Here is a 56,927-nt window from a genome sequence, read left to right as displayed (position 1 = left end):
CGCGACGCACGACGCAGCCGCCGCGCCGGCTGCCGACATGTCAGCGCACGTCACCACGGCGTCCGCCGGCACATCTGCCGCACGAGACCGATCCGCAGTGCAGCCCACCCGGATCTCGGCCAGCGACGTGCAGCTGAGCATCGACCGCCCGCCACGTGTGCTCGACGCGCACACCCCGTTGAGCATCACGGCGACGGTGACGAACAGCGGTGATGAGCCCCTGGTGTCTGCGATGGTCGAGTTCTACTTGGGCAACCGCCTGATGACCACCACCACGCAGGTGCGCGACTGGTACGACATCGCGAGCACGACCGGGCTGGGCGGCCGTGCCACGAAGGTCGGCGGGCGACCCGTGCAGACCATCGAGCCGGGCGCAAGTGCGACCGTGACCTTCGAGGGCGACGCCGATCGCCTGCCCACCTGGCAGTTCGCCGACGACAAAGGCGTGCTCGGCTACGCTGTGCGTCTCACCTCGAACAGCAGCGACAGCGTCTGGCAGCAGAGCACACTCGCCTGGAACGTCTCGCAGAGCGATGTACGGCCGCTCAACGTCATCGTGCCGATCACCGGGCCTGCAACAACCGGTCGCTTCTACACCGCCGACCAGCTGGCACAGCTCACCGATGCCGACGGCGATCTCACCACGCAGCTCGACGCCCTCGACTCGCTGAACGTGCAGCTGGCGGTCGATCCCAAGATTCTCACCAGCATCACGGTGCTGGGCGAGAGCGCCCCGCCCGACGCCCTGGCCTGGAAACAGCGGCTCGAGGCCTTCTCAGGCATCATGCCCCTTCTCTGGGGCGATGCCGACGTGCAGGCCCTCTCGGCGGCCGGTGTGTCGCAGATCGGCGACGACCTGCTCGGCAACGGTGCGGCTGGCAGCACCGATCAGCCCCTCGTGCTCGCACAGGCCTCGGGCGACCTCGCCGGCTCAGGGCTCAATCTGGTCAGCGGCCAGCGACCGCTGATCATCGGCACCGATCGACTGCAGGACACCTCGGCCGACGTGAACCTGCGCCGGCTGCAGGGCACTCCGGTGATCGGGGCGAACCACAACCTCATCGACGCTCTGCACGACAGCCTCGAGAGCGACGGCACCCAGCAGCAGCGCGACCGCGACCGCATCACGGCGATGGCGACGACGCTCGGGCTGGCCACACAGGACTTCTCAGCGGTCACGACCGTGCTGCCGCGCGGCTGGAGCCAGCAGGCCAAGCAGGCCGGCGACGCGCTCAGAGCGGTCGCCGGCGCCGGCGTTCAGCTGCAGCCGGGGGTTCAGATCACCCCGCACCACGACGCGCAGAACGGCGGCGACAGCAGCGATCAGAACGACGGGCACGATGCGCCGCAGACCGACCTCGACACGTCGCAGACCGGCGAACAGGACGACCTCAGCCCCCTGGGAGACCTGGCCCAGGCATCCTCGTCGGTCGATCGTCTCGCCTCGATCTCAGCCGATCCCCAGACCGTGCGCAGCACGTTCCTGCAGCAGACCGCATCGCTGTGCGGTGCCGGCTGGAGTCGCGACGACGCCTGGAGCCAGACCGTCGCCGCCCAGGCTGCCGACAGCGCCGCGCAGATCGGTGCCGTCGCGATCACCTCGACGACCAACCTGACGCTGGTCTCGGGCAGCTCGCAGATTCCCGTGGCCGTGCGCAACGACACCGGGCAGCCGGTGACCGTGCAGGTGCACATCTCTCCCAGCAGCGGCCGCATCACGACCAAGTCGCCGGTCAGTCTCACGATCGATCCCCACAGCGCGGCCACCGCACAGGTGCCCGTGCGGGCGATCGCCAACGGCAGCGTCGTGCTGAACATCGGCATCACCAATGTTCACGGCGATGCGATCGGCGAGACGGTGTCTCGGCCGATGGACGTCCAGGCGCAGTGGGAGGGCATCGGCCTCGGCATCGCCGGCGCAGCCGTCACCGCGCTCTTCGGCTTCGGGCTCGTGCGCAGCCTGATCCGGCGCCGACACCGACTCTCGACCGACGACACAACGGAGACCCCGACCCGATGACCGCAGAATCCGCCTCAGTGGGGCGCAGCTCGCTCGTGCTCGCCCTCGGCACCGCCGTGTCACGACTGCTCGGCTTCGTGCGCACATTCCTCATCGTGGCGGCCCTCGGCGTCAGCACGACAGCGTCCAACGCCTTCATGACGGGCAATCAGATTCCGTCGCTGCTGTACCAGCTCACCGCGGGCGGCGTGCTCACCGCCGTGCTCGTGCCCCAGATCGTGCAGGCGACCCGCGGCGCAGACGGCGGCCGCGGCTACATCAACAAGATCATGACGTTGGTGCTCTCGGCGCTGCTCGTGGTGACGCTGGTGCTCACGCTGCTCTCGCCCGTGATCACCAAGGCGTTCACCGGCGGCTGGACCGGCGACAACCTCGCCCTCGCCACGGCGTTCACGTACTGGTGCATGCCACAGGTCTTCTTCTACGGCCTCTACGCGCTGCTCAGCGGCATCTACAACGCGCGCAAGGTCTTCGGCCCGTACACCTGGGCCCCGGTGCTGAACAACGTCATCTCGATCGCCGGGTTCGTCATCTTCATCTGGCTCTTCAGCGCCGACCCCCAGGGCAACACGCCGGTCAGTGACTGGACGCCCGGCATGATCTCGACGCTGGGGCTCTCGGCGACGCTCGGCGTCGCGCTGCAGGCCGCGATCATGTTCGCCTGGTGGCGCCGGGCCGGCCTGAGCTTTCGGCCCGACTTCCAGTGGCGCCACACCGGGCTCAAACCCACGTTCGTGGCCGCCGTCTGGATTCTGGGCATGGTCGCGCTCGACTGGGTGCACTCCTTCGTGAAGACCGTCGTGGCCAACTCGACCGAGCCGTATCGCACCCCCGGCGACACCACGCTGATGGGCATCACCAGCTTCGAGACGGCCAGTCTGCTGCAGCTGGTGCCGCACGGCATCATCGCCGTGTCGATCGCCACCGTCTACTTCACCCGGTTCAGCGAGCACGCCGCGTCGCACGATCGCTCCGCCTTCACACGCGACCTCTCGGCCAGCCTGCGCCACACCGGGGTGCTCACGGTGTTCGCCGCCGCCGCCATGACCGTCGCCGTCATGCCGATGGCGCGCGTCTTCACCACCGGCGACTTCGCGCAGAATCAGGCCTTCGCCCGCGTGCTGCTCGTGCTGATGCCCTTTCTGATCGTCGTGAGCGCCGACCTCTTCGCCATTCGCGCCTTCTACGCCCTCGACGACACCAGAACCCCGTTCTTCGTCGCCCTGGTGCGCATGGTCCTGGTGCTGCCCTGCTACTGGCTGATCACCCAGGGCGACCCGCACTCCGTGGTGTTCTACGAGGCGTTGATCGCCGGCTGCGCGATCGCCTTCGACACCGTGGTGCTCTTCTGGCTGCTGCGCCGTCGACTCGGCGGCATCGACGGTCGCCACGTCGTGCGCGTGCACGTGCGGCTGCTGATCGGCGCTGTGGCATCTGCCGCCGTCGGTGTGGGGCTGATGGCCCTGCTCGGCGCCTTCGCTCCCGGCGGCTTCGCGCTCGCCTCGAAGGTCACCGCCGTGATCAGCTGCGTGCTGCTCGCCGTCGTCATGGGCGTCGTCTACGTCATCATGCTGCGCCTGCTTCGGGTGGATGAGCTGGGCACGCTGCTGCGCCCGGTCGGCAGGGTCCTGGGTCGCCTTCGTCGTCGATGACCCGCCCGAACCCCGCGCGTCGACGGGAATAGGCGCCCCCGACCCGAGGTTGATCTGAGATGTGGGTCGAGCGCATCGTCGACAGCAGCCGTAGGCTGGGTGTCGATCTGCGATTCAACCCCGTGGCCGGCACTCGGCGTGCGGCCGCGGTCACTTCGAGAGAGCACAGGAGACATTCCGCCATGAGCGTGCATGACGTCGTCATCATCGGTTCCGGCCCCGCCGGCTGGACCGCAGCCATCTACACCGCCCGTGCCGGCCTGAAGCCCGTGGTGATCGCCAGCTCGGTCGAGACCGGCGGCGAGCTCATGAAGACCACCGCGGTCGAGAACTTCCCCGGCTTTCCCGACGGTGTGCAGGGCCCCGACCTGATGACCCAGATGCAGCAGCAGGCCGAGCGCTTCGGCACCGAGGTCGTCTACGACGACGTGACCGACGTCAGGCTGCTCGGTGACACCAAGGTGCTCACCACCAGCCTCGGCGACACCTACGAGGCCCGTTCGGTGATCATCTCGACCGGGTCGGCCTATCGCCGTCTCGGCCTGCCCAACGAAGACCGCCTCTCGGGGCACGGTGTGTCATGGTGCGCGACCTGCGACGGCTTCTTCTTCAGAGACAAGACCATCGCCGTCATCGGGGGCGGCGACTCGGCGCTCGAAGAGGCGATGTTCCTCACCCGCTTCGCCTCGAAGGTCTACCTGATCCACCGGCGCGACGAGCTGCGCGCCTCGAAGATCATGCAGCAGCGCGCTCTGGCCAACGAGAAGATCGAGCCGGTCTGGAACTCTCAGGTCGTCTCGATCGACGGCGACGAGGCGCTGCGCTCGATCGAGCTGCAGAACACCGTGACCGGCGAGCGGCGCACGCTCGACATCGAGGGGCTCTTCATCGCGATCGGCAACGACCCGCGCACCGATCTCTTCGCCGATCAGGTCGATCTGACCGCCGAGGGCACCATCGCGGTCGAAGGCCGCAGCTCGCGCACGAGCGTGCCCGGCGTGTTCGCGGCGGGCGACGTGCTCGACGCCACCTATCGCCAGGCGATCACCGCCGCGGGCTCGGGCTGCGTCGCGGCGATCGACTGCGAGCACTACCTCGCCGACCTCGACGACCGGGCCGATCAGGCGGGGGCGACCAGAGCATCCGCCGAAGCCGCTGTCGTGGCCTGAGCCGACACAGACCACCTGACACAGACGATCTGACACAGACAGATCATCGCTGACCTCAAAGGAGCTGAAATGACCGTCATCAACGTGAACGAATCGAACTTCAAGCAGCAGGTGCTCGACGCCGACGTGCCTGTGCTCGTCGACTTCTGGGCAGAATGGTGCGGCCCGTGCCGCGCGATGGCTCCGGTGCTCGAAGACTACGCGAACGACCACGCGGGCAAGGTCGTGATCGCCAAGCTGAACGTCGACGAGAATCCGAACCTCGCCGGCCAGTACCGCATCACCTCGATTCCCGCGCTCAAGCTGTTCTCGAAGGGCGAGGTCGCCGCCGAAGTCATCGGCGCACGCCCCAAGGCACAGCTCGAGAAGGATCTCGCCGGTCACGTCGCCTGAGCGCGTCGCACCGATCTCTGCGCAGAAACTCCCCGCCGTGCGGGTCTCACCCCTTCGAGACTCGCGCGACGGGGAGTTTCTGCGTCGCGGTGCAGCCATGCCTCGAGACCGGTCGCACAGCAGAGCACACCGCCCGAGCGAGAGCCGACGACACGCTTTCCGAGCAGGCCCGCTGTGACGCATACGACACATGGGGAGGATATGCTGGTGCAATCTGGAGGTACAACGGTGTCCGATAATGCAATTCCGTCCACGAACTCGTCGCAGAGCTCAATCCGTCTCGATCCCTGGCTCGACCAGTACGCAGAGCGAGCCTCAGGGCTCAGCGCCTCCGAAGTCCGCGCCCTGTTCGCCGTCGCCTCGCGCCCCGAGGTGGTGTCACTCGCCGGCGGCATGCCCTTCGTCTCGGCGCTGCCGCAGGAGTACCTCGGCGACGCCGCCCGCATCGCGACCACCACGCGTCGCGGCGAGGCGCTGCAGTACGGCTCCGGGCAGGGCATGCCCCGCTTTCGCGAGCAGATCTGCGACATCATGAGTCTGGAGGGCATCCACGCCCACCCCGACGACGTCGTCGTGACCACCGGCTCGCAGCACGCCGTCGACCTCATGGCCCGCATCTTCCTCGACCCCGGCGATGTCGTCATCGCCGAAGGCCCGAGCTACGTCGGCTCGCTCGGCATCTTTCGTTCGTATCAGGCCGAGACCGTACACGTGCCGATCGACGATGACGGCCTGCAGCCTCAGGCCCTGCGCGAGACGATCGCGCGGTTGAAGGCGGCCGGCCGACGCATCAAGTTCCTGTACACAATCCCGAACTTCCACAACCCGGCGGGCGTGACGCTGACGATGGAGCGCCGCCGAGAGGTGCTCGACATCTGTCACCAGCACGGCATTCTCGTGCTCGAAGACAACCCCTACGGGCTGCTCTGGTTCGATCGGGTGCCCCCTGAGGCCATCCGCTCGCTCGACAGCGACGGCGTCGTCTACCTGGGGTCGTTCTCGAAGATCTTCGCGCCGGGCTTTCGCCTGGGCTACGTGCTCGCGCCGCACGCTGTGCGAGAGAAGCTCGTGCTGGCCAACGAGTCGGCCGTGCTGTCGCCGACGACCTTCGGCCAGATCATGGTCTCTGAATATCTCGAGCACAACGACTGGCGCGGGCAGATCGACACCTTCCGGGGGCTGTACCGCGACCGGCGCGACGCGATGATCTCGGCGCTCGACGAGTTCCTGCCGACGCTCGACAAGACGCATCCCAACGGCGGCTTCTACATCTGGCTGTCGCTGCCCGAGGGCTTCGACTCCAAAGAGATGCTGCCGCTGGCCGTGCACGAGCTGGTCGCCTACACACCGGGCACCGCCTTCTATGCCGATGGCGCCGGCCGGGACAAGATCCGGCTCTCGTTCTGCTACCCCACTCCGGCAGAGATTCGCACGGGCATCGAGCGACTCAGCCGCGTGGTGCACCGAGAGCGGGATCTCATCGCCACCTTCGGAACCTCGCCGCGCCCTCGCGACGACGCCGCGCACGGGGTGAGCACTCCCCCGCCTGACACCGTCTGAACGCAGAACCACGCACCCGATGCAAGCCGAAGGCCGTGGACGAGCATCGCATCCCGCGATGCGACCGTGATGAGATTGAGAGAGGCAGACCGATGACCGCAGAGAACGTCAGCAGCGACAGCGCCACGACCAGTGACGTCAGCGAGAGCGAGGTCGGCGCGCTGAATGTTCTGGTGCTCGCCGGCGGAATCTCTCATGAGCGCGATGTCTCGGTGCGAGGCGGCAACCGCGTGGCCGAGGCGATTCGCCGCGCTGGCGCGCAGACCCGTGTGCTCGAGCCGAACGCCCGTCTGCTCGACGAGATCACCGCCGCCTCACCTGACGTCATCTGGTCGGTGCTGCACGGCGCAAGCGGTGAGGACGGCGCACTGCGCGACGTGCTGCGGCTGACCGGCATTCCCTATGTCGGCAGCGGCCCGGCGGCGGCACGTCTCGCGTGGGACAAGCCCACTGCCAAGGAGATCGCCCGCCGCGCCGGCGTGCACACTCCGGAATGCGCAGTGTTTCCCCGTGAGACGTTCAGCGAACTCGACGCGCACAGTGTTCTCTCGGCAGTGGCCGAACGCTTCGGGTACCCCTTGGTGCTGAAGCCGGTCAAGGGCGGGTCGGCACAGGGAGTCTCAGTCGTCGAGCACGCCGACGAGCTGCCGCGTGCGCTGGTCGACGCGTACAGCTACGCAGACGGCCTGCTCGTCGAGCGTCATGTCAGCGGCACCGAGGTCGCGGTGAGCATCATCGACACCGGCGACGGACCGGTTGCCCTGCCCATCGTCGAGATCAGCCCGGTGAAGGGGCGCTACACCTACGAGGCCCGGTACACCGCCGGCGACACCGACTTCTACGTGCCCGCCCGGCTCGGCGAAGATGTCGCCGATCGTGTGGCTGCGGATGCCATCGCCGTGCACACCGCCCTCGGACTCGCCGACTTCAGCCGCATCGACCTGATCGTCGACGCAGCGGGCACACCTTGGTTCATCGACGCCAACGTCACACCCGGTGCGACAGAGACCTCGCTCGCACCGCTCGCCATTCGCGGCGCGGGTCTCACCGAGGGCGAGGTCTATCTCGACATCGCTCGTGCGGCCATCGCGCGCTCACAGGCCTGAACCCACTGCACGGGGCTGTCGCGATCTGTTTCACGTGAAACATATCGTCGACAGCGGGCGACTGCCGATCAGTGCTCTCCGAAACCCTTCACACCGAGTGCTCCGACGATGCGGTTCAGATCGCCCACCGTTGCGAAATCGATGACGATCTGGCCCTTCTTCTTCGACAGCGAGACGCGCACACGGGTGTCGAGATGCTCTTCAAGACGCTCGGCGACCTCATGCAGTTGGTCTTGGACTCCCCCGGCACGCGCTTTGGCCTTTGCCTGACGCCGTGGAGAACGCTCGCTGAGCTGCTCGGTCTCACGAACGCTCAAGCCCTCGTGGATGACTTTGTCGGCTACTTTGTCGATGTCGTGCGTCTGGGCCAGAGAGAGCAGCGCACGGGCGTGACCGGCTGACAGCACGCCTGCAGCCACCTTCGACTGCACGCCGGTCGGCAATCTCAGCAGACGCAGGGTGTTGCTCACCTGGGGTCGAGACCGGCCGATGCGCTGAGCGAGCTGCTCCTGCGTGATGCCGAAATCCTGCATCAACTGCTGGTAGGCACTCGCCTCTTCGAGCGGATTCAGATTCGAGCGATGCAGGTTCTCGAGCAGCGCGTCGCGCAGCATGTCTTCGTCGGCAGTCTCACGCACGATGGCGGGAATCGCCTCGAGACCGGCTGCCTTCGAGGCGCGCAGACGGCGCTCACCCATGATCAGCTCGTAGCCGCCCTCGTCACGACGACGAACCACGATCGGCTGCAGCACCCCGAACTCGCGCACGGAGTGCACCAACTCGTCGAGCGCCTCTTGGTCGAACTCCTTGCGAGGCTGCACCGGGTTCGGCACCACCTCTTCAGGCGAGACCTCGACGAGGGTGAGCCCGGGTACCGCGGCGAGATCGACCTCGGCCTCTGCCGGTGCAATTGCGTCGGCGACTCGGCCTTCGGCGGCAGCGGCCTCATCGGCGGCACGCAGCACGGCCGATGCAGCAGTGTCACGCTCCTGCTCGACGACCTCGATGTGCACGTCAGTGTCGGCCACCGAGGCGGGGCTCGGTGCGGGCACAGGCTTACCTGCCTTCGCCCGGCGGCTCTTCTTGCCCGCCTTCGCCTTGCCGGTCTTTTCTGCCGAGGCATCGGCCCTATCGCGCTGACTACCCCGACGGGAGGCCTCGAAACCGCGCTCAGCGGCCTCTGCGGCTGCCACATCGGAGCGCGCCTGACCGCCTGCGGGTGCCCCGTCGAAGAAGACGTCGACCGGACGTTTGCGTGCGTCTGATGTCTCAGGTCGCCCGCCTGTGCGCTGCTCAGTGTGCGTGGGGATCAGCGAGCTGATGCCGCGACCGAGACCACCTCTTCTACCGGCCATGATGCTCCTCTCGCTGGCTAAGCTCTGCAGCCGCCTCAATGTATGAGATCGCTCCCCTTGACCCCGGATCATACGCGATGACGCTCTGCCCGTAGCTGGGGGCCTCGGCGATGCGAACCGTGCGCGGGATCACCGCCTGCAGTGTCTCTTCGGTGAAGTGCGATCGCACCTCTTCGGCGACCTCTTCAGAGAGACGCGTGCGCTTGTCGTACATCGTGAGCAGAATCGCGCTCAGACAGAGATCTGGGTTGAGCTGATCATTGATCAACAGGATGTTCTTCAGCAGCTGGCTCAGCCCCTCGAGCGCATAGTACTCGCACTGAATCGGAATGAGCACTTCGTGTGCGGCCACGAATGCGTTCACGGTGAGAAGCCCCAGACTGGGCGGGCAGTCGATGAAGATGAAGTCGAAGTGCGTCTCACGGTGCTGGGTCAGACCGTCAATGGCCTGCCACAGTCGATACTCACGGGAGGGCAGTGACACCAGTTCGATCTCGGCGCCGGCCAGGTCAATGCTCGACGGCGCACAGAACAGCTGGTCGTTCTCGGCACTGGGAACGATCACATCGCCCAGCTGGGCATCGCCGATCAGCACGTCGTAGATACCGACGCCGCCTTCGCGAATGTTCACGCCGAGTGCGCTCGAGGCGTTGCCTTGGGGGTCGAGGTCGATCACCAGCACGCGCATGCCGTTGAGCGCTAGGGCCGCAGCCAGGTTGACGGTCGACGTCGTCTTGCCGACACCGCCCTTCTGGTTCGTCACGCTGAAGACGCGCGTACGCCTCGGCTTCCTGAAGTCGAGTTCGGCCACGGCCTTGCGGCGTCTCGACAGATTGGCCAGCTCCTTGGCCAGCGGTGTCGAGTCATCGAATTCCACGCGCGTTTCACCCTCGCTCGAGATCTTGAGATCATGCCCGAGGCGCAAGCCCGCCGGGTCATCATTGGACGTGTTCAGTTTAGTGCCCGGCGCCGACATTGACACGACGTCGGTGTTTCACGTGAAACATTCTCAGCTCAGACGCCGATGTGCGTGGTGTGTTCCGCCGCAGGTTTCACGTGAAACGTCGACCTCGTCGAAGTCAGAACTCCTGCTGCAAGCCGGGCCCAGGCACGCCATCCGCGTCTTCGAGATCAGGAGTCTCGCCCACCGGGTACTCACGAGGCCAGCCCAGGCCCTGCGCGCCGTCTGGTGCGCCGGTGGGAGATCCGAGCCCCTTCGCCACATCCGCCGGCGCCTCTGGCAACTGCGTGCTCTCGTCACTCATCACATACTCCGTTCGCTTTCGTGACCGCTCTCTTGATGCGACCGTGCTCTGAGCTCAGTCGTCTTCGATGGTCGGCAGCGTCGCACAGACCACCGTCGTGGGCTCGCTCAGGTAGTCGACGCCGAGATGCTCGACGTGAACGTCGTGCAGGGCGAACTTGCGGATCGGCTTGCTTGCCGCCTCGATCTCGGCTGCGGCCGAGCGGCCCTTCATCAGCACCAGCGACCCGCCGGGCCGCAGCAGTGGAGCCGTCCAACCGATCAGCGTCTTCAGCGCACTGACCGCTCGCGCCGTCACGACGTCGACCATGACCTCGTCGGCGACCTCTTGCGAACGCGCACGAATCACCCGCACGTTCGCGAGCCCCAGTCGCTCGCTCTCATCTTCGAGCCAGGCGCAGCGACGCTCCATCGGATCGATCAGCGTGAACTCGGCGTCAGGTCGAAGGATCGCCAGCACGAGCCCCGGCAGACCCGCCCCACTGCCGACGTCGGCGACACGCGCCCCCTCGGGGATGCGCTCTTCGACCGCCGCGCAGTTCAGCAGATGTCGACTCCACAGGCGCCCGTACTCGCGCGGTCCAAGCAGGCCCAAGCGTTCGCCCTGCTCATAGAGGTCGTTGGCGAACTGCACCAGCTGCGCACGCACCGCAGGAAAGCGTTCGGCGACGACGGCGGGCTCTTCTTCGAGCTCGCCGATCGGCTGCTGATCGCTCTGGTCGTTCGACATCAGTTCGAGGCCTCGTCCGCGGACGAATCCTGTCTCTCCGCCTCGGGCTCAGCAGCCGAACCCGACACAGCGTCCTGCGTCGAGTCGACCGGCGCCTCACCTGTGGAGGCGTCGCCGCCGAGCATCAGCACAACGTGGCGAAGGCGGCCCTCGCCCTCGGAGTCGCTCTCGAGACCCTCAGCCCGGGCGAAGTCGTGCACGAGTTTGCGCTCATACGACGACATGCCGGGCAGTGCGACGCGGTCGTCGCCCGCCTGCAGCCGGTCGGCAGCATCGTGCACGAGCTCTTCGAGTTCGTGCTCACGCTGCTCGCGAGAGCCCTGCACGTCGAGCACCAGGCGGCTGAACTCGCCGGTCTTCTGCTGCACAGCGAGCCGCGTGAGCTCTTGCAGAGCCGACACCACGCGCGGCGACGCCAGCGTCGATAGGTTCGAGTCTTCGTCTTCGGAGTTCACCCCGATGTACGCCCGCCCGCTGCGCACCTCGATGTCGATGTCGCCGTCGAAGTCGGCGATGTCGAGAAACTCCTCGATGTAGTCAGCCGCGACATCGCCCTCGATCTCGAGTGTGCTGCGCGTCTCGCTGCTCTGCTCGTCGCTCATCGCTTGCCCTTTCTCTTGCTTCGGCTCGACTTCGAGCCTTTGCCCTTGCCCTGACCGGAGTTCTGCTGGCCCGTGCCATCCTGATGGCTTGCGCTCTCGGGTGACTGGCCGCTGTTCGCGCCGGCCTGCTGCTCGTTCGACTGACCGCCCTGCGAGGTGATCTGCTTCTTCGCGCGGCTCTTGCCGACCGGCTGCTGACGCTGCCCCTGGCCACGGCCCTCGTGCTTCGCGAGCTCTTCGCGCTGGCGATCGGTCAGCTTGCCCTTGGCCTCGAGGCGACTCTGACGTGCGAAGTAGGCGACACTGCCCGGCGTGGGCATGCTGCGAATGACGATGGCCTGCTGCACCATGGTCCAGAGGTTCGAGGTGAACCAGTAGATGAGCAGACCGATGGGGAAAGCGACGCCTGAGAAGATCATCAGGAACGGCATGCCGTACATGAGCATCTTCTGCTGCCGGAACATCGGAGACGCCTTCGTCTCTTCAGAGATGTTCTTGCCCATGATCTGAATACTCGTGTAGAGCTGCGACGAGACCATGAAGATCACCAGCACGACGGCAAGCAGTACGACCTGCCACTGAATCGGATCAGCATTGATCGAGTTCATCAGTGTGGTTGACAGCTGTGCCCCGAAGATCGATCCATGCTGAAAGTCATTGGCGAGATCGCCGTTCAGCACACCGATGCCGCTGTGCCCCTGAGCAGCCTCATGCAGCACGGTGTAGAGGCCGAAGAACACCGGCATCTGCACCAGCATGGGCAAGCAGCCGGCCATCGGGTTCGTGCCCGCGTCTTTGTAGAGCGCCATCTGCTCTTGAGCCATCGCCTGCCGTGAGAGCTGGTCTTTCTTGCCCTTGTACTTCTGCTGCAGCGCACGCACCTTCGGTGCGAGCTCCATCGACGCTCTCGAAGACTTGATCTGTTTGACGAAGAGCGGAATCATCGCAGCGCGCACGATGAGCACCAGCCCGATGATCGAGAGCGTCCATGCCCAGCCCGAAGATGCCCCCATGCCGAAGATGTTGACCCAGACCCAGTGCCAGCTCACGAGCACGAGCTCGATGAGCCATTTGATGGGCCACAGGATGCTACCGATGAGATCCACGTGTTCTTCTTTCGTCTGAAGCGGTCAGCTGGTCATTGGGGTGTCAAGCGCTCGACGTCTCGACACGACGATCTGGTCATTGCATCGGGTGCCGGTGCTGACCGTCGTCGTGATGCGCATGCTGTGATTCATGCCGCCTCTGCGGTACCGGATCGACGCCGCCGGCTGAGAAGGGCTGACAGCGCAGCAGGCGCCAGACAGTGAGTCCCGTGCCGATCACGAACCCGCGGCGCGCATAGGCTTCGAGCGCATAGGCCGAGCAGGTCGGATAGTAGCGGCAGACGTCTCCGTAGAGCGGAGAGATGAAACGGCGGTAGCCGCGCAGCACCAGAACGGCGAGACGACGCGGCGCAGTCCAGACGAAGACCCCGACCTCGCACAGCAGAGTGGAGCAGGGCACAGGGCTGACCGTCATGATGCCCTCTTCGATTCGGTACGACCGAGCACGGCACTGCGAACCTCGCGACGAAGCTCGGCATAGGTGGCACGCGCTGCGTTGGGCTTCGCTCGAACGACGATCAGCCATCCCGTGGGAATCGTGTCGAGGAGTTCGTGAGCGATCTCGCGCAGCCTGCGCTTGACGAGGTTGCGGTGAACGGCATTACCGACCGCCCGGCTGGTGACGAACCCGATTCTCGTGGTCGTGTCGTCATCGGTGGCCAGCAGATGCACCAACAGATGCATGGTGCCACGACGGCGACCGCGACGACTCACTCTGGAGAAATCAGCGGATGTTCTCAGTCGATGCGGTCGGTCGAGCATGCGTGTTACGCAGCGAGCTCGGTGCGCCCCTTGCGACGACGTGCCGACAGAATCGAGCGGCCGGCGCGGGTGCTCATACGAGCGCGGAAGCCGTGCTTCTTGGCGCGACGACGGTTGTTGGGCTGAAACGTTCTCTTGCTCATGATCTCTCCGAAAGATGGTAAAAGGGCATGCCGATATACTCGGGCAACTAGCGGTTAAACCTACCGATCAACCCCGTACAGGTCAAGCCGACAAACATGACAATCCACAATCATGCACACAGAACCGGCGAAACCCGGTTCTGACACGCCGAAATCCGCTCAGTAAGATTTGCGAAGAGCATCTGACCGCGCTAGCGTATCCGGAGCGACTCAATACGAGTGGCTTTCCACAGTTATACACATGTGGGTAATCCTGTGCATAACCTTGTGGAATCGTGAAAAAGGGCCGGGAGTGCATCATGCCGCAGATCGATGCGACAGCAGACCCGGAGGGCTTCTGGCAGCAGACGGCTGCCGCCCTGCAGTCCGACCCCGACATCACCGGTCAGCTCTCTGGCTTCATCGGCCTGATCCACCCCAAAGGCGCCATCGGCGACACCATTCTTCTCGAGGTGCCCGACGAGCTCGCCCGCGAGATGATCGAGCACCGGGCGCGCAACGCCGTGATGCGTGCGCTCACCACAGTTCAGCCCGACGGTCCCGCCATCACGAGCTTCGCCGTGGTCGTCAACTCGTCGCTGCGCGAGATGGTCAGCAAGCAGGCGCCGCAGAAGCCCTCGACCAGGCAGCCGAGTCTGCACGCGCTCGACATCGATCCGCATCCTCCGGCTCCCTCATCGACTGCGGATGCGTCAGTCGCGTCCCAGCTCGGAGCTACGGCCCCGAGCGCCGCCGGCCGTTTCACGACCGACGCTTCCAAGACGGAGGCAAGTGCCGCATCCGCCGCACAGCCCTCGGCGCCGCCGCCTCCGGCACCGATTCGACCGAGTGTGCCGACCGTGCAGGCGACCGCCCCCAAGCCGACGGCCGGCGGCAACGGCAATCGGCTCAACCCGAAGTACACCTTCGACAGCTTCGTGATCGGCGCCTCGAACCGTTTCGCGCACGCTGCGGCGTTCGCTGTCGCCGAGACTCCGGCCAAGGCGTACAACCCTCTCTTCATCTACGGCGAGTCGGGGCTGGGCAAGACGCATCTGCTGCACGCGATCGGTCACTACGCGATCAGCCTGTTTCCCGACATCCGGGTGCTCTATGTGAGCTCTGAGGAGTTCACCAACGACTTCATCAACTCGATTCAGCGCAACGAGGCGGCCGAGTTCCAGTCTCGCTACCGCGACATCGACGTGCTGCTCATCGACGACATCCAGTTTCTGCAGGGAAAGGACTCCACGCAGGAGGCCTTCTTCCACACCTTCAACAACCTGCACGATCACAACAAGCAGCTGGTGATCACCAGCGACCTGCCGCCCAAACAGCTGACCGGCTTTCAGGAGCGTATGACCTCGCGGTTCGAGTGGGGCCTCACGACCGATGTGCAGGCGCCCGATCTCGAGACGCGCATCGCGATTCTGCGACGCAAGGCTGAGAGCGAGCAGATGGAGGTTCCCGGCGACATCCTGGAGCTGATCGCCAGCAAGGTGTCGTCGAACATTCGCGAACTCGAGGGCACGCTGCTGCGTGTGATCGCCTATGCGAGCATCGAGCAGAAGCCGATCGATTTTCCCCTGGCCCAGACCGCGCTCAAAGACATGATCACGCTGGCCGACGACAATCTGGTCGACCCGGACACGATCATTCAGACCACGGCGACCTATTTCTCGTTGAGCGTCAACGACATCGTGGGCACCTCGCGGTCGCAGCAGATCGCCCTGGCTCGTCAGATCGCGATGTACATCTGCCGTGAGCTCACCAGCCTCTCGCTGCCCAAGATCGGGCAGATCTTCGGCAACCGCGATCACACGACCGTGATGTATGCCAACAACAAGATCTCGCGCCTGATGCAGGAGAAGCGGAACATCTACACCCAGGTGACCGATATCTCGACCGCAGTGAAGCAGGCGCACCGCTAGACCGCGTGCGCGGCCTCACAGGCCCTGCAGCGCCTCGCTCAGCTGGAGGGCCGGGGTGAGTCGGCGCCAGCCTCTTCTGCATCCAGCCCTCCTCTCACACGAGGGCGACCCACAACACCATCCACCTCGGGCCGGGCACCGGTCTTTCTCGCACCTCGTCTGCCTCTGCCCCGGAACACGCTGGGTTCTGAACACGCTGCCTCGGCTCGCGGCGGAGACGAATAGCTCTCGCGAGACGCCGGCACCTGGAGACCCCAAAAGGTGAACGACAGGTTTCTGGAAGGCAATCGAGTTATCCACAATCCACAGGTGAATTCCACAAGTTACACAGATGTAGTTCTCGGCGAACCCAACTATCCACGGGTTTGTCCACACCCTGTGGATAACTCGGAAAACCCGCGAAATCACGACTTTATCCACAAAACTCTCCACAGATCTGTGGATAACTGGGGAAAACTGGGGAGAAATCGGCCCGTTTTGTGCACAGACCACATTCTCGAACAGAGCAGCCGCTTTTTCTCCACAGTGCTCTCCACAAGCTGTGCACAAACTACATCGATGTCGTTCCCACGTTTTCTCTAGCCGACAGCCGGTCATGCACGGAATCCACAAGCGTTGTTAACCTTGCAGAGTTACATCTTTCAACAGCGAACTCTCTACGAACCTCGACTCTCGTCGTCGGCCGACGCCCGAGCGATGTGCTGATCGGGAGCGACTGCGGTCGCTCACTTGCTGATTCTCAATAAGGAACGTCTGTTCAGACGTCTCAGATCTGGTACAACAGCTCTGCACAGTCTTCAGCGAGGTTCCAGCGGCATCTACAGAGCACCTGACTCGCACGCGAACACACCAGAATTGTGTCGGCACGGAATTGTGCGAAGATGGTGGGTGCGCTCACGCGCATACCAGTACCTCCGTGCCTGTGATCGGCGACACGCCGCACACCAGGCCGAAGACGATCGTCTCAGCGACGAGACCTCGCACGAGTGCACCGGTATGCGCCGGCCAAGACAGCAGTTCCGACAGAGAGGCATCCGTGAAACTCCAGATCAACCGTGACCTGCTCGCAGAGGCTGTCTCTTTCGCGGTGAAGCTGCTGCCGCAGCGCACGACCCTGCCGATTCTCGGGGGCGTTCTACTCGAAGCGCATGGCGGCGACCTGCATCTGGCCACCTTCGACTACGAGGTCTCATCGCAGACCGCTGTGGCCGCAGACATCGAGACCGAGGGCAGCGTGCTGGTCAGCGGCCGTCTGCTCGCCGACATCTCGTCGAAGCTTCCCGGTGACGACGTCACCCTCTCGCTCGAAGACGGCAAGCTGCTGGTCGTCAGCGGCGCTGCGCGCTTCGAGCTCTACACCATGCCGCTCGAGGAGTACCCGAGCCTGCCGCAGATCGACCAGTGGGTCGGCACCGTCGACGCAGAGAAGTTCGCCGATGCGATCGCCCAGGTCGCCGTCGCCGCCTCGCGAGACGACGTCACCCCGGTCATCACCGGTGTGCAGATCGAGATCGACGAGAGCGAACTGACCTTCCTGGCCACCGACCGCTACCGCGTCGCGGTGCGCGGCATCGAGTGGAACAACGACGGCCAGGCCGAGGGCAACGCCCTGGTGCCTGCCCGCACACTCAACGAGGTCGCCAAGACCTTCGCCCACCAGGGCAGCGTCAAGGTCGCTCTGATCAAGAACGACGATCGCGAGATCATCGCGTTCAGCGCGAACCGACGCACCGTCACCTCGCTGCTGATCAAGGGCAACTACCCGCCCGTGCGCCGTCTGTTCCCCGAGACCGTCGAGAACTACGCCGTGGTCAACACCGCCGAGCTGATCGAGGCCGTGCGCCGCGTCTCGCTGGTGCTCGATCGTGAGAGCCCGCTGCGCTTCACCTTCAACCTCGACGGCGTCACGCTCGACGCGGCCGGCAACGACCAGGCACAGGCTCGGGAGCGCGTCGAGGCGTTCCTCACCGGCGACGAGGTCGTCATCTCGATGAAGCCGCAGTTTCTGATCGACGGTCTGAACTCCACCCGCTGCGAGTTCGCCAAGATGGCCTTCACCAAGACCGACAACCCGCACAAGCCCGGCCCTGTGCTGATCACCGGCCAGACCAGCAAAGACGGCGAGCAGCCCGGTGCGTTCAAGTACCTGCTGCAGCCGAATCTGCTGCTGCGCTAGCGAGCCGCTGTGTACGTGCAGTCGCTTCAGGTGCACGACTTTCGCAACTACACGCGCGCCGAGCTCACGCTGGGGCCACAGATCTGGGTCTTCGCCGGTCGTAACGGCCAGGGCAAGACCAACCTCGTCGAGGCTGTGCGCTATCTTTCGGTGTTCGGCTCGCACCGGGTCTCGAGCAACGCACCCATGGTGCGTGCCGGCCGGCGCCAGGCCGTGGTGCGTGCGACGGTGCTGCACGAGGGGCGCCAGCTGCAGATCGACGCGCAGCTGAATCTCGACGGCCCCAATCGCATCCGCATCAACCGCGCACCCAAACGCGTCGGCGAGGCGCAGGGGCAGTTCTCGACGGTGCTCTTCGCGCCCGAAGATCTCGCCCTCGTCAAGGGCGGTCCCGAGGTGCGGCGTCGCGCTCTCGACGAGCTCTGCATCGGAACCCGAGCCCGTTTCGCCGAGACGCTCGGCGACTATGAGCGTGTGCTGCGGCAGCGCAACACCCTGCTCAAGTCAGCGCGGGCGGCACGCACCGCGGCTGCAGGGCTCAACACCCTTGACATCTGGGATGAGCAGCTCGTCGACCTCGGGGCCCAGCTGCTGGTGCAGCGCGCCGATCTGGTGGCACGCCTGGCCGAACCGCTCAACCGCCTCTACGACCTCATCGCCGACACCGATGCCAGGGCCACAGCGCAGCTGGTCACGAACACTGCGGCCGACCGCCCAGACGACATCGAGCATGTGCGCACCGCGTTCGCCGAGCGCCTGCGCGCCGCCCGCGACACCGACCTCGACCGAGGCGTCACCACGGTCGGGCCGCATCGCGACGACCTGCTGCTGTCGATCAACGACCTGCCCGCCCGTGAGTATGCGAGCCACGGCGAGAGCTGGTCGCTGGCTCTCGCACTGCGGCTCGCCGGAGCCGAAGCGCTGCGCCAGGCCTCTCCAGCAGGCGACCCTGTGCTCATTCTCGACGACGTGTTCGCCGAGCTCGACAGCGCTCGGCGCAGCCGTCTCATCGAGCTGGCGGCAGGCTACGAGCAGGTGCTGATCACCGCTGCGGTGCTTGACGACGTGCCGAGCTTCGGCGATCGTGAGACGAGAACGGTGCACGTCGCTCACGGCGAGCTGACCGGCGACGGGGTCGTCTACGGCAACGTCGAAGTCGGAGCGCAGGATGCTGCGGCCCCGAGTGCAGACGACGCGCGCCCGAGTGCAGAGCGAGGTGACGGTGGCCGAGATCCGCGATGAGGCATCCCTCGTCTATCTGCGCATGCGACGCGTCTTCGCCCGCCGCGGCGCCCGACCGGGCAGCCGGAATCTGCGCGGCGACGGGTCGGACGAGCCCTTCGCCGCCGGTCGCGACTTTCGCGGCATCGGGCAGGTGCTCGGTCGCCTCGCCCAGGATCGCGGCTGGGAGCCGACGCTCGAGAAGGCGCGGCTGGCGAGCGAATGGCACACGATCGTGGGCGAGGACGTCGCGCAGCGCACCAGCGCGAGGCTCAACGGAACCGTGGTCGAGGTGCGCTGCGAATCGACCTCGTGGGCGGCGAGCCTGCGGTTGATGAAGAGCCGGCTGATCGGCCGCATCGCCGAGCTGCTGCCCGAGGTCGAGGTCACCGACATGCGCTTCATCGGGCCGGATGCGCCCTCGTGGAAGCGAGGCATCCGCTCGGTGAACGGGCGCGGGCCGCGAGACACCTACGGGTGAATCGTGCCAGCGGCGTCTCAACGCGAACCCGTCTCTCTGGCGTGGGTGAGTACGCGGAGGCACGGTGAATCGCTCTGAGGGTGCGGTACGGCCCGTTGAGGCGGATTCTTGATAGAATGGGCGAGTTGGGCTGTGACGATTCTGCGTCAGAGTCGGTCACACCACAGAACCAGGAGCACCACGTCGCGATGACTCAAGAGCCGCATTCCTACGATGCCAGTGACATCACCGTTCTCGAAGGCCTGGAGGCGGTTCGCAAACGCCCCGGAATGTACATCGGATCGACCGGCCCGCGCGGGCTGCACCATCTGGTGTACGAAGTCGTCGACAACGGCGTCGATGAGGCCCTCGCCGGGTTCGCCACGCACATCGAGGTGACGCTGCTGCCCGACAACGGCGTGCGCGTGGTCGACAACGGGCGCGGCATTCCGGTCGCCGAGCACCCCACCGAGCACAAGTCGACCGTCGAGGTCGTCATGACGGTGCTGCACGCAGGCGGCAAGTTCGGCGGCGGCGGCTATGCCGTCTCGGGCGGTCTGCACGGTGTCGGCATCTCGGTCGTCAACGCGCTGTCGCACCGGGTCGAGACCGCCGTCAGACGTGACGGATACGTGTGGCGCCAGTCGTTCCGCGACGGCGGACAGCCCGTCGCCCCGCTCGAGCGGGGCGAGGCCACCACAGAGACCGGCACGTCCCAGACGTTCTGGGCCGACTCCGAGATCTTCGAGACGGTGGTCTACGACTTCGAGACGCTGCGTCAGCGCTTTCAGCAGATGGCCTTCCTGAACAAGGGTCTGACCATCACCCTCACCGATCTGCGCGGCGAAGAGCCCGTCGAGGTCAAGTACCACTATGAGCGCGGCCTGGTCGACTACGTCGAGTTTCTGAACTCGACCAAGAAGGCCGAGGTCATCAACGAGCCCGTGATCGATTTCGAGGCCGAAGACGCCGAGAAGCGCCTGTCGCTCGAGGTGGCCATGCAGTGGACGACTGCCTACACCGAGAGCGTGCACACCTACGCCAACACGATCAACACCTACGAGGGCGGCACGCACGAAGAGGGCTTCCGCGCGGCGCTCACCACGCTGATCAACAAGTACGGGCGCGAGAAGGGCATTCTCAAAGACAAAGACGAGAACCTCTCTGGCGACGATGTGCGAGAGGGACTCACCGCCGTCGTCTCGATCAAGCTCGGCGAACCCCAGTTCGAGGGCCAGACCAAGACGAAGCTCGGCAACACCGAAGCCAAGGCGTTCGTGCAGAAGGTCACCGGCGAGCAGCTCGCCGACTGGTTCGACCGCAACCCCCAACAGGCCAAAGACATCGTGCGCAAAGGCATGCAGGCCTCGCAGGCGCGTCTCGCCGCCCGCAAGGCCCGTGAGGCCACCCGGCGCAAGAGTGTGCTCGAGTCGGGCGGCATGCCCGGCAAGCTCAAAGACTGCTCGTCGAAGAACGCAGAGATCTGCGAGATCTTCCTCGTCGAGGGCGACTCGGCCGGCGGCTCTGCCGTGCAGGGTCGAAACCCCGAGACGCAGGCGATTCTGCCGCTGCGAGGCAAGATTCTGAACGTCGAGAAGGCCAGGCTCGATCGAGCGCTGCAGAACAACGAGATCCAGGCCATGATCACGGCTTTCGGCGCCGGCATCGGCGAGGAGTTCAACTACGACAAGCTGCGCTACCACAAGATCGTGCTGATGAGCGACGCCGACGTCGACGGCGCGCACATCGCGACGCTGCTGCTCACGTTCTTCTTCCGCTACATGCGGCCGCTGATCGAGCAGGGCCACGTCTTCCTCGCCCAGCCGCCGCTGTATCGACTCAAATGGAGCGACCGCGAGCACGAGTTCGCCTACTCCGACGAAGAGCGCGACGAGCTGCTCGCCGAGGGCAAGGGCGCGGGTCACCGTCTGCCGAAGGATTCCGGCATTCAGCGGTACAAGGGCCTCGGCGAGATGAACTACGAAGAGCTCTGGGAGACCACCATGAACCCCGAGTCGCGCACGCTGCTGCAGGTGCAGCTCGAAGACGCGGCCCAGGCCGACGAGGTGTTCTCGGTGCTGATGGGTGAAGACGTCGACTCCCGACGCACCTTCATCCAGACCAACGCGAAAGACGTGCGCTTCCTGGACATCTGATGGGCGTGACGCGTTCAGACGCGTGACCACAGCATCCGCATCGCACACTCGAATCGCACAGACGAAAGAGACAAGCAGAACATGGCAGACGACACACAGGGCCCCGAGAACCCGGGCACCGACGACCAGAGCGCAGGCGCGACGCCGAACTCGGGCGTCTCGTTCGGCAGCGCTGGCAGCACTCACAACCACGGGCACATCTCGCAGGTCGACCTCAACGTCGAGATGCAGAAGTCATACCTCGACTATGCGATGAGCGTCATCGTCGGCCGCGCGCTGCCCGACGTGCGCGACGGTCTGAAGCCGGTGCACCGCCGTGTCATCTACGGCATGTTCGACGGCGGCTACCGACCCGACAAGGCCTTCTCGAAGTGCTCGCGTGTCGTCGGCGAGGTGATGGGCCAGTACCATCCGCACGGCGACTCGGCCATCTACGACACCCTCGTGCGTCTGGTGCAGCCGTGGAGCCTGCGCTACCCGCTCGCACTCGGCCAGGGCAACTTCGGCTCGCCGGGCAACGACCCCGCCGCCGCACCGCGATACACCGAGACGAAGATGGCCCCGCTGGCGCTGGAGCTGGTGCGCGACATCGACGAAGACACCGTCGACTTTCAGGACAACTACGACGGCAAGACGCAGGAGCCGGTCGTGCTGCCCAGTCGGTTCCCGAACCTGCTGGTCAACGGCTCGGTGGGCATCGCGGTGGGCATGGCGACGAACATTCCGCCGCACAACCTGCGCGAGGTCGCCGACGGCGTGCAGTGGTCGCTCGAGCACCCAGATGCATCACGCGAGGAGCTCCAGGACGCCCTGATCCAGCGCATCAAGGGCCCTGACTTTCCCACCGGCGCGCTGGTGCTGGGCCGCAAGGGCATCGAGCAGGCCTACCGCACGGGTCGCGGCTCGATCACGATGCGCGCCGTGGTGAACATCGAAGAGATCCACAACCGCACCTGCCTGGTGATCACCGAGCTGCCCTACCAGGTGAACCCGGACAACCTGGCGATCAAGATCGCCGAACTCGTCAAAGAGGGCCGCGTCTCGGGCATCGCCGACATTCGCGACGAGACCTCGGGCCGCACCGGTCAGCGTCTGGTCATCGTGCTCAAGCGCGATGCCGTGGCCAAGGTCGTGCTGAACAACCTGTACAAGCACACGCAGCTGCAGGACAACTTCGGCGCGAACATGATCGCCCTGGTCGACGGGGTGCCGCGCACCCTCTCGATCGACCAGTTCATCAGCCTGTGGATCACTCACCAGATCGAGGTCATCGTTCGGCGCACCCGGTTCCGTCTGCGCAAGGCCGAGGAGCGCGCCCACATCCTGGAGGGCTACCTGAAGGCCCTCGACGCCCTCGACGAGGTCATCGCGCTGATTCGGGCGTCGGCGACCGTCGAAGACGCCCGTGAGGGGTTGAAGAATCTGCTGGGCATCGACGACCTGCAGGCTCGTGCGATTCTCAACATGCAGCTGCGTCAGCTCGCAGCCCTCGAACGGCAGAAGATCACCGACGAGTACAACGACCTGCAGGCGAAGATCGCCGAGTACAACGCGATTCTGGCCAGCGAGCTGCGTCAGCGCGAGATCGTCGGCGAAGAGCTCGGCGAGATCGTCGCGAAGTACGGCGACGATCGTCGCACTGCGATTCAGCTCGGCTTCGACGGCGACATGTCGATGGAAGATCTGATTCCCGAAGAAGAGGTCGTCGTCACGATGACCCGCGGCGGGTACATCAAGCGCACCCGGTCGGACAACTACCGGTCGCAGCACCGCGGCGGCAAGGGCATCAAGGGGGCGCAGCTGCGGGCCGACGACATCGTCGACCACCTGTTCGTCACCACGACCCATCACTGGCTGCTGTTCTTCACGGATGCCGGGCGCGTCTACCGCGCGAAGGCGTACGAGGTGCCTGAGGCCGGGCGCGACTCGAAGGGCCAGCACGTCGCCAACCTGCTCGCGCTCAACCCTGACGAGACGGTGACCCAGGTGCTCGACATCTCGGGCTACGACCAGGCGCAGTATCTGGTGCTCGCCACGCGCAACGGTCTGGTCAAGAAGACCCGTCTCGAGGCCTACGACTCACCGCGTTCGGCTGGTCTCATCGCCGTGAACCTGCGTGACGACGACCAGCTCGTCTCGGCACTGCTGGTGAACGACGATGACGAGATTCTGCTCGTCTCGCGCAAGGGCCTGAGCCTGCGCTTCGTCGCCGAGAACGAGACGCTGCGCCCGATGGGTCGTGACACCTCGGGGGTGAAGGGCATCACCTTCCGTGCGGGCGACTCGCTGCTGTCGGCGTCGGTGATTCCGGCTGATGCGGATGCTGCGGAGCAGTTCGTCTTCGTGGTCACCGAAGGCGGGTATGCGAAGCGTACGGCGGTCGACCAGTACCGCGTGCAGGGTCGTGGCGGCAAGGGCATCAAGGTGGCCAAGCTGAACGACGACCGCGGCGATCTCGCTGGGGCGCTCATCGTCTGCGAGAACGACGAAGTGCTCGTGGTGCTCGCGGGCGGCAAGGTGATCCGCTCGGCGGTCGCCGAGGTGCCGGCCAAGGGACGCGATACGATGGGTGTCGTCTTCGTGCGCGCCGATGGAAGAGATCCCGTGATCTCGGTCGCCCGCAACGAAGAGCACAGCCTCGACGAGGCTGAGGCCGTGGCTGATGCCGAAGCGGCTGCCGAGGCAGCTGCAGCGACCGAGCCGTCAACTGAAGACACTGATCAGCCCGCCGTGGCTGATCAGCAGTGAGAGGAACCCACAATATGAACATGACTCCCCCGTCGGTGGGTGGCTCTGGCTCGAAGGCCTCGCGTCGTCTGGTGCATCTGCGCCTCTCAGGCATCAACGCGTGGTCGGCGCTGAAGGTGTCGTTTCTGCTCAGCCTGGCACTGATGATCGTCGAGTTGGTCTGCGCACTCGTGCTCTGGCTCTTCGTGGCCCAGCTGGGCATGTTCCAGCCGATCAACGACCTGCTCTCGACCACGACCAGTGACGGTTCAGAGAACGTGGCACGCGTCTTCAGCTTCGGCCGCGTTCTGGGCCTGAGCCTGCTGGCCGGCGTCGTGACCGTGATCTTCGGCACACTCGGCGGTGGCCTGATGGCCGTGATCTACAACGCTGTGGCACGTATCGTGGGCGGCGTGAAGCTCACGTTCAGCAACGTCAAGTAGTGGTTTCACGAGTCGGGATGCCCGCGAGCATCCCGACTTGTGTGCAGCGCCCGTTATGCGTTAAGCTTTTCTGGTGCTGTGCATTGGGCCTATAGCTCAGGTGGTTAGAGCGCTTCGCTGATAACGAAGAGGTCCCTGGTTCAAGTCCAGGTAGGCCCACCAATGCGCACTCTTGTGAATCTCGTCATGGTTGCAGACTGGCCGTCGTCTCAGGCTCGTGCAGAATCACAAGGTGAGCACGCGGGGCCTTAGCTCAATTGGTAGAGCGCCTGCTTTGCAAGCAGGAGGTCGCGGGTTCGATTCCCGCAGGCTCCACAACAGTCGTCGAGAAAGCCCCGGTTCGCGAACCGGGGCTTTCTTCGTGGGCGCTGGTAATCGCAGATCCATCTCGATGACTTCGATTGCTGCTGGTTCGTGATGTGGCCATTCCCGGCGCCCTTCCTGTGCGGCGACTATCGTCGCGATACGCGGCCTATGCCACGGATTGTGACGTATGCGGCTGCCAGCGGCTGCGGTTGAGCCCACTTGTGCAGAAGCTTCTCTCTTGGTGTGCGGCTCTCTATGGGGTCACACTGTCGATGGCTCGCAGTCGGCCTCCGTGGAGGCAAACTGGACGCATGTCTGCTTCGTGCGGTCGAGATGGGGCGTCTTGTGCTACGGACGAGGTGAGTCTCCGCAGGCTCCTTCTGCGCGTGGACTCCTCGTCGCGTCAACGGGCTTCAGCTACTGATCGCACCGATGTGATGTCGAGGAGCGAGCGTGACGATCAGGCTGCTGGCCATGATGTCGTCGACCAGGCCCAGCGGATCGGTGCGGCGCCTCAATCGTTCGCTCCCCCGTCGGCCACGTTGCCCAAGCTGTGTCGCAGAGAGCCGACTCCTCGGCCGTGCAGGCGGCCCCTGAGTCTCCTGAGCATGACGGCGCCCGGGCAGGAGTCTTCGTTCGTCGCCGGGCGATCAGTTGAGATCCTGCTGTCCCAGCCAGTCGGATGCGATGGTGCTGGCCGGCAGACCTTCGTTGACGCTGCGTGCATTGAGCGCGATGAGGTCGTCGGTGGTCATCGCAGCGCTGACCTTGTTGATGATCGCAGCGGCTTTGTCATTAACGTTGTCGCTGGCCAGGGGCACCACATGCGAGGCGAGGAAGAGGCCTTTCGTGTCAGTCAGTGAGACCAGATCGTCGGCTGAGATCGCCGGGTCTGCGGTGTAGATGTTCGCGATCTGGACGTCTCCGTCTTTGAGCGCTTTGACGGTCAGGGGGCCGCCGGCGTCTTCGATCGGGGTGAAACCGATGGTGATGCCGTAGGTGTCGAGCAGTCCTTTCGGGCCATAGGGGCGTGTCTCGGCCTCAGAGTTGGCCCCGAGCGTCATCGGCACGGTGACGTTGGCGAGGTCATTGATCGTGCTCAGCTTCCACTGATCGGCGAACTGCCGGGTGACGGTATAGGAATCCTGATCGCTGGCATCCGACTGGTCGAGCACGCGCAGACCGTCGGGAGTCGCGTTCTGCAGTTCGCCGTAGACGTCGTCAGCCAGGCGTGCAGTGGTATCTGGCTTCCAGTACTGCAGCAGATTCCCCGTGTACTCAGGAAAGAGGTCGATCTTGCCCGACTCGATCTCAGGCAGGTACGCCTCTCGCTGCCCGATGCGGAACTGACGGTCGACGGTGAATCCCTCTCCTTCGAGCGCCTGGGCGTAGATTTCGGAGATGATCTCATTCGAGTAGTAATCCTGTGAGCCGATGACGATTGTCTTCGACGACGAGCCCTCGTCGCTGCCGGATGAGAGAGGATCGTTTCCGGCGCAGCCGGTCAACGCGAGGGATCCGGTGAGCGCGAGTGCGCCGAGTGTGATGACCTTGGACCGATGTGACATGTTCTGGGTTCCTTCTTCTTGATGGTGGTCAACGCTGTCGAGCAGACAGCTGTGCAGGGTCGGCACGATGAGCTGAGAGACGCTGCAGCGCGGCAAGGGAGAGCTCGAGCAGCAGGGCCAGCGCGATGACCAGCACAGCGCCCCCGAGCATCTGGGCGTAGTCGCGTGATTTAAGCCCAGTGAACAGATAGCGCCCCAACCCGGTGTCTGCGGTGTACGCAGCGAGAGTCGCCGTGGCCACGACCTGCAGAGTGGCCGCGCGCAGTCCGCCGACGATGACCGGCAGCGCCAGCGGCACCTCGACGAGGCGAATGACTTGGAGAGGGCTCATGCCGATGGCACGGGAAGCGCTTGGAACGGCCGGGTCGATCGCCTGCACGCCGGCGTATGCACCGGCCAGCAGCGAGGGCATCGCCAGTATGATGAGGGCGAGTGTCGGAGCCTGGACCCCGATGCCGAGTGCAAGACCGAACAGGGTGAGCAGTCCCAGTGTGGGAATCGCGCGAGCAGCACCGGTGATCGCACCGATGGTGGCCGCTCCGCGGTGGGTGTGTCCGATCAGCACCCCGGCTGGCAGGGCGACGATCCCTGCCGCGGCTACCGAGACACCGGTGATGGCCAGGTGCTCAAGGGTTCGCCTGGGAATGCCGCCGGCGCCGGCCCAATTCGAAGGATCGGTGAGCCATGCCACCGTATCGATCAGCAGACTCATGCCGACCTCCGACGTCGTCGCAGACTGCGCTGCCAAGGTGTCAGCGCCCGCCCGAGGACAGAGAGCAGGACATCGACCAGCAGGGCCAGCAGCACCGTAGCCACGACGCTGGTAACGACCTCAGCGGTGATGCCGCGCTGGAATCCGTCAGTGAGCAGAGTTCCGAGACTGGGCACGCCTATCAGAGCACCTATGGTGACCAGCGCGATCGTTGAGACGGCCACGACACGCACGCCGGAGATCAGCACGGGCACTGCGAGTGGCAGATCCACCTGCCAGAACACCGCACGAGGCGAGTGGCCGATCGCGATCGCGGCATCGCGGGTGTGGGGCTCGACGGTGGAGAAGGCGTCGGCAGCGGTGCGCACCAGCAAAGCTACTCCGTAAACGGTCAATGCGATGGTCATCGTCGCCGCAGACCGCAGAGGAATGCCGAGAATGACCGGGATGACGATCAGCAGGGGCAGTGCCGGAATCGCATAGAGCAGTGTCGCGGCACTCAGCAGTGGAGCGCCGATACGAGGTCGACGAAATGCGAGACGACCCAGCGGAACGGCGATGAGCACACTGAGTGCGATCGCCGGAAGGCTCAGCATGACATGACTGCGAAGCAGGCCGACGACCTGCGGCCAGTTGAGCGTCAGCCAGGTCACGGCGCCATCACTCCTACCGGGCGGCCGTGGCCGTCGAGCACGATCGAACGGCCCTCGACGATCTTCTCGTGCAGCGTGCGCTCGGCGCGATCGGCACCGATGAAGTCTGCGACGAAACCGTTGGCGGGGGCGGCGAGAATCTCTGCCGGGCTTCCCTGCTGCGCGATCACGCCGTGATCGTGCAGCACGACCACCTCGTCGCCGAGGCGGAATGCTTCGTCGACGTCGTGGGTGACGAACACGATGGTCTTGCCGAGATCGGCCTGCAGCCTCAGCAGCTCATCCTGCAGCTCTCGTCGAACGATCGGGTCGACTGCGCCGAACGGCTCGTCCATCAACAGGATGTTCGGATCAGGCGCCAGGGCGCGTGCCACGCCGACGCGTTGCTGCTGACCGCCGCTCAGCTCTGCGGGATATCGCTCTGAGAGGGCGGGATCGAGCCCGACGCGTTGCATCAGCTCGGTGGCGCGGATGCGGGCCTGTGCCCGCCTCGTGCCGTTGAGACGCAGCACCGTGGCGACGTTGTCGAGCACAGTGCGGTGCGGCAGCAGGCCGCCGGCCTGCAGCACATAGCCGATCGACCGGCGCAGGGCCACGGCGTCGCGCGCGCGTACATCCTCACCATCGATGAGCACTCGGCCGGACGAGGGCTCGACCATGCGGTTGACCATGCGCAGCAGCGTGGTCTTGCCTGACCCGGATGAGCCGACCAGCGCCACCGTGCGATGCGACGGTACGGTCAGTGTGAAGTTCCTGACCGCGACAGATCCGCCAGGGTACGTCTTCGTCACGGACGTGAACTCGATCATCCGGATTCCTTCCGCCGTTCCCTGGGCCTGCCGCTCGCTGAGCGCCGTGTTCACGCAGCTCGAACCGGCAGACGCCCAAGCCCTGTGCAGCGCTCGGCCCGGCAGTCTGATCGTTCGGCAGATGCGCAGCTCAAGCTTATACCTCTGATCGTTGTGCCTCGAATCGTGGTGCTACAGTCGGAGACGTGATCGAGTTGATGATTCTGGGTTTTCTGGCCGAGGGCCCGTTGCACGGGTACGAGCTGAGGCGCCGGATGAACCGCCTGCACGGGTATGCGCGTGCCATCAGTGACGGAACGATCTATCCGGCGATCAACCGTCTCATCGCGTCGGGAGCGCTCCTCCAGACTCTCGAGACCGGGCGTGGGGCGACCACGCGGCGAACCCTGCACCTGACGGAGCGCGGGCATGAGCAGCTGCTGCAGCGGCTGCGTGCCGCCTCGGGCCATGACATCACCGACGGCGCACGGTTCTTCATCGTGCTGGCCTTCCTGTCGCTCCTGCCCGACGATTTCGAGCGTCGCGCCGTGCTGCAGCGCCGCCTCGACTTTCTCGACCAGCCGGTCGGCTTCTTCTTCGACGCAGACCGACCCCTGCGTGCAGCCGAGATTACCGATCCCTACCGCCAAGGCATCCTCGTGACCGCTCGCGCGGCCCGCAGAGCAGAGCTCACGTGGCTGCGTGACCAGCTCGGGCCCACCTCACGCTCAGTTCGGGAGCAGACATGACCACCATGCGCGCAGTCGTTCTCGATGCCCCGGGGCCGGTGGCCAATCTGCACATTCGTGACCTGCCCATCCCGGTGCCGGCGCCTGGGTGGGTGCGCATCACGGTGAAGGCGTTCGGTCTCAACCGTTCAGAACTGCATACACGCCTCGGGTTCGCCGGCCCCGCCGTGACCTATCCCCGGGTGCTCGGCATCGAGGCCACCGGAGTCATCGACGACGACCCGTCGGGTCGTTTCGCCCGTGGGCAGCAGGTCATGACGCTCATGGGGGGCATGGGGCGCACTTTCGACGGCGGCTACGCGCAGTACACCTGCGTGCCGGTTCACCAGGTCATCCCCTTTCACTCGGATCTCGACTGGGCCACGCTCGGCGCGATCCCGGAGATGTTGCAGACGGCACACGGCTCACTCACCATCGGCCTCGACGTGCAGGCCGCGCAGAGCCTGCTGGTGCGCGGGGGCACGTCGTCGGTGGGGCTCGCGGCAGCCGTTCTCGCCAAACGCCAGGGGCTGACGGTGCTGTCGACCACACGCAGCCCGGCCAAAGCCGATGCGCTCAGAGCCGCCGGCGTCGATCACGTGCTCATAGACGACGGAGCCGTCGCACCCCAGGTGCGCTCGGTGCTGCCCGAGGGCGTCGACGCGGCACTCGAGCTGGTCGGCACGCCGACACTCCCGGACACCCTGCGCGCCACCCGTGTGCACGGGGTCGTCTGCTTCACAGGGATGCTCTCGAACCAATGGACGGTCAAAGACTTCTACCCCATCGACTACATTCCCCGCGGTGTGCGTCTGACGGCTTACTCAGGCGACGCGGGTGATCTGCCAGTGGACGTGCTGCAGCAGTATCTCGATGACGTCGAGGCCGGCCGCACGGTCGTGCCGATCGACCGGGTGTTCTCTCTCGACCAGATTCGAGAAGCGCATGCTCTGATGGAATCCGGTCAGGCGCACGGCAAGCTCGTCGTCCGGCTCGACTGATCAAGCCGTTCAGAACTGATGCTCAGGCCCGGGAAAGGCGCCCGAGGCGACATCGGCGGCATACGCACGCGCTGCATCCACCAGCGCGCCGCGAACGTCTGCATACTGCTTGACGAAGCGCGGCATACGGCCGGCGCGCAGCCCGGCCATGTCCTGCCAGACCAGCACTTGAGCGTCGCATCCCGCGCCGGCGCCGATGCCGACGGTCGGAATGCGCAGCGCAGCGGTGACCTCTGCGGCGACGGTTGCGGGCACCATCTCGAGCACGACGGCGAATGCACCGGCTGCCTCGAGCGCTCGGGCGTCGGCGATGAGACGGGCTCCGTCGTCTCCCCTGCCCTGCACGCGATAGCCGCCGAGCTGGTGCTCAGATTGCGGCGTGAACCCGATGTGCGCCATCACGGGCACGCCGCTGTGCACGAGTTTCTCGACCTGCGGCACGACCTCGACCCCGCCTTCGAGCTTGACCGCGTGAGCGCCCGCCTCTTTGAGAAAGCGTGCTGCAGTCAGAAACGCCTGCTCAGGCGAGGCCTGATATGACCCGAAAGGCAGGTCGACGACGATCAGCGCCCGCCTCGCAGCTCGTGAGACCCCACGCGTCAGCATGATCATCTCGTCGACGGTGACCGGCAGCGAGCTCTCATTGCCCAGCACGTTGTTCGAGGCCGAGTCGCCGACGAGGAGCACGGGAATGCCCGCCTCTTCGAAGACCTGCGCGGTGTACATGTCGTACGCGGTGAGCATCGCCCAGCGCTCGCCGCGATCCTTCATCTGCTGCAGATGCGGGATGCGTACGCGTGCAAGCGGCGTTGCCGGCGCTGTGCCCGGCTCGGGCAGGCCGGATGCGGTGGATGCGTCGGCAGAAATGGCCGGGGGTGTGCCGTACGGTGCGGGCTGCTCGCTCACGCGAATCCTCTGTTCGTCAGTCGATGCACGGAGGCACGACTCGGGAAGCGTCAGTGCTCGTGCGGGGTCGTGCTCCAGCGTACTCGACTGAGAGGCGAGCGTTATATGCCGTTTTCGACATATGACGCTCGCCTCTCGAAGAGGTCAGTGCAGGCGCGCTGACTGCTGTCTCGCCTAATTCTCGTCGAGTCCCTCGCCAGAAGGCGACACCAGGATCTTCACGGCCGTCTCGTTGCGATGGATCAGTGTGTCGAAGCCCTCGTCGACCAGGTGCTCGAGAGCGATCTTGCCGGTGATGAACGGCTTGAGGTCGATCTTGCCGCTCTCGACGAGCTTGATGGTCGCCGGGTGGCTGTTCACGTAGCCGATGGTGCCGCGGATGTCGAGCTCTTTCATGACGATCTTGTGCATGTCGAGTTCGGCCTTCTTGCCCCAGATCGACACGATGACGATCACGCCGGTCGGGCGCACGGCGTCGAGCAGGGTGTCGAGCACGACCTGAACGCTGGTGCACTCGAACGCGACGTCGGCACCCTTGCCGTCGGTGAGTTTGCGGGTCTCTTCGACCACGTCGACCTCGGCGGGATTGAAGGCATAGTCGGCGACGCCGGCGTCGAGGGCCTTCTGCCGGCGCAGCGGGCTCAGTTCAGAGATGACGACCTTCACACCCAGTGCGTGCAGCACGGCTGCGGTCAGCTGACCGATGGGGCCGGCGCCGCCGATGATGGCGGTCTGACCCGCCTGAACGCCGGAGCGCTCGACGGCGTGATAGGCCACCGAGAGGGGCTCGATGAGTGCGGCCTGATCGAGAGGCAGACTCTGATCGATCTTGTGCACCCAGCGGCGGCGCACCACGATGTTCTCGGCAAGGCCGCCGCCGCGGCCGGCGAGACCGATGAAGTTCATGTCTTTCGAGAGGTGGTAGTCCTTGCTCTCGGGGCCGGTGTAGACGTCATCGCTGATGATGTACGGCTCGACCACGACGTGATCGCCGACTTTGAGATCGTCGACGCCTTCGCCGACCTCGCTGATGACGCCTGAGAACTCGTGCCCGAGGGTGACCGGGGCCGATTCTCCCGAGATGGGGTGCGGATGCCCTGCCGGCGGCACGAAGATCGGGCCGTCGAGGAACTCGTGCAGGTCGGTGCCGCAGATGCCGCACCACGCGACATCGATGCGCACCGTGCCGGGCTTCAGCTGCTGTGGCTCGATGTCTTCGATGCGAATGTCGCCGCGGTCGTAATAGCGTGCTGCCTTCATGGTGTGGTTGTCTCCCTTGCGTGACGCGACAGCACGCGCACGGTGGCTGTCGCAGTGTTGGGTCGACGGTGTCCCCCGTCGACCCAAGTGTATCGAGAGCGAGACAACGAACTCTGAACAGCAGAGAAACAGCCGCGAAGTGTCTTGTTCTGGGACACTTCGCGGCTGTCGGTCAGCGGTGCAGGTCAGCGCTGACGAGCGAATCAGAGATCGTCGCCGAATTCGTCGTCGATGCCGATCCAGTGTTCGTCGGCCAGCGTGACAGCACGAACGACCGCCACGCCGACGCCGACCACGACCGCGATGCCCAGTGTCGGCAGCACCCAGCGGGCGCCCGACTTCTTTGGCTCGGCCGCATCGGCGACCTGCTCGGTCACCTCGTGCGTCGCCTGCTGAGCCTGCTTCGCCGCCCGCTTGGCCGCCTTCTTCGTCTGTTTCACCGATTCGACCGCAGCCTCTTTCACCTCTGCCGCAGTGTGCTCGGCGCCCTGCTTGAGATCGGCAGCACCTCGACGCACACTCTCAGCCACATCGGCGTTGACCGGAGCCTCTTTCAGCGCCTCGAGCACGGCCTTCGCCGTGCCGACGGCATTGATCGCTGCGGGCACCACATCGCTGTAGAAGCGCTCCTTCGCGGCCTGCGTGGTCTGGCCGGCGACCTCGGCGCCCTTCTGCGCCAGCGGTTTAACCGTGTTGTTCGTGAAGTCCTCGAAGTCTCGGACCGCCTTCTCGAGGCGCTTCTTGAGCTGTTCGACGTTCTCAGTTGCCTTGTCTGCCATGGTGTGACCTCCTGAGCCCATTGTGCCATCTCGGTCAGACGTCGTCAGGCTTCTGCGACAAACTCAACGCATCTTGCCAGCATGCCCGGTTGTGCGAGAATCGACGCATGACTCAGCACACGCATACTGCGACTCTGCACACGAACCACGGCGACATCGTCATCAACCTCTTCGACTTCCAGGCGCCGAAGACCGTCGAGAACTTCGTCGGCCTCGCCACTGGTGAAAAAGAGTGGAAGCACCCCGACACCGGCGAGACCAAGACCACTCCCCTGTACCAGGATGTGATCTTCCATCGCGTGATCCCCGGCTTCATGATTCAGGGCGGCGATCCGATCGGCACCGGCACCGGCGGCCCGGGCTACGCCTTCGACGACGAGATTCACCCCGAGCTGCAGTTCACGAAGCCCTACCTGCTCGCGATGGCCAACGCCGGCCAGCGAGGCGGCCACGGCACCAATGGCTCGCAGTTCTTCATCACCGTCGACGCGACCCCATGGCTGAACGGGCACCACACCATCTTCGGCGAGGTCGCCGATGACGCCTCACGCAAGGTGGTCGACGAGATCGCAGCCGTCGCCACGCAGCCCGGCGACCGCCCGGTCGAAGACGTCGTCATCACCGGCGTCGACGTCGACAAGGCCTGACGCATGCCGTCATTGACTCAGCGGGTGCGTTGGGCGTTGAAGCGTCCCGGCGCACCCGTCGTCAGCTATGTGATCATCGCGCTGTGCGTGCTGGGCTATCTCCTGCAGCTCGTGGTGCCCGGCTTCACATCGCTGATGCAGTTTCACAGCGCGTATGTCGGCACGTTCTTTCTCGCCGGGCCCGAAGCCGCGTTCTCCGGGCTGATTCCCTTCGAACCCTGGCGGGCGATCACCTACGGCTTTGTGCACTCGACTCAGAGCGTGCTGCCGCTGCACCTGCTGTTGAACATGTACACACTGTGGATCTTCGGCACGATTCTCGAGCCGATGATCGGTCGCGGCCGTTTCATCACGCTCTACCTCTTCGGCCTCGTGGGCGGCGCACTGGGCGTTTACCTGCTCTCACCGCAGACCAGTGTGATCGGCGCCTCAGGGGCACTCTTCGCGATGATGGGTGCGCTGCTGGTGATTCAGCGTCGACTGGGCGGCCAGACGACGCAGCTGCTCGTACTGCTCGCGATCAACTTCTTCTACGGGTTCTTTGTCGGTGGGGTCAGCTGGCAGGCGCACCTCGGCGGTCTCGTCGTCGGCCTGCTCAGCGGGCTCATCCTGGCCGAGACGCGTCAGCCCAAAGACCGTACGCTGCGCATCGTCTACTTCGCCGTGCTCGGTGTGGTCATGGTGGTGCTGTTCGCGATCGCCCCGGGGATGCTCTGGCAGCGCTAGACGGTGATCTAGGCGGTGATGTTGTCGTTCATCGGTGCCTGCGGGGCGCGGCGGAGGTCAGCGCCAGCGGGTGGTCATCAAGAAGCCGACCATCAGAATGCCGAAGCCGACGAGGATGTTGCCCTGGCCGAGGGCCGGGATCGGCCACTGGGCGCTGAAGCTAATATAGAAGACGATGATCCAGAGCAGGCCGATCGCCATCAGGCCGAACATGACGAACTTGAACCACGGCGGGTTCGGTTTCGTGATCTTCGACCGGTCGGCCGACTCGGTCGCATCCTGCCGGTCGGAGCTCTTCTTCTTGTTGTTCGCCACGGAAGTACAGTGTAGCCCAAGGAGTGCAGACTTGTGAGTGAACCGATGTCGCGCAGACAGCGCCGCCGCAGCGAGCAGTCGCGCCGTGCACGTCGCTCGGTCGGGTCGGTCATCGTGACGGTGATCGGCGAGCTGATGCTGACGGCGGGTGTGCTCGTGCTGCTCTTCATCGGCTGGAAGATGTGGGTCAACGACTCCAGCGTCGACCGGTCTCAGGAGGCAGCTGCAGCCGAGATCTCGCAGGGCTGGCAGCAGGAGGCGACCCCTGCCGCAGGCGGGCAGGCCACGGCGACGCCGGGTGACCCTGACATCCACCCGCAAGGCAACGATGTGTTCGGCGTCGTCTACATTCAGCGTCTGGGCGACACCTGGCAGCGCCCGCTCGCCCGTGGTGTCGAGAAGAAGCCGGTGCTCGACAGCATCGGCTTCGGCTGGTACCCCGACACCAGCCTGCCGGGCCAGGTCGGCAACTTCGCCATCGCCGCTCACCGCGGAGGGCAGGGATCGAGCCTGCGATACGTCGACAGCCTCACCGTCGGCGACAAGATCGTGATCGAGACCAGAGACGGCTGGTACACCTACACGTATCGCAACACCGAGTACGTCATGGACGTCGACGTGAACGTGCTGAACCCCGTGCCGCAGAGCACCGCGCAGGCGAGTGATCGGGTGCTGACGCTCACCAGCTGCAATCCGTACCCGTTCACGAACGGCGAGCGGATCATCTCGTACAGCGTGCTCGACAGCTTCCAGCCGCGCTCGGCGGGGGCGCCGGCATCGCTCGACTATCTGCAGAAAGGCTGACCATGTACGGACTGATCTGGAGAGTTCTGCCGGGGCCGTGGCCGGTCAAGCTGCTGCAGTCGTTGATTCTCGTCGGCGCCGTGATCGCCCTGCTCAACTGGGTGGTCTTTCCCTGGGTGAACACGCTGGTCGACACGGGCGAAGCGACGGTGGGCTGATGAGCGACATTCTGGTCGTCGACAACTACGACAGCTTCGTCTACACGATCAACGGGTACCTGCAGCAGCTGGGCGCGACGACGACGGTCGTGCGCAACGACGAGCTGCGGGCGAGTGATCTCGACGAGGCGCTGAGCCGCGTCGACGGGCTGCTGGTCTCGCCGGGGCCCGGAACGCCAGCCGATGCCGGTGTGAGCCCTGATGCCATTCGCTGGGCCGCTGCGCACCGTCTGCCCATGCTGGGCGTGTGCCTGGGGCACCAGGCCCTGGCCGAGGTGTACGGGGCGACGGTGTCGAACGCCGAGCAGCTCATGCACGGGCGGCTCTCGACCGTCGTGCACGATGCCGTGCCGTTCTTCGAGGGTGTTCCCGAGCGCTTTCAGGCGACGCGATACCATTCGCTGGCGGTGGTGGATGCCACGGTGCCGCCTGACCTGCGGGTGACGGCCCGCACCGATGACGGCGTCATCATGGCGCTGCAGCATCGCGAGCTGCCGCTGTGGGGGGTGCAGTACCACCCGGAGTCTGTGCTCACCGAGCACGGCTACCGTCAGTTCGGCAACTGGCTCGAGCTGGCCGGTGTCGAGGGCGCCGCAGGGCGTGCAGCCGATCTGAGCCCGCTGATCAACGAGGCGTGAGCCGCGGGGGCGTCTGCGGAATCTTGATGTGAGACTCGCAGCGCGCCCCCGTCGCGCACGTGTTCGGCGGTGCTGCCGTCGATATGGCCTACTGCGCCGGCGGTGACGACGATTCAGGCGCAGGCGTCTCGCTCGACGGTGTCGGTGTCGGTGTCGGCGCACACTTCGAGCTGTCGGCCATGTAGTAGTACAGGATAACTTCGGTTGAGGCGTTCGCAGCCAGCTCGGTGCCCGGCTTCGGGTCAGAGAACTGCACCGTGTACGACGAGGCCTGGCAGCGGCGCACCGGCTGCGGCCGAGCCGAGAGCCCGAGGTCGCGCAGCTGGCTGATCGCGTCATTGATCGGCTTGCCGACCAGGTCTTCTGGGATGACGACGCGGCCGGAAGAGATCTGCAGCCGCACGGAGGTTCCAGAGCGAACCTGGCTCTGCGCGGTGGGCTCGGAGGCGATGACCTGCCCGGTGGGAACGTCGCCGTTGATCGTCTGGGTGATCTGACCCACCTGCAGACCGGCATCGGTCAGCTTCTTGGTGGCCTCATCCTGCGTGAGCTTCGAGACGTCGGGAATGGTGACCATCGGGGCGCCGCTCGATACCTTCACCTGCACGTCGCTTCCGGCGAGAGCCAGCGCACCTGCCGGGGGATCGGTCTCGATGACGCGACCGGGCGAGACGGAGTCGTCGGTCTGATCGACCTTGACCGGGTTCAGTCCGCGGTCTTTCAGCTGCTGCTCTGCTGTCTGGTAGGTGGCCCCGGCCAGGTTCGGAACGGCGACTTGGGCACCCTCAGGGCTGGCGATGCGCGGCTGCAGCAAGGCGAGCCAGAGCACGGCGACGATGCCGATCACGCCCACGCCGATCACGATGGCCCAGATGGTGCCGATGCCGCCTTTGCGCAGCTCGCGATCGATGAAGCGCGACGAGGGGTCGTCGTCTTCGGGGTCGAGGTCGATCGCGTCGTCGATGGGGGAGTCTTCGAGGATCAGCGTGCTCGCGGCGTCATAGCTCGGGCCACGAGTGGGCACGCCCTGCGCCAGTCGATCGACGTCAGCTCGGAAGTCTTCGGCCGTCTGATACCGGCGCGTCGGGTCTTTCGCGAGGGCGCTGAGAATGACGCGGTCGTCGTTCTCGCCGAGGGCGTCGTTGAGGCTGCTCGGGGTCGGTGCGGTCGCGTTCACATGCTGGTAGGCGATCGATGCTGGGCTGTCGCCCTTGAACGGCACACGGCCGACGAGCATCTCGTACAGGACGACACCCACGCTGTAGAGGTCTGAACGGCCGTCGACGCGGTCGCCGCGCGCCTGCTCGGGTGCGAAGTAGAGGGCCGTGCCGACGACCGAACCGGTCTGTGCGACAGTGCCCTCGCTCTCGCTGAGCGCACGCGCCACGCCGAAGTCCATCACCTTGGCATCGCCGCTCGACGTGATCATGATGTTGCCGGGCTTGATGTCACGGTGAATGATGTTCGCCCGGTGCGAGTACTCGAGCGCACGCAGCACCTGATCGGTGATCTTGAGCGCCTCGGCACGGTCGATCGTGCCCTTTGCAAGCTTCTCTTTGAGCGTCTCGCCCTCGACGTACTCCATCACGAGGAAAGGCACCTCTTGCGGGCGCGCGTTCGGCCCGGTGGCGACCATGTCCTGCCCGGCGTCGTACGTGCGCACGATATAGGGGCTGATCATGCGCGCAGCAGCGGTGGTCTCGTTGCGAAAGCGCTTCTGGAAGATCGGATCGTCTGCCAGCTGAGGTCGAAGCAGTTTGATGGCCACGGTTCGGCCAAGACGGGTATCGGTGCCCAGGTACACGTCACCCATGCCACCGTGCCCGATGAGGCGGCCGACTCGGTATCGGCCGCTCAACAACGGCTGTTCACTCATACACCCACCTGTAGACAGTAGATTCCGTCCGTCAGTCTAGCGGAACCTCGGCGAGAACCGTGCGAAGAGCGACCCGACACGGGTCAGAGCGCACCCGAACCCTGCTGATGGCGGCCGGCTCTGGCCGGCGAGAAGACTGTTCAGCTGCACTTGCCCGCCGGTGAGGGGGTTGGCGTGGTCGAAGAGCTCTGCGCTGCCGTCCAGGTGTGCCCGGCGGCCTCGCACGACGCCTTGTCGGTGAACGATGAGGCGGGTGCCGTGTACTTGCCGTACGTGACCGTGATGCTCACCCCGGGCTGGAACGTACCGGCCTCATGACTGAGCACTTTGCCGTCTTGACTCTGCGAGGTCACCGGCTGCTCGACCTGATTGACCGAGAGCCCCTTGCTGTTCAGCTGGGCGCGCACAGCGGCGATGTCTTGCCCGACGAACTCGTCAGCCGCGATGCTCACCGTGCTCTGGGTGGGCGTGGGCGTGGGCGTCGGCGTCTGGGTGCGCGTCGGGGTCGGTGACGGCTTCTCTGAGGGGGTCTCTGAGGGCGTCTCGGTCACCGTCGGGGTCGGTGACGGCGTCTCGGGCTCGCTCTGATTGGCCAGCAGCGCCCAGACGCTGCCACCGGCGACGAGCAGGAGCAGCGCGATCAGCGCGACCAGGGGCCACGTCCATTTGTTGCGCTTCTTCTTCGGCTTGCTTTTTTTCGCATCGTCGACCTGGGTCGCGCTGGCGTCGAGCAGTGGCTGCCCGTTCTGAGTGCCGATGATGGCGGTGGCCGGCTGGGCGGCATCCTGCGTGGTGCCGATCAGCGCGGTCTCGTCGAGCGCCGTGGTCTGCTGACCGGTCGGTGTGACCTGCGGCACCTCCATGGCGGCGGTGCGGATGTCGCCGACGCGCAACGCCTCGGCGGCCTTCGCCAGATGCGTGGCCGACTGCGGGCGGTCGGCGGGGTTCTTGGCGATGCAGCTCATCACGAGCTTGTTCACCGCCGCGGGCACGCTGGTGGGCAGCGGCGGGGGAGTCTCATTGATCTGCGCCATCGCGATGGCCACCTGGCTCTCGCCGGTGAAGGGGCGACGACCGGCCAGGCACTCGTACGCCACGATGCCCAGTGAGTAGATGTCGGTGGCCGGTGACGCGGGATGACCGCTGGCCTGCTCGGGCGAGAGGTACTGCACCGTGCCCATGACCTGCCCGGTGGCGGTCAGCGGCACCTGGTCGGCGATGCGCGCGATGCCGAAATCGGTGATCTTGACGTGGTGGTCGGGCGTGATGAGCAGGTTGCCCGGTTTCACGTCGCGGTGCACGAGGCCCACCTTGTGCGCGGCGGCGAGAGCCTGTGCGGTCTGGGCCACGATGTCGAGCACCTGGTCGACCGGCAGCACGCGTTCGTGCTCGAGCACGTTCGACAGCGGTTCGCCGGGCACGAGCTCCATCACCAGATAGGCGCTGCCCTTCTCTTCGCCGTAGTCGTAGACGCTGGCGATGCCCTCATGGTTCACGAGTGCGGCATGCCGGGCCTCGGCGCGAAAGCGCTCCAGGAACCCGGGATCGCCCATGTACTCGTCTTTCAGGATCTTGATGGCGACGTCGCGACCGATGACCTCGTCATAGGCCTTCCAGACCTCGCCCATTCCGCCGACCGCGATACGGCTCGTGAGCTTGTATCGTGCGCCGTACGTGAGGCCTTCTGTGGGTCTCATCTGTCTAACACCGCCTTCATGATCTTCTGCGCCATGGGAGCCGCCACCCGGTTCGAGCCCTCTGAGTCACCGTAAGAGCCGCCCTCTTCGACCACGACCGCGACTGCGACCTTGGGATCGTTCGCCGGCGCGAAGCCGGTGAACCAGAGATTGTACTGGCTCTCTTTGGTGGTCTCGGCGGTGCCCGTCTTTCCGGCGACCTCAACCCCGTCTATTCTTGCACCTGAAATCTCGCCCGATGAGACATTGTTCACCATCATCGAGGTCAGAGTCTGTGCGTTCTCTGCAGATATCGCCTGGTTGAGCTTCTGCGGAGAGAACTGCTGCGTGACCGACAGATCGCGGCCGCGCACGGCGTCGATCAGCCCGGGCTGCATGCGGGCGCCCTTGTTGCCGATCGTGGCCGAGATCGAGGCGACCTGCAGCGGAGTGACGCGCACGTCGTACTGGCCGAAGCTGGCCAGCTGCAGCTGTGCGGTGCTCATGCCGGTCGGGTAGCGGCTCGCGGTGACGTCGAGCGGAATCTGCTGATTCTCGCCGAAGCCGAAGTCTTTGGCTGTCGAGGCGACTTTGTCTTCGCCCAGCTGCGCCCCGAGCTCGGCGAACGGGATGTTGCACGAGTACTGCAGTGCGGTCTTCAGCGTGGTCTCAGAGCCGCCGTTGCCGCAGGCCCGCCGGGTGACGTTGTAGATCTGCGTGTTCGTGCCGGTCAGCGTGAGCGAACCGGGGTTGGCGAACGTGCTCTCGGGAGTAAACCCGTTCTCGAGCGCCGCAGCCGACATGATCAGTTTGAACGTCGAGCCGGGGGGGTACGTGTCGCCCCCGATCGCACGGTTCACCAGGGGCTTGTCTGACGCCGCATTCAGCTGTTCGAAGACCTGGTTGGCCTGGGCGGTGTCGTTGTCGGCGAGCCCCGCGGCGTCGAAGCCGGGCTTCGAGACCATCGCGAGGATGCGTCCGGTCGAGGGATCCATCGCGACCGCTGCCCCCTTGCGGTCGCCCAGTGCATCCCAGGCGGCCTTCTGCACGGCCGGGTCGATCGTCAGCACCACGTCTGAGCCGCGAGGCTCGGTGCCGTTCACACGATCGACGAGCTGATCGATGGTCTGCCCGCGGCTGGTGCCGGTCAGAGTCAGGTTCTCGGCGCCCTCGAGGCCCGTCGGCGCCAGCGTGTGCGAGTACCAGCCGGTCACGGCCGAGTACATCTCGCCGCCGGGATAGCTGCGCGTGAACCTGTACTGATTGTCGACCGGATCGGACTGCGCGATCACCTGGTTGCCGGCCAGGATGCTGCCGCGCTGCACCTTGAAGCCATCCAGGATGGCGCGAGAGTTTCGAGGATCGCTGTTGAGCTGTTCGCCGAAGATGCCCTGGATCAGACTCGTCGACACGAAGAGCGAGACGAAGAGCAGGAAGACGACGATTGCGACGCGACGCAGGCGCGTGGTCATGAGTGAGCCTCCTTCTCGGCAGGCGACCCGACGGCGGATGCCGGGGCAGCGTCCGTCGCACTGCGCAGGGCTCCGAATCGGTCGGCCTGCGAGCGAATCGAGTCGGTGACGCGCAGCAGCAGCGCCATGATGACCCAGTTGGCCAACAGGCTCGAGCCGCCGGCGGCGAGGAAGGGCGTGGGCAGGCCGGTGAGCGGGATCACCCGTGTGACGCCGCCGACGACGATGAACACCTGCAGGCAGAGCACGAACGACAGGCCGGTGGCCAGCAGACGACCGAAGTCGTCGCTGGCTGTGAAGCCCACGCGCAGGCCGCGGCCGACCAGCAGCAGAAAGAGGCAGAGAATGGCGAAGATGCCGATCAGACCGATCTCTTCGCCGATGCTGGTGAAGATGTAGTCGGAGCGGGCCAACGGGGTGATCTGCGGATAGCCGCGGCCCCAGCCGGTGCCGAACATGCCGCCGTGCGCCTGGCCGAAGAGCCCCTGCACGAGCTGATAGCTGCCGCCGTACTGCTGGTTGTAGAGCGTGTCGTCGAGCGGGTCGATCCAGGCATGGATGCGGCCCTGCACGAGCGGGATGAACCGGTAGGCGGCGAGGCCGCCGGCGACGAACATGAGCAGCCCGATGACTACCCAGCTGGCCAGCCCGGTGGCGACGTAGAGCATCACCAGGAAGAGGCCGAAGTAGAGCAGCGAGGTGCCGAGGTCTTTCTGCACGACCAGCACGGTCATGGCCATCGCCCAGACGACCAGGATCGGCCCGGAGTCTTTGGGGCGCGGGAAGGTCATGCCCGCGAAGCGGCGGCCGGCGGCGGTGATGCTCTCGCCGCGGGCGACCAGATAGCCGGCGAAGAAGACCGCGAGGGTGATCTTGGCGTACTCGCTGGGCTGGAAGGTGATTGGACCGAACTTGACCCAGAGCTCGGCGTTGGTGCCCAGGGAGGTGCCGATGCCCGGGATCATGGGGAGCACCAGCAGCACGATGCTGGCCAGCATGAACACGTAGGTGTACCGCTGCAGCACGCGGTGGTTGCGCAGAGAGTACAGCACGACCGCGGCGATGACGACGGCGGCCGTCGCCCAGAGCGCCTGTCGCAGCGCGGGGGTCGAACCGGTCGACCCCTGTGCGATGTCGATGCGATAGATCGCGATGATGCCGATCGAATTCAGCGTGGCGGCGATCGGCAGGATGATCGGGTCGGCTTTCGAGGCCCGCAGGCGCAACACGATGTGCAGGGCGAGCACGGCGATCCAGAAGACGGCTCCGATGACGAACGGGGGGATGTCGAGTGCGCCGAGTGCGCCGAGCTGGACGGCGGCCAGACCCAGCGCAGAGACGATGGCGCCGAGGATCAACAGCACCAGCTCGATGCCGCGCAGATTCCGGTCGACCAGGCGCAGACTGTGCTGTCGGCTCATTGGGCGACCCCGCTCGTCGTGGCGCGCGGCGACGGGCTGTCGCTCGGGGTGGTCGCGGCGCCCTCAGGATGCGCGGTCAGAGGAGCCTCATCGGGCTCGGCCACCGAGACCGGCCCGGTGCCGTCGTCGGGCTGCGGGCTCGGAGCCGACTGAGTCTGCTCGCCGTCGTCACGTCGGCGGTGCTCGCTGTTCAGCTCGCCGAGTCGGCTGGCGGCTGCGTCGAGAGAGGGAAACGCCACCGTCTCGCGCACCTGCTGCTGGGTGAGCTCGTCGAGATCTGACATCGGAATCTGCGGCAGCCGCGAGTCGTCGACGGTGTGACTGAGCTTGAACGGGCCGACCTGCTGGTTCACGCCCTGGTAGATGACGGCGTAACCGGCGTCTTCGCCGATGTAGTACTGCGTCTGCGTCCAGCGCCACCCGAACCAGCCGCCGAGGGCGATGCCGCCGACGACCAGCACGCTCAGCACGCTGACCACGACCCGGCGCATGATGGTGCGTCGTCTGGTCTCGGCGATCAGCTCGTCGAGGTACTCGTCGGCCTGCGATTCGAACTGGGTGGGTTCGAGACGTCGCGGCTTGAGATGGCTCGCCGCCTCGCGCAGGGCGTGCAGGCTCTGCGCCTTCTGCGTGCGGATGCGGTCGAGGTGGTCGAAACGCACCTCGCGTGCCGCCGCGCCCACGATGACCGGATGCCCGGGAGTGCCATGCGGCGTCGCATCGGGGTCGGCGTCGGGCTCGACCAGCACCACGGTGCAGTTGTCGGGTGCACCGCCCCGCAGCGCGAGCTCAAGCAGATGGGCGCAGGTCATGTCGGCGCTGTCGCCACGTGCGAACGTCTTGGTGATCGCCTCGTCGCCCACCGGCCCGCTCAGGCCGTCGGAGCAGATCAGCAGTCGATCGCCGGGCTCGATGCGCTCGGTGAAGACATCGATGTCGGGGTTGGCCTCGATGTCGCCGAGCACACGCATGATGACCGAGCGCCTGGGGTGTACCAGCGCCTCTTCGGGGGTGATGCGGCCGGCGTCGACCAGGCGCTGCACGAAGGTGTGGTCTTTGGTGAGCTGGGTGAGCTCGCCGTCGCGCCAGCGGTAGATGCGAGAGTCGCCGATATGCGCGATGACGGCGACGTCGTCGACGGCCAGAAACCCCGAGAACGTCGTGCCCATGCCGGTGAGCTCGGGGTAGTCGGCCACGGTCTCGGAGAGCGTCGCGTTCGCCCGGCGCAGCGCCAGCTCGATCGCCTGCGCGGCCTCGTCGACCGTGTCGAAGTGCCGGTCGAGATCGACCAGCGACTGGATGGTGAGCGCCGAGGCGATGTCGCCGCCGGCGTGCCCGCCCATGCCGTCGGCGACGGCGAAGAGGTACTGACCGGCGATGGCCGAATCTTGGTTGTTGCGCCGCACCTTGCCGATGTGGCTCAGTGCGGTTGCTCTCAGCACGGTCATGGGATCAGCCTCGCAGCTCCATGACGGTGGTGCCGATCGTGATGGGCACGCCGATGCCGACCGGCGTCGGCCGTGAGATGCGCTGGCCGCCGACCATCGTGCCGTTGGTCGAGCCGAGATCTTCGACCATCCAGGTCTCGCCCCGCTTCGCCAGCCGAGCATGGTGCGTCGAGGTGTAGTCGTCGCGCAGCACGACGCTCGAGTCGACGCTGCGGCCGAAGGTGAGGGCGTCTTGGGTGAGCGTGAGCTGGCGGCCGCGCACCGGGCCCGCGGTGAACACGAGGTGTGCCGGAGTGCCCGTCGACGAGGCGGCGGATGCCGCGCGCCGACCCGAGGGCGAGGGCGCGGGCGGTGCAGCGGCAGGGGAGGCGACCGCAGCCGAGCCGGCGCTCGCGGCTGCTCCGCGCATCCGCTTGACCTTCGGGCCGAACAGGTCGGAGCGCACGGCCCAGATGACCGAGAAGACGAACAGCCAGAGCAGCACCAGGAACACGGCGCTGATCAGCAGGTAGAGCAGCTCGCCGCTCATCAGCCCACCGCCTTCGGCGCTCGATGATACGAGATCGGGGTCGAACCGACGACGAAGTCGATGGGCTCGGTGAGCTCCAGGGCGGTGATGCGCTGACCGTCGACTTTGGTGCCATTGGTCGAGTGAAGGTCGCGCAGCACGGCGGTGGTGCCGTCCCAGGTCACGCTGGCGTGCTGCTTCGAGACGGCCGAGTCGTTGACGGTGATGTCGCATTCATGGCTGCGGCCGATCGTGGTGACACCGTGATGCAGGGCATGTGACTGCCCCTGCACCTCGAGCACCGGCACCAGGGTGACGTCGCCGACGGTGGTCGAGCCGGTCACGTCGAGCATGCCGACACTCTGACCGGCGTCGGGCACGATGGCCACCGTGAGCGGGCCGGGAAACTGGTAGCCCTGCTGATGGGCGTAGGTGTGCAGGTCGGCGACGAACTGATTCGCCAGTGACGAGCCCTGAGCCTTGAGCCGGTCGAAGTCGGCCTGGCTGATGCGCACGCGCAGGGCGTTCGGCACCAGAATCGTGTCACGCGAGAGGATGCGCGTGTTCGAGTCGAGCTCGCCTTTCAGCGCGGCGAAGATCTCGAGCGGCTGCAGGCGAGAGCGAAACGTCTTGGCGAAAGCGCCGTTGACGGCACGCTCCAAGCCGCGTTCCACGTTATCGAGTAGTCCCACTCGTCTCCTCACACCGATCTGTCGCAGCCATGGTACCCGGTTCAGCTGTGAGAAACGGAGTCGAGTTGCCGTGGGGCATCATTTTCATGCTAATCTGTTCCAGTGCAATCGCGCAGATCGGCCCAGCCGAAGTGCGCAATGCCCGAGTGGCGGAATTGGTAGACGCGCTAGCTTCAGGTGCTAGTGATCGCAAGGTCGTGGGGGTTCAAGTCCCCCCTCGGGCACACCGGCTCATCGCAGTGAGATGAGCGAAACCCCCGGAACCTCAGTGGCTCCGGGGGTTTCTTCGTCTGAGGCCCTCAGTGCCTCTGAGGCCCTCAGTCAGGCCGGCTGCAGCACTGTCTGAGCGGCATCGGTGAGCCGTTCGCCGCTCGCCGGGTCGAAGAGGTGCAGCCTCTGCTCGTCGAAACCGATCGGCACGATGTCGTCGACCGCCGGGTGGGTGCGACCGTCGGTGCGCACCACCAGACGCGTCTGGTCGGCGGAGTGCGGCCCTGCAGTTGGGGAGGAGCCGGGCGTTCCGTGCTGCAGCATGCCGGCAGCGGGTCGAGCCTCGGCGACCCAGTCGAGTGCGGAGTCACTGCTGGGCAGCAGGTCGCCGTACAGGAAGGCCTCAGCGCCCAGCACCTCGACCGAACGCACCAGCAGGCGGGCCTGGGCCCGGTCGGCGGGCACGAGCCGAACATCCTCGGGGCGGATGCCGACCAGAGTGGGGCGACCGTCGCGAACTGGCGCCTCGAAGAGACTCATCGAGGGGGATCCGATGAATCCGGCGACGAATGCGTTCGCCGGGGTGTCGTAGAGCGCCACGGGGGTGCTCAGCTGCTGCAGGGTGCCGTCGCGCAGCACGGCGACGCGATCGCCCATCGTCATGGCCTCAGTCTGATCGTGCGTGACATACACCGTGGTCACACCCAGTTCGCGGGTCAGGGTCGAGATCTCGGCTCGGGTCTGAACGCGCAGACGGGCGTCGAGGTTCGACAGCGGCTCGTCCATGAGAAACACCTTGGGCTCGCGCACGATGGCGCGGCCCATCGCCACCCGCTGGCGCTGGCCACCGGAGAGGGCCTTCGGCTTGCGTTCGAGCATTTCTGTCAAGTCGAGCATCTCGGCCGCGCGACGAACCTTCGCCTCGCGGTCGACGCGGTTGACCTTCGCCAGCTTGAGCGCGAAGCCCATGTTCTCGGCGACGGTCATGTGGGGGTACAGAGCGTAGTTCTGGAAGACCATCGCGATGTCGCGGTCTTTGGGGTCGACGCTGGTGACGTCGCGCCCACCGATGCAGATGCGACCGTCGGTCACCTGCTCGAGCCCGGCGAGCATGCGCAGGGTCGTCGACTTGCCGCAGCCTGACGGGCCGACGAGCACGAGGAACTCGCCGTCGGGGATGCTCAGCTGCAGGTCATTCACCGAGGGGGCATCAGCACCTGGGTAGACACAGCTGACATGGTCGAACAGCACGGATGACATCGGGCTCCAATCGCGGCGAACGGGTGCGCATCAGAACGAGGGCGCACGCTGAGCACGAAGATAGCGGCCGCACTCAAGCATTCCGTGAACCTGCGGTGAACGATCTTGAAGGTTTGGTGAACGAAGGTGAACTCTGTCTGACTGGCTGCTGAAAGTGGGCAGAGACCCAGACGCACGTTTCTAAGCTGACTCGGTGTCAGCGCTCTTTTCGACAGCAGAGCGCCTCGAACATCAGGAGCCTTCATTGAGTGTGACCTCTGTCTCAGAGCGTGTCGCCGCGGGTCGATCCGACCGCCGGCCCGGGCCTCACGGCACCGAGCCTCGCCGCTCGCGGCGGCGATACAAGTGGAGCGACATCGGGCTCTTTCTGTTGCTGGCCGGCCCGAACGTGGCGCTGCTGGCGCTCTTCGTCTACCGCCCCCTGCTGCAGAGCTTCAGCTATTCGCTGCTGCAGTGGAACGTCGGGTCGCAGGTCGCGCAGTTCGTCGGCCTGCAGAACTACGTCAACTGGTTCACCGCGCCGTCGACCGCACAGATCATGCTGAACACGACGATCTTCACGGTGGTGACCGTGGTCGGCGGGATGGTGTTGGGCCTCGGCCTCGCACTTGTTCTGAACCGCAAACTGCGGGGACACACGGTCGTGCGAACCGTCAGCTTCGCCCCATACGTGCTCAGCGGCGTGGCCGTCGGGCTGCTCTGGCTCTTCATCTTCGACCCCCGCTACGGCGTGCTGGCATCGGTGCTGGGTGCCGTCGGGCTGCCGTCGCCCGACTGGTACAACTCGTCGCCGTGGCCCCTGATCATGCTGATGATCGTCTACATCTGGAAGAACGTCGGCTACGTGGCCCTGATCTATCTGGCAGGTCTGCAGGCGATTCCGCACGAGGTGTTCGAGGCCGCCGCACTTGACGGCGCCACTCGCGGTCAGACGACGCGGCGCGTGGTGATCCCACTGCTCAGCTCGACCACGTTCTTCTTGAGCATCACCACCCTGCTCAGCTCGCTGCAGTCGTTCGATCTGATTCAGGCGATGACACGTGGCGGGCCGGTCGGGTCGACCACGACCCTCATGTACCAGATCTATCAGGAGGGCTTCGTCAACGGCCGAGCCGGATTCGCCTCTGCCGTCGCAACCGTCCTCTTCTTCATTCTGCTCGTGATCACGATCATTCAGCTGGTGGTCATGGAGCGAAAGGTGAACTTCTGATGAGCACCCCCACGATCACCGAGCCCCGGTCGAGCGCCGACTATCTCGAGGCCGAAGCCGTGCAGACCAGCCTGACGCGTGCGTCGGAATCGCGTGACGGCGCGCCGCGGGGCGGGCTTCTGCGCCATCTCGACCTCGGCTCGTACCTCGTCATGATCATCGCCGCCGCCATCATGGTGTTTCCGCTGATCTGGATGGTGGTGTCGAGCTTCAAAGAGCAGAATGAGATCTTCACGATCCCGTTGCAGTGGCTGCCGAGCAGTCTGCAGTTCGGCAACTATGCCGAAGTCGCCGACACCCTTCCGATCGGGCGCCTGTTCGTCAACAGCGTGCTGGTGACGATTCTCGGATCGGGACTCAAAGTGCTCTTGGGGCTCACCACGGCATATGCCCTGGTGTTCATCCGTTTCCCGTTCAAGCGAACGATCTTCGTGATCGTGCTGGCTGCGCTGATGGTTCCGCAGCAGATCACGATCATCCCGAACTACACCTTGGTGGCCTCGCTGGGATGGGTCAACACCTATCAGGGCATCGTCGTGCCCGGCCTGGCCAGTGCGTTCGGCACCTTTCTCTTCAGACAGCACTTCATGACGCTGCCCAAGTCGGTGCTCGAATCGGCCGAGGTCGACGGCGCCGGCCACTGGCGGCGCCTCTGGGGCTTCGTCGTGCCGATGTCTGCGCCGACGATCGTCGCGGTGACCCTGGTCTCGATCGTCACCGAGTGGAACGAGTACCTGTGGCCGCTGCTGATCATCGACAAACCCGACATGATGACGCTGCCGGTCGGGCTCACCCTGCTGCAGAACGTCGACGGATCGAATAACTGGGGTGTGATCCTCGCTGCCACGGTGATCGTCACGCTGCCGGTGCTGGCCGTCTTCCTGGCGATGCAGAAGCGCCTGGTCGCCGGTCTCACGGCCGGTGCGGTCAAAGGATGACCGCCGACTCCGAGACCCGCCGACGCACTCTGCCCACCCGACCTCTTCCACCAGCCAGCAATGGCATCCACACCACCCAGCAACACCCCCTCTCGAACAGGAGCGCAGTTACCAAATGAAATCCGCGATTCCAGCATCCTTCGCCAGCCGACAGGTGAGCCGCCGCAGCGTGCTCGCCGCCGGACTGTTCGGTGCCGCCGGCCTCGGCCTGGCCGCCTGCTCGGGGCCCTCGGTCGGAGCAACAGGCACGACGCAGACCGACACCACCGACTGGTCGAAAGTGACCCCGGCAGACAAGATCACCTGGTGGAGCAACCACCCGGGCAAGTCGCAGGACATCGAGAATCAGCTGATCGCGAAGTTCAACGAGAAGCACCCCGAGATTCAGGTGGAGCTGGTCACCGCCGGCAAAGACTACGACGAGGTCGCGGCGAAGTTCCAGGCGGCATCCTCAGGCGACAACATTCCCGATCTGGTGATCGCGAGTGACGTCTGGTGGTTCCGCTACTTCATCAACGGCCAGCTGCTGCCGCTCGACGGCGTGCTCGCACAGGTCGGCACCGAGCTCGACGACTACAACTCCACACTCCTGAGCGACTACAAGTACCAGGACCAGCTGTGGGCGCTGCCCTATGCGCGCTCGACGCCGCTGTTCTACTACAACAAGAGTGCCTGGCAGCAGGCCGGCCTTCCCGACCGCGGGCCCGCCACCTGGGACGAGTTCGAGGAGTGGGCACCGAAGCTGAACGCGGTCTCGAAGAGCGGCCAGGCGCTTGCGCTGGGCAAGGGCACCTCATGGGCCGCCTGGTGGTTCTGCAACATCATGTGGGGCCAGGGCGGGCGCTACTCGGACGACTGGGATCTCAAGCTCACCAGTTCAGAGACCGAGGCTGCCGGCGAGTACCTGCGCAAGCTGATTCACGAGCAGAAGTTCGCGGCCATCGCGACCGAGCAGGACACCGACTTCGGGGCCGGGGCGTTCCCCTGCACCCTGAGCTCGACGGGGTCGCTGGGCGGCATTCTCAAGAGCGCGAACTTCGAGGTGGGTACGGCGTTCCTGCCCGACGGGCCACAGGGCGGAGGCTGCCCGACCGGCGGAACCGGCATCGGTATCCCCGCGAAGAGCACGCCCGAGCGCCAGCTCGCCGCTGCGACGTTCCTCAGCTTCATCACCGAACCCGACAACACCGCGCTGTTCTCGGCGGGCACGGGATACATCCCGGTGCGCACCTCGGCGATTCAGAGTGATTCGGTGCAGCAGCTGCTGTCGACCAAGCCGCAGTTCAAGACGGCCATCGACCAGCTGGCGCAGAAGAGCCGTTCGCAGGATTGGGCCCGCGTGTTCGTGCCCGGCGGCGACAAGATCCTCACCGACGGCATCGAGCAGATCATGGTGAACAACACCCCGGCTGCGCAGGCCTTCGAGGCGATCACGCCGCAGCTGCAGCAGGCCTACGACGAGAACGTCAAGCCGTATCTGAAGAACTGACCAGAGCTGTGAGCGCCGTGCGGCGGTGACGAGCACGGGGCTTGACTGCGGGGCGCGGTTCTGCCCGAGCGGGCACGGTTTTGTCGGCACTACGGTGATTCTGACGGAACCGTGCCCGCTCTGGCGGAACGGCGCCTGCTGTCGGTGCTGGTGCTGGTGCTGCGCGGTGCTGCTGGTGCGGTGCTGGCGGTGAGGCGAGACGACTGAGAGAGCTGAGAGACAGAGAGATGACAAGACGTACCAGGTGGGGCGAGAACCAGGCGGCACCGACGATCATCGGGCACCGCGGCGCGAGCAGCGAGGCGCCTGAGAACACGATCGCGGCCTTCGATGCCGCGGTGGATGCTGCAGCGCGCGAATCGGGCCCGGAAGCGCCCGCCTGGATCGAGCTCGATCTGCAGCACACCGCTGACGGCGAGGTCGTGGTGATCCATGACGATGAACTCGATCGCACGACATCGGGGCAGGGCGCCGTCTCGGCACACACCTTGGTCGAGGTGCGCACGCTGGACGCCGGCAGCTGGCGCGATGCCGCGTTCGGCGACCAGCGCATCCCCACGCTCACGGAGCTGGTCGAATGGACCGCCGCCAACCCGACCGCCCACGTGCTCGTCGAGTACAAGGGTGCGTGGTCGCCGCAGCAGATCACGCCGACCGTCGCACGGTTCGAGGCAGCGGGAGTGGGCGAGCGGCTGGTGCTGCAGAGCTTCGACCCGAGCACGGTGCGCGCACTGCAGCTGCGTGCCGGCGACTACGCGCGTGGACTGCTGATCGATGAGACTGCGCACTATCTCGACATCGAGATCGCCGAGCTGCTGGGCGTCTCGGCGGTGAACCCGCACTGGAGGCGTGCGCTCGCCGACCCGAATCTGGTGCGGGCGGTGCACGAGCGGCTGGGCGCCCAGATGGCGGTGTGGACGCCGGACGAGCCCGCCGACTGGGATGCGCTGGCTGCGGCCGGGGTGGATGCGATCATCACGAATCGGCCGAGACAGGCTCACCGCCACCTGGGCTCCCGCTGAGGCGGAGGAGCCCGGTGACGGTGAGTGCGGGCGACGTGGCCGATCAGCGATCTGACACGTCGCCCGCATGGTGCCTAACGAGTCGACTCGTCGTCTTCGGGAGAGTTCGTGCCGGAACTCTTCTTCGCGGCGTCAAGCGGATTCGGGTTGCCTGACGCGATGTTCGCCTCGTGCACCTCGCGGGCGATCGTGACCTCTGGCGCCTCGACGCCTGCGGCCTCGGCTTCGGCGAGCTCGTCGGCCAGCGGTCGATTCGCGACCACGGGGAACGCACCGGTGAAGCCGATGCGCTCGGTGGCGATGCGCTTGACTTCGGAGCGGCAGGCGTACCAGCCGATCACCAGCAGCGGGATCACGACGACCATCGAGGCGAGGGTGAACGTGCCGGTCGGATAGTCGAGACCGATCAGCACGATGACGAGCAGCAGGAACGCGAGCGTCGCGTAGTTCGTATATGGCGCACCAGGCATACGGAACTTCGGGCGACGGTACAGACCCTGCTTCGCCAGCTGGTAGTAGCGCAGATGTGCCAGGGTGATCGTCGCCCAGCCCGAGATGATGCCGATCGAGGCGAGGTTCAGCACGATCTCGAAGGCTTGCTCGGGAACGAACATGTTGAGCACGACACCCAGCAGCGTGACGACCGCGGTCAGCAGGATGCCGCCGTAGGGAACGCCCTGGGGAGAGATCTTCTGGGCGAACTTCGGCGCCGAGCCGGCCATCGACATGGAGTGCAGGATGCGACCGGTCGAGTACATGCCGGCGTTCAAGGACGACAGCGCCGCAGTGAGCACGACAAGCTCCATGATCGGCGCGGCCGCGTCGATGCCGATGTGGCTGAAGAAGGTCACGAACGGGCTCTCACCCGCGCTGTAGGCGGTGTAGGGCAGCAGCAGTACGAGCAGCAGCACCGAGCCCACATAGAACACGGCGATGCGGACGATCACAGTGTTGATCGCCTTGGGGATCACGGTGCGGGCGTCTTTCGTCTCACCGGAGGTCGTGCCGACCAGCTCGATGCCCGCGTAGGCGAACACGACGCCCTGCATGATCACGAGAGCCGGCAGGATGCCGTTCGGGAACATCCCGCCGTTCTCGAAGATCAGCGTGAAGCCGCGCGGGTCGCCGGTTGGCGTGCCGAAGATCACGAAGATGACGCCGAGCACCAGGAAGATCACCAGGGCACTGACCTTGATCAGGGCGAACCAGAACTCCATCTCGCCGAAGACCTTCACCGAGATGAGGTTCATGCCCACCACGATGATCAGGGCCAGCAGCGCGATGGTCCACTGCGGAATCGACTGGATGAACGCCGAGTACTGGCCGAACCACTTGACGTAGATCGCGATGGCCGTCACGTCGACGATCGAGGTCGTCGCCCAGTTGACCCAGTACATCCAGCCGCTGATGAAGGCCGCCTTCTCGCCGAAGAACTCTCGGGCATACGAGACGAACGATCCGGACGACGGCCGGTGCACGACCAGTTCGCCGAGTGCGCGCAGAATGAGGTATGCGAATATGCCGCAGAATGCATAAATCAGCAGCAGGGACGGCCCGGCCTGGGCGAGACGACCGCCGGCGCCGAGGAAGAGCCCGGTGCCGATCGCGCCGCCGATGGCGATCATCTGCAGCTGCCGCGCGCCGAGGCCCTTGTGGAAGCCGGCCTCCTCTTCGATGAAGATGTTCTCTTCGGAGGCAGCTGTGCTGGAGCTGTTCGAAGCCGGCGGCAGTCCACCGGACGGTGACGTGTGCTGTGTCATTGGTTCTCTCCCTCTTGTGTCATCTGTGGTTCGTCAGGATGACGTCTTTCACCTGCTCGAGATGGAAGCGCATGGCGTCTTCCGCCTCGATGACAGACCCTTGTGCGATCGCGGCGACGATGCTGCGGTGCTCGTGCTCGGACGGTCGGCGGCGGTTCGAGCTCTCGTTCACGTGCGCGGACTGCACAGCCAGCGCAGACTTGATGCTGTGCAGAATGGTCACGAAGATCCGGTTGCCGGAAGCCTCGGCGATAGCGTCATGCAGCTCCGTGTCCTGCCGCACCCATTTCTGCGGGTCATCGGTTGCCTGCATGCTCTCGACGAGAGCCTGCAGACGCTCGAGATCTTGTTCCGAGCGCCGGACGGCGGCGAGACCCGCCGCCGGGACCTCGATGTGCGGGCGGGCCTCGATCAGATCTGTGGCGCTGAAGTCACCGAAGTCGATGCGGGAAGCCGGCTGAGTGGCGACGACGAAGGTGCCGACTCCGACTCGAGTGGCCGTCGTGCCGCGCACCTCCATGACACGCAGGGCCTCGCGGACGGCGGAACGACTGACCCCGAACCTCGCGGCCAGCGCAGACTCAGACGGCAGGCGCTGACCGACGGCGATCACTCCGGCGCCGATCGCGTGCTCGAGATTCTGCTGCACGTACTCGGTGGCGCCGAGTCGTGCGGCTGGAAGGTGTCCAGCAGTCTGGCTGTCTGACAGGTTCATGACACCCATCATGGAGTGGGCGCGTTTCGTCAGTGTTACTTGGCCAGATCGGGCGCGTTGCATGCCCAGAGCACGCCAAGCGACCTCGTCTGGGATCCGAAAAGGCGGTGCGCAGGGCGCGAGGCCTACTTCTTCTTGAAGAGCCCGCGGATCACCTCGCGCACCACGGTCTGGAACGTGCGGGACTTCACCACATCGTCGATCACATCGGCCACACCGTGCTCTTTGGAGGTTCGGGACCCTGAGCGCGAGGTCGAACGAGACTCGCGCTCGCGAGCGGCCTCATCGCGCTGGCGCTCGCGTTCCGCTCGGTCGGCGGCTTTGGCATCCGCATCGGCCTGCTTGGCGGCCGCCGCGTCAGCCGCAGCCTGCGATGCGGCGTCGATGCGGCCCTGCAGCTTCGCGGCGGCGCCCTCGGTCTGCGCGGGGGCACCGTATTTCGCCTGCAGGGGCGAGGCGGCGATGGCCTGCGCCATGGCATCCGCGGGCATGGGATTCATCGAGCCCTGGGGAGCGCGCACCCGGGTCCAGGCCACCGGCGTCGGCGCGCCCTTGTCATTGATCACAGTGACGATCGCCTCGCCGGTGCCCAGCTGCGTGAGCACCTCGCCGAGGTCGTACTCGCTGGTGGGGTAGGTCGAGACCGTCGCCTTCAGCGCCTTCGCGTCGTCAGGGGTGTGCGCGCGAAGCGCATGCTGGATGCGGCTGCCGAGCTGGCCGAGCACGTCGCCGGGCACGTCTTTCGGGGTCTGCGTGACGAAGAAGATGCCGACGCCCTTCGAGCGGATCAGGCGAACGGTCTGCGTGATCGTCTCGACGAAGTTCTTCGACGCGCCCTTGAAGAGCAGGTGCGCCTCGTCGAAGAAGAAGACCAGCTTGGGCTTGTCCTGGTCGCCGACCTCGGGCAGCGCGCGGAAGAGCTCGGTGAGCAGATACATGAGGAACGTCGAGAACACCGCGGGGCGATCCTGCACACCGGGCACCTCGAGCATGCTGACCACACCGAACTCGGTCGTCGCGCCGTCTGGGCCGGGTGCCGTGCTGGTGCGCAGAAAGTCGGTCACCTCGACGGCGGGCTGGCCGAAGAACACGTCGGCGCCCTGGCCGGCGAAGTTCACGATCTCACGCAGAATCACGCCTGCGGTCTGCGGTGAGAGGCCGCCGATGCCCTTGAGGTCGGCCTTGCCTTCGTCGCCGGTGAGCCAGGCGAGCAGCGTGCGCAGGTCGTCGAGGGTGATCAGCGGCAGGTCGTTCTGCTTGGCATGGTGGAAGACCAGGCCGAGGCTCGACTCCTGCGTCTCGTTCAGATCGAGCACGCGGGCGAGCAGCGTCGGGCCGAAGCCCTCGACCGTCGCGCGCAGCGGCACGCCCTGGCCGACGCCGCCCAGTGAGAAGAACTCTGTGGGCGTGGCGACGGGGTGCCAGTCCTGGCCGATGCCCTGCGTGCGTGCGGTGAGCTTGTCACTGGGAGTGCCGGCGACGGCGAGGCCGGAGAGATCGCCTTTGATGTCTGCGGCGAAGACGGGCACGCCGTTGGCGGCGATCTGCTCGGCCAGGCCCTGCAGCGTCTTCGTCTTGCCGGTGCCGGTGGCGCCTGCGATGAGGCCGTGGCGGTTCAGCATGCCGAGCGGTATGCGCACCTGCACGTCTGCGAGCGGGTCGCCGTTGACCAGCGCCCCGATGTCGAGGGTGGTGCCCTCGAAGGTGTAGCCGGCCCTGACCGCGTCGACGGCCTTCTGCGAGAGCGGGCCGGTGGAGGCTGGGGCCGCTGGGGTTTGTGGTGTTTGTGGTGCTTGTGGTGCTTGTGGTGCTTGTGGTGCGGCTGGCTCGGTGGTCTCGGTGGTCTCGGTGGTCTCGGCCGGCTCTTCGGCTGGTTCGGGCGCCGGTGCCGTGGGTGTTGTGGCTTTGGCGAGCTCTGGCGTCTCTTGACCTGCAGCTGGGGTCTCGTCAGCGGGCTGTTCGGTGTTGTTCTCGGCCATTCTGCAAGTCTACTCAGCGGTATGGGCGGCCGGTGGGGGGGGGGGAGTGTGCGGGGGCGTGCACCGTGGGTGCTCGTTCGTGGGTGGTCGGGTGAGAGCGAGCCGGCGAGGGCATACCCACGAGGTTGCCCGAAGGTGCGGTGCTGGTGCCGAGGTTGCCCGAAGGTGCGGATATGAACCGGCGGTTTCAGGTGGTGAGTGCAACATGTTCTTTTGGAGGGTGTTGTGCGGCATGTGGGGTTGGTTGAGCGGGTTGGTGTGATCGAGCGGGTGCTCGCGGGTGAGCGTGTGGAGGATGTTGTCGCTG

The 56,927-nt window shown here is 65.6% G+C and carries 51 protein-coding genes, 3 tRNA genes and 1 pseudogene (1 of these 55 running past the window's edge); 27 read left to right on the top strand and 28 right to left on the bottom strand.

Features of this window, described 5'->3' with window-relative positions:
* The 6 genes from LRX77_RS03905 to LRX77_RS03880 form a co-directional block, all read left to right on the top strand.
* Positions 1-2,020 carry the 3' portion of a DUF6049 family protein gene (locus tag LRX77_RS03905; RefSeq protein WP_231831572.1) on the top strand. 80 nt of this gene lie to the left of the window's left edge, so the window shows 2,020 of its 2,100 coding nt (coding positions 81-2,100); the start codon falls outside the window, past its left edge; it ends in the stop codon at positions 2,018-2,020.
* Positions 2,017-3,672, top strand: coding sequence for a murein biosynthesis integral membrane protein MurJ (gene murJ / locus LRX77_RS03900; RefSeq protein ID WP_231831570.1), 1,656 nt, complete (start codon positions 2,017-2,019; stop codon positions 3,670-3,672). The genes LRX77_RS03905 and murJ overlap by 4 nt, the downstream gene beginning before the upstream one ends.
* Before the next feature lie 59 nt (positions 3,673-3,731).
* Entirely contained in the window at positions 3,732-4,841 is a 1,110-nt protein-coding gene (gene trxB / locus LRX77_RS03895) for a thioredoxin-disulfide reductase (protein ID WP_269453688.1), read from the top strand.
* A 69-nt stretch (positions 4,842-4,910) separates the two neighbouring features.
* On the top strand, positions 4,911-5,234 hold the full coding sequence (trxA, locus tag LRX77_RS03890) for a thioredoxin (protein ID WP_231831569.1): 324 nt from the start codon (positions 4,911-4,913) through the stop codon (positions 5,232-5,234).
* A 228-nt stretch (positions 5,235-5,462) separates the two neighbouring features.
* A complete protein-coding gene (locus LRX77_RS03885) occupies positions 5,463-6,794 on the top strand; it encodes an aminotransferase-like domain-containing protein (RefSeq protein ID WP_231831567.1) in 1,332 nt (443 codons plus the stop codon).
* Positions 6,795-6,886: 92 nt separating this feature from the next.
* Complete coding sequence (locus LRX77_RS03880; RefSeq protein WP_231831566.1) at positions 6,887-7,900, top strand: D-alanine--D-alanine ligase family protein; 1,014 nt, start codon at positions 6,887-6,889, stop codon at positions 7,898-7,900.
* 68 nt (positions 7,901-7,968) lie between these two features.
* On the opposite strand, the gene LRX77_RS03875 is transcribed toward LRX77_RS03880, so the two are convergent.
* From LRX77_RS03875 to rpmH, 9 genes and pseudogenes are all read right to left on the bottom strand, one after another.
* Entirely contained in the window at positions 7,969-8,913 is a 945-nt protein-coding gene (locus LRX77_RS03875) for a ParB/RepB/Spo0J family partition protein (protein WP_231831996.1), read from the bottom strand.
* Positions 8,914-9,244: 331 nt separating this feature from the next.
* Complete coding sequence (locus tag LRX77_RS03870) at positions 9,245-10,132, bottom strand: ParA family protein (RefSeq protein ID WP_231831562.1); 888 nt, start codon at positions 10,130-10,132, stop codon at positions 9,245-9,247.
* 202 nt (positions 10,133-10,334) lie between these two features.
* On the bottom strand, positions 10,335-10,520 hold the full coding sequence (locus LRX77_RS03865) for a hypothetical protein (protein ID WP_231831560.1): 186 nt from the start codon (positions 10,518-10,520) through the stop codon (positions 10,335-10,337).
* A 54-nt stretch (positions 10,521-10,574) separates the two neighbouring features.
* On the bottom strand, positions 10,575-11,249 hold the full coding sequence (gene rsmG, locus LRX77_RS03860; RefSeq protein ID WP_231831558.1) for a 16S rRNA (guanine(527)-N(7))-methyltransferase RsmG: 675 nt from the start codon (positions 11,247-11,249) through the stop codon (positions 10,575-10,577).
* 125 nt (positions 11,250-11,374) lie between these two features.
* A pseudogene (locus LRX77_RS03855) lies at positions 11,375-11,851 on the bottom strand (Jag family protein); the annotation flags it as partial.
* On the bottom strand, positions 11,848-12,957 hold the full coding sequence (gene yidC / locus LRX77_RS03850; protein ID WP_231831557.1) for a membrane protein insertase YidC: 1,110 nt from the start codon (positions 12,955-12,957) through the stop codon (positions 11,848-11,850). The pseudogene LRX77_RS03855 and the gene yidC, both read right to left, overlap by 4 nt.
* A 76-nt stretch (positions 12,958-13,033) precedes the next feature.
* Entirely contained in the window at positions 13,034-13,372 is a 339-nt protein-coding gene (yidD, locus tag LRX77_RS03845) for a membrane protein insertion efficiency factor YidD (protein ID WP_158030430.1), read from the bottom strand.
* Entirely contained in the window at positions 13,369-13,719 is a 351-nt protein-coding gene (rnpA, locus tag LRX77_RS03840; protein WP_158030429.1) for a ribonuclease P protein component, read from the bottom strand. Before rnpA ends, yidD begins: the two co-directional genes overlap by 4 nt.
* Before the next feature lie 5 nt (positions 13,720-13,724).
* On the bottom strand, positions 13,725-13,862 hold the full coding sequence (rpmH, locus tag LRX77_RS03835; protein ID WP_158030428.1) for a 50S ribosomal protein L34: 138 nt from the start codon (positions 13,860-13,862) through the stop codon (positions 13,725-13,727).
* A gap of 299 nt (positions 13,863-14,161) precedes the next feature.
* On the opposite strand from rpmH, the gene dnaA reads away from it, so the two are divergent.
* The 9 genes from dnaA to LRX77_RS03790 all read left to right on the top strand — a co-directional run bounded on the left by dnaA (position 14,162) and on the right by LRX77_RS03790 (position 25,270).
* Entirely contained in the window at positions 14,162-15,772 is a 1,611-nt protein-coding gene (gene dnaA, locus LRX77_RS03830) for a chromosomal replication initiator protein DnaA (protein WP_158030427.1), read from the top strand.
* A 1,036-nt stretch (positions 15,773-16,808) separates the two neighbouring features.
* Positions 16,809-17,948 (top strand): DNA polymerase III subunit beta, encoded by a 1,140-nt coding sequence (dnaN, locus tag LRX77_RS03825; RefSeq protein WP_231831555.1) that lies wholly within the window; start codon positions 16,809-16,811, stop codon positions 17,946-17,948.
* A 9-nt stretch (positions 17,949-17,957) separates the two neighbouring features.
* Entirely contained in the window at positions 17,958-19,190 is a 1,233-nt protein-coding gene (gene recF, locus LRX77_RS03820; RefSeq protein ID WP_231831553.1) for a DNA replication/repair protein RecF, read from the top strand.
* The gene (locus LRX77_RS03815; RefSeq protein ID WP_192496584.1) at positions 19,171-19,650 is read left to right on the top strand and encodes a DUF721 domain-containing protein; all 480 of its coding nucleotides are present in this window, start codon (positions 19,171-19,173) and stop codon (positions 19,648-19,650) included. Before recF ends, LRX77_RS03815 begins: the two co-directional genes overlap by 20 nt.
* A 188-nt stretch (positions 19,651-19,838) precedes the next feature.
* On the top strand, positions 19,839-21,785 hold the full coding sequence (gene gyrB, locus LRX77_RS03810; RefSeq protein WP_231831552.1) for a DNA topoisomerase (ATP-hydrolyzing) subunit B: 1,947 nt from the start codon (positions 19,839-19,841) through the stop codon (positions 21,783-21,785).
* A gap of 81 nt (positions 21,786-21,866) precedes the next feature.
* The gene (gene gyrA / locus LRX77_RS03805; protein WP_231831550.1) at positions 21,867-24,533 is read left to right on the top strand and encodes a DNA gyrase subunit A; all 2,667 of its coding nucleotides are present in this window, start codon (positions 21,867-21,869) and stop codon (positions 24,531-24,533) included.
* A 14-nt stretch (positions 24,534-24,547) separates the two neighbouring features.
* Positions 24,548-24,955, top strand: a complete 408-nt coding sequence (locus tag LRX77_RS03800; RefSeq protein ID WP_158030421.1) for a DUF3566 domain-containing protein — start codon at positions 24,548-24,550, stop codon at positions 24,953-24,955.
* A gap of 85 nt (positions 24,956-25,040) precedes the next feature.
* Positions 25,041-25,117 (top strand) — tRNA-Ile (locus LRX77_RS03795).
* An 80-nt stretch (positions 25,118-25,197) separates the two neighbouring features.
* A tRNA-Ala gene (locus LRX77_RS03790) sits at positions 25,198-25,270 on the top strand.
* 641 nt (positions 25,271-25,911) lie between these two features.
* Here LRX77_RS03790 and LRX77_RS03785 read toward each other — a convergent pair.
* From LRX77_RS03785 to LRX77_RS03770, 4 genes are read right to left on the bottom strand one after another with little or no spacing between them, the layout of a single operon-like run.
* A complete protein-coding gene (locus LRX77_RS03785) occupies positions 25,912-26,829 on the bottom strand; it encodes an ABC transporter substrate-binding protein (RefSeq protein WP_158030420.1) in 918 nt (305 codons plus the stop codon).
* Positions 26,830-26,857: 28 nt separating this feature from the next.
* On the bottom strand, positions 26,858-27,541 hold the full coding sequence (locus LRX77_RS03780) for an ABC transporter permease (protein ID WP_158030419.1): 684 nt from the start codon (positions 27,539-27,541) through the stop codon (positions 26,858-26,860).
* On the bottom strand, positions 27,538-28,194 hold the full coding sequence (locus tag LRX77_RS03775; protein WP_231831548.1) for an ABC transporter permease: 657 nt from the start codon (positions 28,192-28,194) through the stop codon (positions 27,538-27,540). Before LRX77_RS03775 ends, LRX77_RS03780 begins: the two co-directional genes overlap by 4 nt.
* A complete protein-coding gene (locus tag LRX77_RS03770) occupies positions 28,191-29,003 on the bottom strand; it encodes an ABC transporter ATP-binding protein (protein ID WP_158030417.1) in 813 nt (270 codons plus the stop codon). Before LRX77_RS03770 ends, LRX77_RS03775 begins: the two co-directional genes overlap by 4 nt.
* 185 nt (positions 29,004-29,188) lie before the next feature.
* On the opposite strand from LRX77_RS03770, the gene LRX77_RS03765 reads away from it, so the two are divergent.
* Together LRX77_RS03765 and LRX77_RS03760 are read left to right on the top strand one after the other, a co-directional pair.
* Positions 29,189-29,731: a PadR family transcriptional regulator gene (locus LRX77_RS03765; protein ID WP_158030416.1), complete on the top strand. Its 543-nt coding sequence runs from the start codon at positions 29,189-29,191 to the stop codon at positions 29,729-29,731.
* On the top strand, positions 29,728-30,711 hold the full coding sequence (locus LRX77_RS03760) for a zinc-binding alcohol dehydrogenase family protein (RefSeq protein WP_231831547.1): 984 nt from the start codon (positions 29,728-29,730) through the stop codon (positions 30,709-30,711). The genes LRX77_RS03765 and LRX77_RS03760 overlap by 4 nt, the downstream gene beginning before the upstream one ends.
* A gap of 9 nt (positions 30,712-30,720) precedes the next feature.
* On the opposite strand, the gene panB is transcribed toward LRX77_RS03760, so the two are convergent.
* The 3 genes from panB to LRX77_RS03745 form a co-directional block, all read right to left on the bottom strand.
* Positions 30,721-31,617, bottom strand: a complete 897-nt coding sequence (panB, locus tag LRX77_RS03755; protein WP_231831546.1) for a 3-methyl-2-oxobutanoate hydroxymethyltransferase — start codon at positions 31,615-31,617, stop codon at positions 30,721-30,723.
* A gap of 174 nt (positions 31,618-31,791) precedes the next feature.
* Positions 31,792-32,877 carry a 2,3-butanediol dehydrogenase gene (locus tag LRX77_RS03750; RefSeq protein WP_158030413.1) on the bottom strand — a complete coding sequence of 362 codons (1,086 nt, stop codon included), beginning with the start codon at positions 32,875-32,877 and terminating at the stop codon, positions 31,792-31,794.
* A 203-nt stretch (positions 32,878-33,080) separates the two neighbouring features.
* Positions 33,081-33,656, bottom strand: a complete 576-nt coding sequence (locus LRX77_RS03745) for a hypothetical protein (protein ID WP_231831545.1) — start codon at positions 33,654-33,656, stop codon at positions 33,081-33,083.
* Between the two features lie 107 nt (positions 33,657-33,763).
* On the opposite strand from LRX77_RS03745, the gene LRX77_RS03740 reads away from it, so the two are divergent.
* Together LRX77_RS03740 and LRX77_RS03735 are read left to right on the top strand one after the other, a co-directional pair.
* Positions 33,764-34,303 carry a peptidylprolyl isomerase gene (locus LRX77_RS03740; protein WP_231831544.1) on the top strand — a complete coding sequence of 180 codons (540 nt, stop codon included), beginning with the start codon at positions 33,764-33,766 and terminating at the stop codon, positions 34,301-34,303.
* Between the two features lie 3 nt (positions 34,304-34,306).
* A complete protein-coding gene (locus LRX77_RS03735) occupies positions 34,307-35,029 on the top strand; it encodes a rhomboid family intramembrane serine protease (RefSeq protein WP_158030410.1) in 723 nt (240 codons plus the stop codon).
* A 57-nt stretch (positions 35,030-35,086) separates the two neighbouring features.
* On the opposite strand, the gene LRX77_RS03730 is transcribed toward LRX77_RS03735, so the two are convergent.
* Entirely contained in the window at positions 35,087-35,344 is a 258-nt protein-coding gene (locus LRX77_RS03730; protein WP_331716128.1) for a cell division protein CrgA, read from the bottom strand.
* 33 nt (positions 35,345-35,377) lie between these two features.
* On the opposite strand from LRX77_RS03730, the gene LRX77_RS03725 reads away from it, so the two are divergent.
* Genes LRX77_RS03725 through LRX77_RS03715 form a run of 3 tightly spaced genes read left to right on the top strand, consistent with a single transcriptional unit; the run spans position 35,378 to position 36,944 of the window.
* Positions 35,378-36,148 carry a class E sortase gene (locus LRX77_RS03725; protein ID WP_231831542.1) on the top strand — a complete coding sequence of 257 codons (771 nt, stop codon included), beginning with the start codon at positions 35,378-35,380 and terminating at the stop codon, positions 36,146-36,148.
* A 2-nt stretch (positions 36,149-36,150) separates the two neighbouring features.
* The gene (locus LRX77_RS03720) at positions 36,151-36,306 is read left to right on the top strand and encodes a hypothetical protein (RefSeq protein WP_231831541.1); all 156 of its coding nucleotides are present in this window, start codon (positions 36,151-36,153) and stop codon (positions 36,304-36,306) included.
* Positions 36,306-36,944: an anthranilate synthase component II gene (locus LRX77_RS03715; RefSeq protein WP_231831540.1), complete on the top strand. Its 639-nt coding sequence runs from the start codon at positions 36,306-36,308 to the stop codon at positions 36,942-36,944. The genes LRX77_RS03720 and LRX77_RS03715 overlap by 1 nt, the downstream gene beginning before the upstream one ends.
* A gap of 88 nt (positions 36,945-37,032) precedes the next feature.
* Here LRX77_RS03715 and pknB read toward each other — a convergent pair whose 3' ends face one another.
* From pknB to LRX77_RS03680, 7 genes are all read right to left on the bottom strand, one after another.
* A complete protein-coding gene (gene pknB / locus LRX77_RS03710; RefSeq protein ID WP_231831538.1) occupies positions 37,033-38,820 on the bottom strand; it encodes a Stk1 family PASTA domain-containing Ser/Thr kinase in 1,788 nt (595 codons plus the stop codon).
* A gap of 140 nt (positions 38,821-38,960) precedes the next feature.
* On the bottom strand, positions 38,961-40,517 hold the full coding sequence (locus tag LRX77_RS03705; protein WP_231831537.1) for a serine/threonine-protein kinase: 1,557 nt from the start codon (positions 40,515-40,517) through the stop codon (positions 38,961-38,963).
* Positions 40,514-41,968 (bottom strand): peptidoglycan D,D-transpeptidase FtsI family protein, encoded by a 1,455-nt coding sequence (locus LRX77_RS03700; RefSeq protein ID WP_231831536.1) that lies wholly within the window; start codon positions 41,966-41,968, stop codon positions 40,514-40,516. The genes LRX77_RS03705 and LRX77_RS03700 overlap by 4 nt, the downstream gene beginning before the upstream one ends.
* Positions 41,965-43,389, bottom strand: coding sequence for an FtsW/RodA/SpoVE family cell cycle protein (locus LRX77_RS03695; RefSeq protein ID WP_231831535.1), 1,425 nt, complete (start codon positions 43,387-43,389; stop codon positions 41,965-41,967). The genes LRX77_RS03700 and LRX77_RS03695 overlap by 4 nt, the downstream gene beginning before the upstream one ends.
* On the bottom strand, positions 43,386-44,837 hold the full coding sequence (locus LRX77_RS03690) for a PP2C family protein-serine/threonine phosphatase (protein ID WP_231831534.1): 1,452 nt from the start codon (positions 44,835-44,837) through the stop codon (positions 43,386-43,388). The genes LRX77_RS03695 and LRX77_RS03690 overlap by 4 nt, the downstream gene beginning before the upstream one ends.
* 4 nt (positions 44,838-44,841) lie before the next feature.
* Complete coding sequence (locus LRX77_RS03685; RefSeq protein ID WP_231831532.1) at positions 44,842-45,366, bottom strand: FHA domain-containing protein FhaB/FipA; 525 nt, start codon at positions 45,364-45,366, stop codon at positions 44,842-44,844.
* Positions 45,366-46,037, bottom strand: a complete 672-nt coding sequence (locus tag LRX77_RS03680; protein ID WP_231831530.1) for an FhaA domain-containing protein — start codon at positions 46,035-46,037, stop codon at positions 45,366-45,368. Before LRX77_RS03680 ends, LRX77_RS03685 begins: the two co-directional genes overlap by 1 nt.
* A 140-nt stretch (positions 46,038-46,177) precedes the next feature.
* On the opposite strand from LRX77_RS03680, the gene LRX77_RS03675 reads away from it, so the two are divergent.
* Positions 46,178-46,261 (top strand) — tRNA-Leu (locus LRX77_RS03675).
* Positions 46,262-46,358: 97 nt separating this feature from the next.
* Here LRX77_RS03675 and LRX77_RS03670 read toward each other — a convergent pair.
* Entirely contained in the window at positions 46,359-47,507 is a 1,149-nt protein-coding gene (locus tag LRX77_RS03670; RefSeq protein ID WP_231831529.1) for an ABC transporter ATP-binding protein, read from the bottom strand.
* Positions 47,508-47,757: 250 nt separating this feature from the next.
* On the opposite strand from LRX77_RS03670, the gene LRX77_RS03665 reads away from it, so the two are divergent.
* The 4 genes from LRX77_RS03665 to LRX77_RS03650 all read left to right on the top strand — a co-directional run bounded on the left by LRX77_RS03665 (position 47,758) and on the right by LRX77_RS03650 (position 52,166).
* Positions 47,758-48,717 carry a carbohydrate ABC transporter permease gene (locus LRX77_RS03665; RefSeq protein ID WP_442961612.1) on the top strand — a complete coding sequence of 320 codons (960 nt, stop codon included), beginning with the start codon at positions 47,758-47,760 and terminating at the stop codon, positions 48,715-48,717.
* Positions 48,717-49,655 (top strand): carbohydrate ABC transporter permease, encoded by a 939-nt coding sequence (locus LRX77_RS03660; protein ID WP_442961603.1) that lies wholly within the window; start codon positions 48,717-48,719, stop codon positions 49,653-49,655. Before LRX77_RS03665 ends, LRX77_RS03660 begins: the two co-directional genes overlap by 1 nt.
* Before the next feature lie 115 nt (positions 49,656-49,770).
* Positions 49,771-51,144, top strand: a complete 1,374-nt coding sequence (locus LRX77_RS03655) for an ABC transporter substrate-binding protein (protein ID WP_231831526.1) — start codon at positions 49,771-49,773, stop codon at positions 51,142-51,144.
* A 227-nt stretch (positions 51,145-51,371) separates the two neighbouring features.
* Entirely contained in the window at positions 51,372-52,166 is a 795-nt protein-coding gene (locus tag LRX77_RS03650; RefSeq protein WP_231831525.1) for a glycerophosphodiester phosphodiesterase, read from the top strand.
* A 74-nt stretch (positions 52,167-52,240) separates the two neighbouring features.
* Here the strand turns inward: LRX77_RS03650 and LRX77_RS03645 are convergent, their stop codons facing one another.
* The 3 genes from LRX77_RS03645 to LRX77_RS03635 form a co-directional block, all read right to left on the bottom strand.
* The gene (locus tag LRX77_RS03645; RefSeq protein ID WP_231831523.1) at positions 52,241-53,926 is read right to left on the bottom strand and encodes an amino acid permease; all 1,686 of its coding nucleotides are present in this window, start codon (positions 53,924-53,926) and stop codon (positions 52,241-52,243) included.
* Between the two features lie 19 nt (positions 53,927-53,945).
* Positions 53,946-54,641, bottom strand: a complete 696-nt coding sequence (locus LRX77_RS03640) for a FadR/GntR family transcriptional regulator (RefSeq protein WP_231831522.1) — start codon at positions 54,639-54,641, stop codon at positions 53,946-53,948.
* Positions 54,642-54,766: 125 nt separating this feature from the next.
* Positions 54,767-56,620, bottom strand: coding sequence for a helicase HerA-like domain-containing protein (locus LRX77_RS03635; protein WP_231831520.1), 1,854 nt, complete (start codon positions 56,618-56,620; stop codon positions 54,767-54,769).
* Positions 56,621-56,927 lie beyond the last annotated feature (307 nt).

It is taken from the genome of Pseudoclavibacter sp. 13-3, from assembly GCF_021168475.1.
GTDB lineage: Bacteria > Actinomycetota > Actinomycetes > Actinomycetales > Microbacteriaceae > Pseudoclavibacter_A.
The sequence above is the reverse complement of the archived record's forward strand: the minus strand, read 5'-3'. Positions and strand labels throughout refer to the sequence as shown.

What these genes read in the sequence shown, in the direction of transcription:
- murJ (WP_231831570.1), top strand. Translation starts at nt 2,017, where the DNA reads ATGACCGCAGAATCCGCCTCAGTGGGGCGCAGCTCGCTCGTGCTCGCC.
- trxB (WP_269453688.1), top strand. Translation starts at nt 3,732, where the DNA reads ATGTGGGTCGAGCGCATCGTCGACAGCAGCCGTAGGCTGGGTGTCGAT.
- trxA (WP_231831569.1), top strand. Translation starts at nt 4,911, where the DNA reads ATGACCGTCATCAACGTGAACGAATCGAACTTCAAGCAGCAGGTGCTC.
- LRX77_RS03880 (WP_231831566.1), top strand. Translation starts at nt 6,887, where the DNA reads ATGACCGCAGAGAACGTCAGCAGCGACAGCGCCACGACCAGTGACGTC.
- LRX77_RS03865 (WP_231831560.1), bottom strand. Translation starts at nt 10,520, where the DNA reads ATGAGTGACGAGAGCACGCAGTTGCCAGAGGCGCCGGCGGATGTGGCG.
- rsmG (WP_231831558.1), bottom strand. Translation starts at nt 11,249, where the DNA reads ATGTCGAACGACCAGAGCGATCAGCAGCCGATCGGCGAGCTCGAAGAA.
- yidD (WP_158030430.1), bottom strand. Translation starts at nt 13,372, where the DNA reads ATGACGGTCAGCCCTGTGCCCTGCTCCACTCTGCTGTGCGAGGTCGGG.
- rnpA (WP_158030429.1), bottom strand. Translation starts at nt 13,719, where the DNA reads ATGCTCGACCGACCGCATCGACTGAGAACATCCGCTGATTTCTCCAGA.
- rpmH (WP_158030428.1), bottom strand. Translation starts at nt 13,862, where the DNA reads ATGAGCAAGAGAACGTTTCAGCCCAACAACCGTCGTCGCGCCAAGAAG.
- dnaA (WP_158030427.1), top strand. Translation starts at nt 14,162, where the DNA reads ATGCCGCAGATCGATGCGACAGCAGACCCGGAGGGCTTCTGGCAGCAG.
- gyrB (WP_231831552.1), top strand. Translation starts at nt 19,839, where the DNA reads ATGACTCAAGAGCCGCATTCCTACGATGCCAGTGACATCACCGTTCTC.
- gyrA (WP_231831550.1), top strand. Translation starts at nt 21,867, where the DNA reads ATGGCAGACGACACACAGGGCCCCGAGAACCCGGGCACCGACGACCAG.
- LRX77_RS03800 (WP_158030421.1), top strand. Translation starts at nt 24,548, where the DNA reads ATGAACATGACTCCCCCGTCGGTGGGTGGCTCTGGCTCGAAGGCCTCG.
- LRX77_RS03785 (WP_158030420.1), bottom strand. Translation starts at nt 26,829, where the DNA reads ATGTCACATCGGTCCAAGGTCATCACACTCGGCGCACTCGCGCTCACC.
- LRX77_RS03780 (WP_158030419.1), bottom strand. Translation starts at nt 27,541, where the DNA reads ATGAGTCTGCTGATCGATACGGTGGCATGGCTCACCGATCCTTCGAAT.
- LRX77_RS03770 (WP_158030417.1), bottom strand. Translation starts at nt 29,003, where the DNA reads ATGATCGAGTTCACGTCCGTGACGAAGACGTACCCTGGCGGATCTGTC.
- LRX77_RS03760 (WP_231831547.1), top strand. Translation starts at nt 29,728, where the DNA reads ATGACCACCATGCGCGCAGTCGTTCTCGATGCCCCGGGGCCGGTGGCC.
- LRX77_RS03750 (WP_158030413.1), bottom strand. Translation starts at nt 32,877, where the DNA reads ATGAAGGCAGCACGCTATTACGACCGCGGCGACATTCGCATCGAAGAC.
- LRX77_RS03745 (WP_231831545.1), bottom strand. Translation starts at nt 33,656, where the DNA reads ATGGCAGACAAGGCAACTGAGAACGTCGAACAGCTCAAGAAGCGCCTC.
- LRX77_RS03740 (WP_231831544.1), top strand. Translation starts at nt 33,764, where the DNA reads ATGACTCAGCACACGCATACTGCGACTCTGCACACGAACCACGGCGAC.
- LRX77_RS03735 (WP_158030410.1), top strand. Translation starts at nt 34,307, where the DNA reads ATGCCGTCATTGACTCAGCGGGTGCGTTGGGCGTTGAAGCGTCCCGGC.
- LRX77_RS03720 (WP_231831541.1), top strand. Translation starts at nt 36,151, where the DNA reads ATGTACGGACTGATCTGGAGAGTTCTGCCGGGGCCGTGGCCGGTCAAG.
- LRX77_RS03715 (WP_231831540.1), top strand. Translation starts at nt 36,306, where the DNA reads ATGAGCGACATTCTGGTCGTCGACAACTACGACAGCTTCGTCTACACG.
- pknB (WP_231831538.1), bottom strand. Translation starts at nt 38,820, where the DNA reads ATGAGTGAACAGCCGTTGTTGAGCGGCCGATACCGAGTCGGCCGCCTC.
- LRX77_RS03705 (WP_231831537.1), bottom strand. Translation starts at nt 40,517, where the DNA reads ATGAGACCCACAGAAGGCCTCACGTACGGCGCACGATACAAGCTCACG.
- LRX77_RS03700 (WP_231831536.1), bottom strand. Translation starts at nt 41,968, where the DNA reads ATGACCACGCGCCTGCGTCGCGTCGCAATCGTCGTCTTCCTGCTCTTC.
- LRX77_RS03695 (WP_231831535.1), bottom strand. Translation starts at nt 43,389, where the DNA reads ATGAGCCGACAGCACAGTCTGCGCCTGGTCGACCGGAATCTGCGCGGC.
- LRX77_RS03690 (WP_231831534.1), bottom strand. Translation starts at nt 44,837, where the DNA reads ATGACCGTGCTGAGAGCAACCGCACTGAGCCACATCGGCAAGGTGCGG.
- LRX77_RS03685 (WP_231831532.1), bottom strand. Translation starts at nt 45,366, where the DNA reads ATGAGCGGCGAGCTGCTCTACCTGCTGATCAGCGCCGTGTTCCTGGTG.
- LRX77_RS03670 (WP_231831529.1), bottom strand. Translation starts at nt 47,507, where the DNA reads ATGTCATCCGTGCTGTTCGACCATGTCAGCTGTGTCTACCCAGGTGCT.
- LRX77_RS03660 (WP_442961603.1), top strand. Translation starts at nt 48,717, where the DNA reads ATGAGCACCCCCACGATCACCGAGCCCCGGTCGAGCGCCGACTATCTC.
- LRX77_RS03655 (WP_231831526.1), top strand. Translation starts at nt 49,771, where the DNA reads ATGAAATCCGCGATTCCAGCATCCTTCGCCAGCCGACAGGTGAGCCGC.
- LRX77_RS03650 (WP_231831525.1), top strand. Translation starts at nt 51,372, where the DNA reads ATGACAAGACGTACCAGGTGGGGCGAGAACCAGGCGGCACCGACGATC.
- LRX77_RS03645 (WP_231831523.1), bottom strand. Translation starts at nt 53,926, where the DNA reads ATGACACAGCACACGTCACCGTCCGGTGGACTGCCGCCGGCTTCGAAC.
- LRX77_RS03640 (WP_231831522.1), bottom strand. Translation starts at nt 54,641, where the DNA reads ATGAACCTGTCAGACAGCCAGACTGCTGGACACCTTCCAGCCGCACGA.
- LRX77_RS03635 (WP_231831520.1), bottom strand. Translation starts at nt 56,620, where the DNA reads ATGGCCGAGAACAACACCGAACAGCCCGCTGACGAGACCCCAGCTGCA.